56 protein-coding genes (2 of these 56 cut by a window edge) are annotated in these 57,215 nt (G+C 67.6%); 12 read left to right on the plus strand and 44 right to left on the minus strand.

From position 1 onward, the window contains the following. The 4 genes from ACZY0X_RS27440 to ACZY0X_RS27455 all read right to left on the minus strand — a co-directional run. A protein-coding gene (locus ACZY0X_RS27440) for a GNAT family N-acetyltransferase (RefSeq protein WP_463774917.1) crosses the window boundary here: on the minus strand, positions 1–651 show its 5' portion. Its footprint begins 357 nt before the window's first position; only the first 651 of its 1,008 coding nucleotides appear in the window; the start codon lies at positions 649–651; its stop codon lies beyond the left edge, outside the window. Next, entirely contained in the window at positions 648–2,225 is a 1,578-nt protein-coding gene (locus tag ACZY0X_RS27445; protein ID WP_463774918.1) for an APC family permease, read from the minus strand. Before ACZY0X_RS27445 ends, ACZY0X_RS27440 begins: the two co-directional genes overlap by 4 nt. Before the next feature lie 135 nt (positions 2,226–2,360). Continuing rightward, entirely contained in the window at positions 2,361–3,725 is a 1,365-nt protein-coding gene (locus ACZY0X_RS27450; RefSeq protein WP_463774920.1) for an LLM class flavin-dependent oxidoreductase, read from the minus strand. Then, the gene (locus tag ACZY0X_RS27455; protein ID WP_463774921.1) at positions 3,722–5,029 is read right to left on the minus strand and encodes an NtaA/DmoA family FMN-dependent monooxygenase; all 1,308 of its coding nucleotides are present in this window, start codon (positions 5,027–5,029) and stop codon (positions 3,722–3,724) included. Before ACZY0X_RS27455 ends, ACZY0X_RS27450 begins: the two co-directional genes overlap by 4 nt. Before the next feature lie 168 nt (positions 5,030–5,197). Here ACZY0X_RS27455 and ACZY0X_RS27460 point away from each other — a divergent pair, with 168 nt between their 5' ends. Further along, positions 5,198–5,695 (plus strand): GAF domain-containing protein, encoded by a 498-nt coding sequence (locus tag ACZY0X_RS27460; protein WP_463774923.1) that lies wholly within the window; start codon positions 5,198–5,200, stop codon positions 5,693–5,695. A 24-nt stretch (positions 5,696–5,719) separates the two neighbouring features. Here ACZY0X_RS27460 and ACZY0X_RS27465 read toward each other — a convergent pair whose 3' ends face one another. The 3 genes from ACZY0X_RS27465 to lepA all read right to left on the minus strand — a co-directional run bounded on the left by ACZY0X_RS27465 (position 5,720) and on the right by lepA (position 8,694). Next, the gene (locus tag ACZY0X_RS27465; protein ID WP_463774925.1) at positions 5,720–5,860 is read right to left on the minus strand and encodes a hypothetical protein; all 141 of its coding nucleotides are present in this window, start codon (positions 5,858–5,860) and stop codon (positions 5,720–5,722) included. A gap of 213 nt (positions 5,861–6,073) precedes the next feature. Further along, the gene (locus tag ACZY0X_RS27470) at positions 6,074–6,784 is read right to left on the minus strand and encodes a sensor domain-containing protein (protein WP_463774926.1); all 711 of its coding nucleotides are present in this window, start codon (positions 6,782–6,784) and stop codon (positions 6,074–6,076) included. A 62-nt stretch (positions 6,785–6,846) separates the two neighbouring features. After that, a complete protein-coding gene (lepA, locus tag ACZY0X_RS27475; protein ID WP_463775063.1) occupies positions 6,847–8,694 on the minus strand; it encodes a translation elongation factor 4 in 1,848 nt (615 codons plus the stop codon). 130 nt (positions 8,695–8,824) lie between these two features. Between lepA and ACZY0X_RS27480 the strand changes: the two genes are divergently transcribed. Next, on the plus strand, positions 8,825–9,436 hold the full coding sequence (locus ACZY0X_RS27480; protein WP_463774928.1) for a type II toxin-antitoxin system PemK/MazF family toxin: 612 nt from the start codon (positions 8,825–8,827) through the stop codon (positions 9,434–9,436). Positions 9,437–9,455: 19 nt separating this feature from the next. Here the strand turns inward: ACZY0X_RS27480 and ACZY0X_RS27485 are convergent, their stop codons facing one another. The 3 genes from ACZY0X_RS27485 to ACZY0X_RS27495 all read right to left on the minus strand — a co-directional run bounded on the left by ACZY0X_RS27485 (position 9,456) and on the right by ACZY0X_RS27495 (position 12,114). Further along, positions 9,456–10,355: a MetQ/NlpA family ABC transporter substrate-binding protein gene (locus ACZY0X_RS27485; protein ID WP_463774929.1), complete on the minus strand. Its 900-nt coding sequence runs from the start codon at positions 10,353–10,355 to the stop codon at positions 9,456–9,458. An 11-nt stretch (positions 10,356–10,366) separates the two neighbouring features. Next, entirely contained in the window at positions 10,367–11,020 is a 654-nt protein-coding gene (locus ACZY0X_RS27490; protein WP_463775064.1) for a methionine ABC transporter permease, read from the minus strand. 83 nt (positions 11,021–11,103) lie between these two features. Then, complete coding sequence (locus ACZY0X_RS27495) at positions 11,104–12,114, minus strand: methionine ABC transporter ATP-binding protein (RefSeq protein WP_463774930.1); 1,011 nt, start codon at positions 12,112–12,114, stop codon at positions 11,104–11,106. Between the two features lie 177 nt (positions 12,115–12,291). Here ACZY0X_RS27495 and ACZY0X_RS27500 point away from each other — a divergent pair, with 177 nt between their 5' ends. Both ACZY0X_RS27500 and ACZY0X_RS27505 read left to right on the plus strand, forming a co-directional pair. After that, positions 12,292–13,212: a MetQ/NlpA family ABC transporter substrate-binding protein gene (locus tag ACZY0X_RS27500; protein ID WP_463774932.1), complete on the plus strand. Its 921-nt coding sequence runs from the start codon at positions 12,292–12,294 to the stop codon at positions 13,210–13,212. Next, entirely contained in the window at positions 13,209–14,570 is a 1,362-nt protein-coding gene (locus ACZY0X_RS27505) for an LLM class flavin-dependent oxidoreductase (RefSeq protein ID WP_463774933.1), read from the plus strand. The genes ACZY0X_RS27500 and ACZY0X_RS27505 overlap by 4 nt, the downstream gene beginning before the upstream one ends. Before the next feature lie 10 nt (positions 14,571–14,580). On the opposite strand, the gene ACZY0X_RS27510 is transcribed toward ACZY0X_RS27505, so the two are convergent. Both ACZY0X_RS27510 and ACZY0X_RS27515 read right to left on the minus strand, forming a co-directional pair. Continuing rightward, positions 14,581–15,186: a GNAT family N-acetyltransferase gene (locus ACZY0X_RS27510; protein WP_241404416.1), complete on the minus strand. Its 606-nt coding sequence runs from the start codon at positions 15,184–15,186 to the stop codon at positions 14,581–14,583. Between the two features lie 46 nt (positions 15,187–15,232). After that, positions 15,233–15,661, minus strand: a complete 429-nt coding sequence (locus tag ACZY0X_RS27515; protein ID WP_463774935.1) for a CBS domain-containing protein — start codon at positions 15,659–15,661, stop codon at positions 15,233–15,235. Positions 15,662–15,778: 117 nt separating this feature from the next. Between ACZY0X_RS27515 and ACZY0X_RS27520 the strand changes: the two genes are divergently transcribed. Beyond that, positions 15,779–16,666: a ribonuclease Z gene (locus tag ACZY0X_RS27520; protein ID WP_463774936.1), complete on the plus strand. Its 888-nt coding sequence runs from the start codon at positions 15,779–15,781 to the stop codon at positions 16,664–16,666. Here the strand turns inward: ACZY0X_RS27520 and ACZY0X_RS27525 are convergent. Genes ACZY0X_RS27525 through ACZY0X_RS27535 form a run of 3 tightly spaced genes read right to left on the minus strand, consistent with a single transcriptional unit; the run spans position 16,650 to position 19,992 of the window. Continuing rightward, complete coding sequence (locus ACZY0X_RS27525; RefSeq protein WP_463774937.1) at positions 16,650–17,489, minus strand: transglutaminase family protein; 840 nt, start codon at positions 17,487–17,489, stop codon at positions 16,650–16,652. The two genes, ACZY0X_RS27520 and ACZY0X_RS27525, sit on opposite strands and share 17 nt — an antisense overlap. After that, entirely contained in the window at positions 17,489–18,466 is a 978-nt protein-coding gene (locus ACZY0X_RS27530; protein WP_463774939.1) for an alpha-E domain-containing protein, read from the minus strand. The genes ACZY0X_RS27525 and ACZY0X_RS27530 overlap by 1 nt, the downstream gene beginning before the upstream one ends. Further along, positions 18,466–19,992, minus strand: a complete 1,527-nt coding sequence (locus tag ACZY0X_RS27535; protein WP_463775065.1) for a circularly permuted type 2 ATP-grasp protein — start codon at positions 19,990–19,992, stop codon at positions 18,466–18,468. Before ACZY0X_RS27535 ends, ACZY0X_RS27530 begins: the two co-directional genes overlap by 1 nt. A 311-nt stretch (positions 19,993–20,303) precedes the next feature. Here ACZY0X_RS27535 and rpsT point away from each other — a divergent pair, with 311 nt between their 5' ends. Then, complete coding sequence (rpsT, locus tag ACZY0X_RS27540; RefSeq protein WP_463774940.1) at positions 20,304–20,564, plus strand: 30S ribosomal protein S20; 261 nt, start codon at positions 20,304–20,306, stop codon at positions 20,562–20,564. 1 nt (position 20,565) lies between these two features. On the opposite strand, the gene holA is transcribed toward rpsT, so the two are convergent. The 4 genes from holA to ACZY0X_RS27560 form a co-directional block, all read right to left on the minus strand. Further along, positions 20,566–21,510 carry a DNA polymerase III subunit delta gene (gene holA, locus ACZY0X_RS27545; protein ID WP_463775067.1) on the minus strand — a complete coding sequence of 315 codons (945 nt, stop codon included), beginning with the start codon at positions 21,508–21,510 and terminating at the stop codon, positions 20,566–20,568. A gap of 5 nt (positions 21,511–21,515) precedes the next feature. Continuing rightward, the gene (locus ACZY0X_RS27550; protein WP_463774942.1) at positions 21,516–23,030 is read right to left on the minus strand and encodes a ComEC/Rec2 family competence protein; all 1,515 of its coding nucleotides are present in this window, start codon (positions 23,028–23,030) and stop codon (positions 21,516–21,518) included. After that, complete coding sequence (locus tag ACZY0X_RS27555) at positions 23,027–23,839, minus strand: ComEA family DNA-binding protein (protein WP_463774943.1); 813 nt, start codon at positions 23,837–23,839, stop codon at positions 23,027–23,029. Before ACZY0X_RS27555 ends, ACZY0X_RS27550 begins: the two co-directional genes overlap by 4 nt. 115 nt (positions 23,840–23,954) lie before the next feature. After that, on the minus strand, positions 23,955–24,371 hold the full coding sequence (locus tag ACZY0X_RS27560) for a RidA family protein (RefSeq protein ID WP_463774945.1): 417 nt from the start codon (positions 24,369–24,371) through the stop codon (positions 23,955–23,957). An 87-nt stretch (positions 24,372–24,458) separates the two neighbouring features. Between ACZY0X_RS27560 and ACZY0X_RS27565 the strand changes: the two genes are divergently transcribed. Beyond that, entirely contained in the window at positions 24,459–25,532 is a 1,074-nt protein-coding gene (locus ACZY0X_RS27565; RefSeq protein WP_463774946.1) for an NAD(P)H-dependent amine dehydrogenase family protein, read from the plus strand. On the opposite strand, the gene ACZY0X_RS27570 is transcribed toward ACZY0X_RS27565, so the two are convergent. Beyond that, positions 25,510–25,953 carry a helix-turn-helix domain-containing protein gene (locus ACZY0X_RS27570; protein WP_463774947.1) on the minus strand — a complete coding sequence of 148 codons (444 nt, stop codon included), beginning with the start codon at positions 25,951–25,953 and terminating at the stop codon, positions 25,510–25,512. The genes ACZY0X_RS27565 and ACZY0X_RS27570 overlap by 23 nt on opposite strands. 82 nt (positions 25,954–26,035) lie before the next feature. Between ACZY0X_RS27570 and ACZY0X_RS27575 the strand changes: the two genes are divergently transcribed. Next, positions 26,036–26,893, plus strand: a complete 858-nt coding sequence (locus ACZY0X_RS27575) for a class I SAM-dependent methyltransferase (RefSeq protein ID WP_463774949.1) — start codon at positions 26,036–26,038, stop codon at positions 26,891–26,893. Positions 26,894–26,975: 82 nt separating this feature from the next. Here ACZY0X_RS27575 and ACZY0X_RS27580 read toward each other — a convergent pair whose 3' ends face one another. The 9 genes from ACZY0X_RS27580 to ACZY0X_RS27620 all read right to left on the minus strand — a co-directional run bounded on the left by ACZY0X_RS27580 (position 26,976) and on the right by ACZY0X_RS27620 (position 34,563). Then, positions 26,976–27,593, minus strand: coding sequence for a maleylpyruvate isomerase family mycothiol-dependent enzyme (locus ACZY0X_RS27580; protein ID WP_463774950.1), 618 nt, complete (start codon positions 27,591–27,593; stop codon positions 26,976–26,978). 9 nt (positions 27,594–27,602) lie between these two features. Next, on the minus strand, positions 27,603–28,439 hold the full coding sequence (locus tag ACZY0X_RS27585; protein WP_463774952.1) for a DegV family protein: 837 nt from the start codon (positions 28,437–28,439) through the stop codon (positions 27,603–27,605). Positions 28,440–28,441: 2 nt separating this feature from the next. Beyond that, positions 28,442–29,191, minus strand: a complete 750-nt coding sequence (octT, locus tag ACZY0X_RS27590) for a diglucosylglycerate octanoyltransferase (protein WP_463774954.1) — start codon at positions 29,189–29,191, stop codon at positions 28,442–28,444. Further along, the gene (gene gpgP, locus ACZY0X_RS27595; protein WP_241404401.1) at positions 29,181–29,849 is read right to left on the minus strand and encodes a glucosyl-3-phosphoglycerate phosphatase; all 669 of its coding nucleotides are present in this window, start codon (positions 29,847–29,849) and stop codon (positions 29,181–29,183) included. The genes octT and gpgP overlap by 11 nt, the downstream gene beginning before the upstream one ends. Beyond that, on the minus strand, positions 29,846–30,247 hold the full coding sequence (gene rsfS / locus ACZY0X_RS27600; protein WP_463774955.1) for a ribosome silencing factor: 402 nt from the start codon (positions 30,245–30,247) through the stop codon (positions 29,846–29,848). The genes gpgP and rsfS overlap by 4 nt, the downstream gene beginning before the upstream one ends. Continuing rightward, complete coding sequence (gene nadD, locus ACZY0X_RS27605) at positions 30,244–30,885, minus strand: nicotinate-nucleotide adenylyltransferase (protein ID WP_463775068.1); 642 nt, start codon at positions 30,883–30,885, stop codon at positions 30,244–30,246. The genes rsfS and nadD overlap by 4 nt, the downstream gene beginning before the upstream one ends. A gap of 72 nt (positions 30,886–30,957) precedes the next feature. Beyond that, a complete protein-coding gene (locus ACZY0X_RS27610) occupies positions 30,958–32,403 on the minus strand; it encodes a vWA domain-containing protein (RefSeq protein WP_463774956.1) in 1,446 nt (481 codons plus the stop codon). 10 nt (positions 32,404–32,413) lie between these two features. After that, positions 32,414–33,289: an AAA family ATPase gene (locus tag ACZY0X_RS27615; protein WP_463774958.1), complete on the minus strand. Its 876-nt coding sequence runs from the start codon at positions 33,287–33,289 to the stop codon at positions 32,414–32,416. Between the two features lie 26 nt (positions 33,290–33,315). Then, positions 33,316–34,563, minus strand: a complete 1,248-nt coding sequence (locus ACZY0X_RS27620) for a glutamate-5-semialdehyde dehydrogenase (RefSeq protein WP_463774959.1) — start codon at positions 34,561–34,563, stop codon at positions 33,316–33,318. A gap of 56 nt (positions 34,564–34,619) precedes the next feature. Here ACZY0X_RS27620 and ACZY0X_RS27625 point away from each other — a divergent pair, with 56 nt between their 5' ends. Both ACZY0X_RS27625 and ACZY0X_RS27630 read left to right on the plus strand, forming a co-directional pair. Then, positions 34,620–35,483: a ribokinase gene (locus ACZY0X_RS27625; protein WP_463774961.1), complete on the plus strand. Its 864-nt coding sequence runs from the start codon at positions 34,620–34,622 to the stop codon at positions 35,481–35,483. A 14-nt stretch (positions 35,484–35,497) separates the two neighbouring features. Then, a complete protein-coding gene (locus ACZY0X_RS27630) occupies positions 35,498–36,328 on the plus strand; it encodes an enoyl-CoA hydratase/isomerase family protein (protein ID WP_463774962.1) in 831 nt (276 codons plus the stop codon). 10 nt (positions 36,329–36,338) lie between these two features. Here ACZY0X_RS27630 and ACZY0X_RS27635 read toward each other — a convergent pair whose 3' ends face one another. Further along, entirely contained in the window at positions 36,339–37,145 is an 807-nt protein-coding gene (locus ACZY0X_RS27635; protein ID WP_463774964.1) for a GntR family transcriptional regulator, read from the minus strand. Between the two features lie 52 nt (positions 37,146–37,197). After that, positions 37,198–39,240, minus strand: coding sequence for an NAD(+) synthase (locus ACZY0X_RS27640; RefSeq protein WP_463774965.1), 2,043 nt, complete (start codon positions 39,238–39,240; stop codon positions 37,198–37,200). Between the two features lie 35 nt (positions 39,241–39,275). On the opposite strand from ACZY0X_RS27640, the gene ACZY0X_RS27645 reads away from it, so the two are divergent. After that, the gene (locus ACZY0X_RS27645) at positions 39,276–40,106 is read left to right on the plus strand and encodes a Sir2 family NAD-dependent protein deacetylase (protein WP_463774966.1); all 831 of its coding nucleotides are present in this window, start codon (positions 39,276–39,278) and stop codon (positions 40,104–40,106) included. Positions 40,107–40,140: 34 nt separating this feature from the next. Here the strand turns inward: ACZY0X_RS27645 and ACZY0X_RS27650 are convergent, their stop codons facing one another. Next, the gene (locus tag ACZY0X_RS27650) at positions 40,141–41,409 is read right to left on the minus strand and encodes a cytochrome P450 (protein WP_463774968.1); all 1,269 of its coding nucleotides are present in this window, start codon (positions 41,407–41,409) and stop codon (positions 40,141–40,143) included. A gap of 66 nt (positions 41,410–41,475) precedes the next feature. Between ACZY0X_RS27650 and ACZY0X_RS27655 the strand changes: the two genes are divergently transcribed. After that, complete coding sequence (locus tag ACZY0X_RS27655; RefSeq protein ID WP_463774969.1) at positions 41,476–42,105, plus strand: TetR/AcrR family transcriptional regulator; 630 nt, start codon at positions 41,476–41,478, stop codon at positions 42,103–42,105. Here the strand turns inward: ACZY0X_RS27655 and proB are convergent. From proB to ACZY0X_RS27715, 12 genes are all read right to left on the minus strand, one after another. After that, the gene (gene proB, locus ACZY0X_RS27660; protein WP_463774971.1) at positions 42,102–43,217 is read right to left on the minus strand and encodes a glutamate 5-kinase; all 1,116 of its coding nucleotides are present in this window, start codon (positions 43,215–43,217) and stop codon (positions 42,102–42,104) included. The genes ACZY0X_RS27655 and proB overlap by 4 nt on opposite strands. After that, complete coding sequence (gene obgE, locus ACZY0X_RS27665) at positions 43,214–44,662, minus strand: GTPase ObgE (protein ID WP_463774973.1); 1,449 nt, start codon at positions 44,660–44,662, stop codon at positions 43,214–43,216. Before obgE ends, proB begins: the two co-directional genes overlap by 4 nt. Before the next feature lie 87 nt (positions 44,663–44,749). After that, positions 44,750–45,016 carry a 50S ribosomal protein L27 gene (gene rpmA, locus ACZY0X_RS27670; protein ID WP_241404386.1) on the minus strand — a complete coding sequence of 89 codons (267 nt, stop codon included), beginning with the start codon at positions 45,014–45,016 and terminating at the stop codon, positions 44,750–44,752. Between the two features lie 16 nt (positions 45,017–45,032). Continuing rightward, the gene (gene rplU / locus ACZY0X_RS27675; protein ID WP_463774974.1) at positions 45,033–45,344 is read right to left on the minus strand and encodes a 50S ribosomal protein L21; all 312 of its coding nucleotides are present in this window, start codon (positions 45,342–45,344) and stop codon (positions 45,033–45,035) included. 190 nt (positions 45,345–45,534) lie between these two features. Beyond that, positions 45,535–48,387 carry a ribonuclease E gene (gene rne, locus ACZY0X_RS27680; RefSeq protein ID WP_463774976.1) on the minus strand — a complete coding sequence of 951 codons (2,853 nt, stop codon included), beginning with the start codon at positions 48,385–48,387 and terminating at the stop codon, positions 45,535–45,537. A 299-nt stretch (positions 48,388–48,686) separates the two neighbouring features. Beyond that, a complete protein-coding gene (gene ndk, locus ACZY0X_RS27685) occupies positions 48,687–49,097 on the minus strand; it encodes a nucleoside-diphosphate kinase (RefSeq protein WP_463774977.1) in 411 nt (136 codons plus the stop codon). A gap of 16 nt (positions 49,098–49,113) precedes the next feature. Further along, a complete protein-coding gene (locus ACZY0X_RS27690; RefSeq protein WP_463775069.1) occupies positions 49,114–49,452 on the minus strand; it encodes a DUF4233 domain-containing protein in 339 nt (112 codons plus the stop codon). Between the two features lie 76 nt (positions 49,453–49,528). Further along, a complete protein-coding gene (folC, locus tag ACZY0X_RS27695; protein WP_463774979.1) occupies positions 49,529–50,929 on the minus strand; it encodes a bifunctional tetrahydrofolate synthase/dihydrofolate synthase in 1,401 nt (466 codons plus the stop codon). Beyond that, a complete protein-coding gene (locus ACZY0X_RS27700; RefSeq protein WP_463774980.1) occupies positions 50,926–53,580 on the minus strand; it encodes a valine--tRNA ligase in 2,655 nt (884 codons plus the stop codon). The genes folC and ACZY0X_RS27700 overlap by 4 nt, the downstream gene beginning before the upstream one ends. A 98-nt stretch (positions 53,581–53,678) precedes the next feature. Beyond that, on the minus strand, positions 53,679–54,296 hold the full coding sequence (locus ACZY0X_RS27705) for a DUF937 domain-containing protein (protein ID WP_463774981.1): 618 nt from the start codon (positions 54,294–54,296) through the stop codon (positions 53,679–53,681). A 95-nt stretch (positions 54,297–54,391) separates the two neighbouring features. After that, positions 54,392–55,648, minus strand: a complete 1,257-nt coding sequence (locus tag ACZY0X_RS27710) for a saccharopine dehydrogenase family protein (protein WP_463774982.1) — start codon at positions 55,646–55,648, stop codon at positions 54,392–54,394. 36 nt (positions 55,649–55,684) lie between these two features. After that, on the minus strand, positions 55,685–57,215 hold the 3' portion of the coding sequence (locus tag ACZY0X_RS27715) for a S9 family peptidase (protein WP_463774984.1). 455 nt of this gene lie beyond the right edge of the window; only the last 1,531 of its 1,986 coding nucleotides appear in the window; its start codon lies beyond the right edge, outside the window; its stop codon occupies positions 55,685–55,687.

Below are 57,215 nucleotides of genomic sequence, written 5' to 3' on the forward strand. Positions count from 1 at the left end.
GTGCAGGTGATGCGCGAACGCCGCCGGGGTCTTCGACATGTTGCCGAAGTGTTCGAGGAACGTGTCGTACTGCAGGCGGCGCACCTGCTCACCCAGGCCGCGGTCGACGACCTCCGGCCAGCTCAGCACCGTCAGTCCCGGCACCTCGAACCCTGCCAGTCCGTCGACGTCCTCCCCCGCCAGCGGCTTGCGGGTCCTGATGAACTCCCCCTCCCGCCAGGCGCCGCGCGCGACGAGCGCATCCAGCGCCGCAGCCTGGTCTGTGCCGATGAAGACGCGCAGATACGCCCCCGCGACACCCCTCGCCTCGCGGTGAAACCGAGCCACAGTCGCGCCGACGATCTCGTCGATGAGGACATGTCGCGCATCGGGGCCGAACACGAACTCGCCCGAGATCTCCGCGAGGTCTACACCGTGTGGCGGTCGCAGCAGCGCGTAACCCCGCACCCGGCCCGCCTCGTCACGCAACACCGTCGCGCCGTCGGGATAGACGCCGTCAAGCTGCTCGGCGACATCGCGGGAGTCAGCGGAGAACTTGCGTCCGCCCAACCCGCTGGTGGTGGCCAGAAAGTCGGCGATCAGGGGATAGTCGACGGCGGATGCCGTTGACCGCGACCAGCTTCCGACGCCGCGAAGGTCGGTCAGTGTCATGGCGCGACCGGCTCCCGCTCGCGCGACGATTCGGGATCGCCGTCCTCGGCCCGGTCCTCATCCGCGAGGACCTCTTCGGCCGGGTCCTCCTCGGCGAGGACCTTCAGGATCCCTGCGTCGACGAGCCTCTGCTGCTCCTCCTCCGACAGCGTCTGGATCGTTCCGATCCGCTCGGCCACTTCGGGTTTCGCCCAGCGCAGATAGGCGTACCAGAGCAGTCCGGCGAGCAGGATGCCGCCGTAGATGAACGGCAGGATGTTGAACGGGAACTCGGGCACCGGATAGAAGTTGCTGAAGATGACGTAGCCCAGCCCGATGGCCGCCGCCACCGAGACCGCGAGCCGCACCGGCGTGAGCGCCTTGATCTTGGCCAGCCAGACCGGCGTCGCGATGACGACCAGTAGATAGCTGATCAGAAAGCCCCACGTGGCGACATAACCGCCGTACACGTCGAACACCAGCCGTCCCACCGAGCTGAACGTCGCGACCACCGAGAAGATGAGCGACACGGCACCGACGAAGACGATACCCACCCAGGGCGTGCGGTGCCGCTCGTGCACCTTGGTGAAGGCGGCGGGCAGGGCACCCTCGTGGGCGAGCGTGAACAACGACCGGGCCGCTGCGGTGGTGACGGCGGTGACGAACACGATGAACGCGATCGCGACAGCCGCGCTGACGACATAGTTGATCCAGCTCACCCCGACGGCCTCGGCCAGTTGCGGCAGAACCGCCTTATCGCCGTCGATGTCATCGAAGAACAGGATCTGCGGGTAGGTGGCGACGATGTAGAGCACACCGAGCAGGAGCACCACCCGCAGCAGCGAACGCGAGATGTTTCGGTGTGCGTCCTTGGCCTCGGCGCCCAGCGAGGCGACGCTCTCGAAGCCGGCGTAGGAACCCACCGCGGTGACGGCGGCGATGAACGTGGCACTGGATCCCAGATGGGCGGGATTCCACTGCTCCCAGTCGATTCGGACGCCGTAGGCCACGTAGGAGCCGACGATGATCACCAGGATGGACGCGATCGCGATGAGTTCGAAGGCCAGTTCGTACTTCGCCGCGAGCGACACCCCGCGGTAGGGCAGGTACACCGCGGCGGCCACCACGACGGCCACCAACAGCAACTTGAACCAGGTCGCTTCCGAACCGATGCCGATGGCCTCCAGGAACGAGTCCAGGTAGAGCACACCGCCGAGCGTGCCGGTGGTGGCGAAGCCGACGTAGCCGATAAGCAGGCTGAAGCCTGCGGCGTAGGCGAATCCGGGTCCGAGACCGTTGCCGGTATAGGTGCCCAGCGAGCCCGAGGACACCGTGCGCTTGGCCTGGAAGCTGATGGTGGTGGCGATGAGAACGACGATCGCCAGGCCCACCAGCACAGCCCACGCCGCACCCTTGCCCGCCGCCACGAACAACGAGAAGGGCACTACCGCGACCGCCACGCTGGGGGCGGCCGCTGCCAGACCCTGGGCGAACACACCCCAGGGCCCGAGTGCCTCCCGTTCCAGTCCCGTGTCATGGGCCGAGGTCAACCTCTTGCCCGACAGGCTCACCCCTGGATTCGCCGAGTTCGACACGATTACCGCCTTCCGCACGTGCGTTATCGCCAGGCGCGCAATGCATTGCCATAGCTGTGATTAACGCTGAAATGATCTTGTGGACACACTGCCGCAACAGCCGCGGTGGCGGCAGTCATCGGATCGCGCAGATTCTTACCTGCGGTACGCGACGGCCGGGTGATCGCGCGGGAGCCGCGCCGAGCCGGAGCCGAACAGCCGCTGCCGCAACGTCGTCGGGTCGCCCTGCTCCGCAGCGCGGCCACGGCGCCTCAGCTCGGGGATGACGTGCTCGGCGACATCCCGGAAGCTGCCCGGCGTGACGTGGTAGGCGATGTTGAAACCGTCCACGCCGGAGCGCTCGGCATAGGCCTCCAGATCGTCCGCGACGGTGGATCCCGACCCGACGAACAACTCGCCGCCGAATCCCCCGAGACCTCCGACGTAGTCGCGCAACGTCAACCGCTCCGAGGTGGCCACCGCCGCGAGAATGGAACGGCTGGCGTCGGTGTCGAACTGCTCGATCGGCCGATCCACCCCGTAGGTCGACCAGTCGACACCACTGAGCGCCGACAGCAGCACCAGGCCACCCTCGAGGTCGTGGTAAGTGGCCAGCTCGTCGGCCTTGGCACGAGCTGCCGAATCAGTGCTGTCCGTGACGATCTCGACCGAGGTGATGAACCTGATCGAGTCGGGGTCACGCCCATGGCCCACCGCGCGGCGCCGGACGTCATCGATGTTGGCCCGCAGCACGCCTGGGCGCGGATCGCTGGCGAAGACGAGTTCGGCGTTGCGGGCGGCGAACTCGCGGCCCGCGGCCGACGTGCCGGCCTGGAACAGCACCGGGGTCCGCTGCGGCGAGGGTTCCACCAAATGGGCTCCCGGCACGGTGAAGTAACGTCCGCTGTGCTCGATCGGGTGAACCTTCTGCGGATCGGTGTACACCCCGCGGTCGCGGTCCCGGACCACCGCATCGTCCTCCCAGGAGCCCTCCCACAGCTTGTAGGCGACGTCGAGGAACTCACCTGCCATCGCATAGCGCTCGTCGTGCGGAATCTGGCGGTCCGTGCCGATGATGTTGCGCGCCGCACTGTCCAACAACGACGTGACGACGTTCCAACCGATCCGGCCGCCCGTCAGGTGATCCAGGGTGCTGAACTTACGGGCCAGCAGATACGGGCTCTCATAGGTCGTCGACACGGTGATCCCGAACCCGATCCGCTCGGTGACGGCGGCCATCGCGGACACCGCCAGTAGCGGATCGGTCACGGGTGTCTGCACACCGCGTGCGAGTGCCGCCGACGCGTCGCCACCGAAGACGTCGAGCTGGCCGACCGCATCGGCGACGAACAGGACGTCGAACCCGCCGTCCTCGAGCAGCTTTGCGAGTTCGGTCCAGTACCGCAGGTCGGTGTACCGCGAGGTGTGATCCTCGGGGTGTCGCCACATTCCGAAGTTGCCGTGCGAGGCCGTCGACATCGTGAACGCCGACAACGCGAACGGCCTGCCCACCCGCGTCATGCCGGCACGCCGAACCGCGCAGGCACCTCGAGGCCCAGATGGCTGCGCAACGTGGCACCGGCGTACTCGTGCCGGAACAGACCACGCTTGCGCAGCACCGGCACCACCTGGTCGACGAAGAGATCCAGCTGTCCGGGCAGACCCGAATCGCTGAGCACGAAGCCGTCGGAGGCCCCGGTGTGGAACCACTCCTCGATCTCGTCGGCGATCCGTTCGGGGGTACCGATCACCTGCGCACCCCAGCCGTTGACGGTGCGGTACAGGAACTCCCGCACCGTGGTGGCTTCGGCTGCCAACGCCCGATAGCCGGCCAGGGCGGTCTGGTGCGTCTGGGTGGTGGCGGGGAACGCCGAGGAGGGCACCGGACCGTCGAGGTCCGCACCGGTGACGTCGACGTCGACCTCGAGCAGCCAGCCCGCCTGGTACTCGGGGCTGAAGTGCTCGTAGGCGCTGCGTTCAGCACGCGCGGCCTCGTCCTCTGTCGAACCGACGATGAACCGCAGCGACGGTGTGATCAGCGGTGGTGTCCTCCGACCGACGGCCAGCGCCTCGGCGTGGATCTGCCGGTAGAAGTCGGCTGCCCGCGCCCGGTTGCCCTGCCCGGTGAAGATCACCTCGGCGTGCCGTGCGGCGAACGCACTTCCCGCGCTCGAGCTGCCCGCCTGAAAGATCACCGGCCTGCCCTGCGGGGAACGCGCGGCACCGATCGGCCCCTTGACGTCGAAGTAGCGCCCATGGTGTTCGGTGACGTGAATCTTGCTGACGTCGTTGAAGACTCCCGCCTGACGGTCGGCGACGATGGTGTCCTCGCCCCAGCCGTCCCACAGGTTGGTGACGACGTCGATGGCCTCCTCGGCGACGCGGTATCGCTCGTCATGGTCGACCACTCCGCGGGCGCTGAAGTTGTCGGCGGCCGCGGCGGCGAAGCTGGTCACCAGATTCCAGCCGGTTCGCCCCCCGCTGAGATGATCGAGTGAGAGGAACTGGCGGGCCAGGTGGAATGGGTGCGCGAGGGTCGCCGAACCGGTCAGCACGAGGCCGATGTGTTCGGTGACCGACGACAGCGCGGCCGCCGTGGTGAGCGGTTCGAAGTCCTCGGTGGTCTTGTACGCCCAGGTGGCAGGTGGGCCGAAGTTCAGCCCGTCGGCGAAGAACAGCGCGTCCAGTCCCCCGCGCTCAGCGGTGCGGGCCCGTTCGATCAACGCGCGTCGTACGCCCGCGGTGGTGTGGTCGATATCGGGATGCCGCCAGGGCCCTGCCGAGCGGATGTTGCCGAACAGCAGCAGATGCAGTTGACGGGTCACGGGTGAACGACTCCTTGCGACATACCTTGTGGCGTTGGGATTCTCGACGGTAACGATGGCGCGAGCCTCCGTCGCCGGTAAAGCGCGGCGCGAGCCGAACACGATCCCCGCAGGATCGACGTGATCTAAACCGTTGCGATGCCCCGCCCACTCCGTCACTATCCGCGCATGACCGCCCCCGAACCCAACGTCACCGATACCACCGCAGGACTGGCACAGATCGCAGGAAGGCTCGATGCCCTCGCAGAGCGGCTGGGGGTGAAGTCAGTGCTGGTGATGCGCTCCGATCCAGACGCGATGGTCGTGGCGGCCACGGCCGGCGAGGCGACCAAGCACTACACCGTGGGCGCCGCGGGCCTCAAGGCCCGCGGGGACGCCGACCGGGTGCCGCTGTACTGCGAACGCATCGTGGACACCGATGCTCCTTTGTTCGTGCGGGATTCGAGGGAGGATGTCACCTTCGCCGGCAACGAGGACGAGGTCGAATTCGGCCTGAGCAACTACCTCGGTGTCGCGGTCCACGATGAATCGGGCGCGGTGCTCGGCACGGTGTGCGTACTCGACGACGGCCCGCGCGACTACACCGATGAGCAAAGGGCCGAACTCGAGAGCCTGCGCGACGACGTGGAACAGATCGTGCGACGCGACAGCGGTGCACTGGGCTAAGCCGAACGCCGCACCGCCGGACGCCTACGGCGAGGCGGAGACCCCACCGGCCCGCGGCCCCGAATCTGGGTCGCCGACGGGCTGCGGAGAGAACAGGATTCCCCCGATGACGATGGCCGAGGCACCCAGTGCCAACGGAATCCACGGCCGGACTAGACGCAGCATGGGGGCTCCTTCGACGGCAAGCACCCACGACGCTAGGCCGCGGCGTGCCCAACCTGCTGAACGCCGGTCCGACGCCCCCGCTCACCGGCGGGCGAGGACGCCGTGCAGGCGCCGCCGAATCAGTTGCCGAACAGCTCATTCCGTGGCCGACGTACCAATCGTCGGGCGGGCATGGGTGTTCGAATCAGGCTGGTCACAACTAGCAGATCGGACCTAGCGCTTGGCCGCCTTCGCCAGCATCTTCTCGGCGATGTCGACGGCCTGATCCTCGATACCGAAGGCACACGCCCACGTCTCGACGCTCAGGTTCGACACCACCGACAGGGCGTGCTGGCACTGCCAGTCGTCGAAGTCCTCCTGCACGGTGACCTGAGCGATCACGTCATCGCGGGTATCGAGGTCCTCGACGTGCCAGATGTAGGTGGACTCGTAGTCGTCCACCGAGACCGAGAAGCCAGCGCAGTGACCCCACGCCGCAGCGGAGTCGTCGAAGAACTCGCGGGCCTGGCGTTCGGACGGAAACAACACTGCGGTCTGCTCGACCCAGTGCTGTCTGTCGTTCTCCTCGTCGCCGACGACCTGATCGCGGACCGCCGTCCAGCCGGTGCCCTCGTACACGGCTTCCTCGGCGCCGAAGAGCGCGCCAAGGCAATCCGGATCCGACACCGAGTCGGAGTTGTCGGACATCTCCCCGGTCTCGAGGATGACCTCCAGATTGCGCGCGCCGACGATGTCCTCGATCTCGTCGACGGTCAACATGATTCGGTCGATATCGGACTCCTTGAGGGACCCGATGTTCGCCGGCGCGGACGCCGGGTCGCGTACCGCGGACCCCGTCACCGTGTTCGTACACGCCGTGAGAAGACAGGCGGCGGCCAGCACGACGAGTAGTCGAGCGGTCGGCCCAGTGCCAGCAGTACTCACCGCGTCATTGTGACGGACGCAGCGGCCCTCCGCCGCGTTCTGACAACGTCCACTTCTTGGGTCTACTTCTTCGGCTTGTCGCTCGCCGCATCAGAGGAGAGCGCGGCGACGAAGGCCTCCTGCGGGACTTCGACCCGTCCGATTGTCTTCATTCGCTTCTTACCCTCCTTCTGCTTCTCCAGCAGCTTGCGCTTACGGGTGATGTCACCGCCGTAGCACTTGGACAGCACGTCCTTGCGGATGGCCCGGATGTTTTCGCGCGCAATGATTCTCGACCCGATCGCGGCCTGAATCGGGACCTCGAACTGCTGGCGCGGGATGAGTTCCTTGAGCTTGGTGGTCATCTTGTTGCCGTAGGCGGCGGCGGAGTCCTTGTGCACGATTGCGCTGAACGCATCCACCGCCTCACCCTGCAGGAGGATGTCGACCTTGACCAGGTCGGCCTCCTGCTCGCCGGCCTCCTCGTAATCGAGGCTGGCGTAGCCGCGCGTGCGCGACTTGAGCGAGTCGAAGAAGTCGAAGATGATCTCGCCCAACGGCATCGTGTACCGCAGTTCGACGCGCTCGGGTGAGAGGTAGTCCATACCGCCCAGCTCGCCGCGACGCTGCTGGCACAGCTCCATGATCGTGCCGATGAACTCGCTGGGCGCGATGACGGTTGTCTTCACCACTGGTTCGTAGACGGCGCCCACCTTGCCCTCGGGCCACAGCGACGGATTCGTCACGACGAGTTCGCTGCCGTCGTCCTTGACCACCCGGTACACCACGTTCGGTGACGTGGAGATGAGGTCGAGGTCGAACTCGCGCTCGAGGCGCTCACGGGTGATCTCCATGTGCAGCAGACCGAGGAAGCCGCAGCGGAATCCGAAGCCGAGCGCCACCGAGGTCTCCGGCTCCCACACCAGCGCCGCGTCGTTGAGCTGCAGCCGCTCCAGCGCGTCCCGCAGGTTCGGGTAGTCGGAGCCGTCGACCGGGTAGAGGCCCGAGTAGACCATCGGCTTGGGTTCGCGGTATCCGGTCAGCGCCTCGGTGGCACCGTTGCGGGCCGACGTCACGGTGTCACCGACCTTGGACTGCCGAACGTCCTTCACACCGGTGATGAGGTAGCCCACCTCGCCGACGCCCAGTCCCCCGGTGGCCTTCGGCTCGGGCGAGACGATGCCGACTTCCAGCAGCTCGTGCGTCGTCCCGGTGGACATCATCTTGATCTTCTCGCGCGGGCTGAGCTTGCCGTCCACCACGCGGACGTAGGTCACCACGCCGCGGTAGATGTCATAGACCGAGTCGAAGATCATGGCTCTGGCGGGCGCATCCGCGTCACCCACCGGAGCGGGGACCAGGCGGACCACCTCGTCGAGCAGCTCGGTGACACCCTCGCCGGTCTTGCCCGAGACCCGCAGCACGTCGCTGGGTTCGCAGCCGATGATGTGGGCAATCTCGCCCGCGTAGCGGTCGGGGTCGGCGGCGGGCAGGTCGATCTTGTTGAGCACCGGGATGATCGTCAGCCCGCGGTCCAGTGCCAGGTACAGGTTGGCCAGTGTCTGCGCCTCGATGCCCTGCGCCGCGTCGACCAGGAGCACCGCCCCCTCGCAGGCCTCGAGCGCGCGGGACACCTCGTAGGTGAAGTCGACGTGCCCGGGGGTGTCGATCAGGTGCAGGACGAACTGCTCACCGTTCACTTCCCAGGGCAGGCGCACGTTCTGCGCCTTGATGGTGATGCCGCGCTCGCGCTCGATGTCCATTCGGTCCAGGTACTGGGCCCGCATGTCACGGTCGGCGACGACGCCGGTGATGCCCAGCATCCGGTCGGCCAACGTCGACTTGCCGTGGTCGATGTGGGCGATGATGCAGAAGTTCCGTATCTGCGCCGGTGCAGTGAACGTCTTGTCGGCGAAACTGCTGATGGGAATCTCCTGATAGAACGGGGCTAAGCCCTGGGTGAGGCTCTACCAGGGTATCGAGCCACACCCGCGACGGCACAATCGCGCACACCAATCGTCACCAGAACAACTCCCCGGATCCTCACCTATGCTCGTTTCCATGGCGTCGCAGTGGAAGACGTTTCAGCGGATTCTGAAGAGCACCGAGAACCTGGTGTTCCGCGAGACCCCCAAGCTCATCCGCCAACTACCCGTGCCCGAATCGGTGCAGCGCAGCCTCCAGCAGGGCATCAAGATCGGCATCGATGCAGGTCTGGCGGCGCTGAACGCGACCACCAGCCCGCCGCCGGAGGCGATCACCGCCGGCCGCCCGGTCACGCAGAACGGCGTCCCGACCGCCCACCGGGCGCGGCGCGTGGTCTACGCCCCCGACCTCGACGGCCGCGCCGACCCTGGCGAGATCGTGTGGACCTGGGTGGTCTACGAGGATGACCCGACGCGCGGCAAGGACCGGCCGGTTCTCGTGGTCGGCCGCGACCAGCGCACGCTGCTCGGGCTGATGCTGTCGAGCCAGGACCGGCACGTCGTCGACCACCAGTGGGTTGCGATCGGCAGCGGCGGCTGGGACTACGAGGGTCGCCCCAGCTTCGTTCGGCTGGACCGCGTGCTCGACGTGCCCGAGGAGGGAATCCGCCGCGAGGGCGCCGTCCTGGAACGCGAGCGTTTCGAAGTGGTCGCTGCCCGCCTGCGCGCCGAGTACTCCTGGAGCTGACGTCGGCGGATCTGCGTCGCTACAACGGCAGCAGGATGTTCTTCACGTCCGGATCATTGGCCAGGTACTCCTGCACGGCCGGGTCCTTGAATGTCTCGACCAGCTTCTTGACGTTCTCGGTGTCAGCCCACTCGCTGCCGATGGTCAACTGTCCGGCGAACTCATCGGGGGCCGGCGGTGCGAAGATCTGCTGGCTGATCGGCACCTTGGCCGCCAGGTAGTACTCCGTGTAGCCGACCGCCGCGTCCAGATCGGGCAGCGATCGCGACTGCGCGGCGAAGTCCAGCAGAGTGAACTTCAGGTTCTTCGGGTTGCCAACGATGTCCTTCTGCGTCGCCGTCCACTTGTCGACCGACGGGTTCAGCGTGATCAGACCCGCCCGCTCCAGCAGCCACAGTCCCTGCGCCTCGTTCGCCGGATCCGAGTACAGCGAGACGTTGGCCCCGTCCGGCAGCTGCGCGGGGTCGGTGTACTTGTCCGACCAGATCCCGAAGCCCCACCGGAACACCGGCGTCGCCGCCTCCTCCTTGAAGTCCGGGTTGGCCTCCAGCACCTGACCCAGCCACAACTTGTGCTGATAGATGGTCCCGGCGACCTCGCCGTCGCTGACAGCACGGTTGATCGTGTTGCTGTCCGACAGGCCCCGGAAAGCCACCTTGATCCCATGCCGCGGTGCGACCTCCGCGGCGATGTACTCGATCAACGCCTGCTCGGCCGCGTTGCCCTCATTGGTGGCGACGACCAGGGTCGCACCGGGAATCTCGTTCGCTGACTCCGTCTTGCCGAAGAACAGCAGCCGCGCCCCAACGACCACGACCACCACAACTGCGAGGCTCAGTGCGATCCAGAGCCATTTCGGCCGACGCTTCAGCTCGAACCCGTGATCGTCGGTGCCCTCCACCGTGGTGTTGGTCGCCATGGGATTTCCTCTCAAGCGGGGACTGCGCGTTTGCGCAGCGGACGGACCGCGCCGGTGCCAATGCGGCTGCGCGGCGTGGTGAAACGAACGAGGGCATCACCGATCAACTGAACCGCGGCGACGGTGATGACCAGGATGACGATGGTGGCCAGCATGACGCCCTGGTCGAAGCGTTGGTAGCCGTAAGTAACTGCGACATAGCCGATTCCGCCGGCGCCGATGGTGCCGGCGATCGCGGAGTACTCGATCATCGCGATGACGTTGATGGTCAGGCCACCGATGATCGACGGCACCACCTCGGCGAGCTGTGCGCTGCGAATGATCTGAACATTCGACCCACCTGACGCGCGGGCCACCTGCACCACCGACGGCGCGACCGAGCGCAGCGAGTTCTCCACGATCCTGGTGAAGAATGCGGTGCCCGCCAACGTCATCGGCACTACCGCTGCGGCGATGCCGATGTTGGTACCGGTGATGAGTCTGGTGAACGGCATGATCGCGGCCATCAGGATCAGGAACGGCAGCGACCGGCCGATGCTGATGATCCAACTCAAGACCGTGTGCAGGCTGGGGTTCTCGAACAAGCCGCCTGGGGCCAGGTTGTGCACGAGGGCGCCCAGCGGCACGCCGACAAGCACCACGATGGTCATGACGATCCCGACCATGATCAGCGTGTCCAGCAGCGCCGGGAACAGCAGACCGGGCAGCTCGTTCACCGGCACCTTGGTGGTCGCCAGCAGCGTCTCGGTCACGCCACGCCCTCCAGCGCGGGGTCGACGCGGCCCTCCGTGTTGGTGGCTAATCCATAGCGCGCCAAAACCTCGGCAGCCCGCGAGTCGAACCGCTCCGGAATCCCCAGCGTCGCAGCGCCTATCGTGACACCGCCGATCTGCTGCACAGATGCGCCCAGCACCGAGAGGGGCGCACCGAGGTCCGCCGAGGCGCGCGCGATCCAGTCCGCCGGCACGTCCGGCGCGTCGTACACCACGTGCCACACGTGCTGACCCGTCGCCGCACTCGCTGCCACCCCCTGCGGGCGCAGTTCGGCGCCCAGCGACGAATCGGGGTTGGTGAGTAGCTCCACCAGACGGCCGGACTCCACGATGCTGCCGCGGTCGAGCCTGGCGACCGAGTCGGCGATTTTGAGCACCGTGTCCATCTCGTGGGTGATGAACACGATCGACAGACTCAGGTCGTCGCGCAGTTCACGCAGGAGCGCTACGACGGACTCCGTGGTCGTCGGATCCAGCCCCGCTGTCGCCTCGTCGGATAGCAGCACCGACGGCCGCAGTGCCAGTGCGCGGGCGACTCCCACCCGCTGCCGCTGACCGCCGGACAGCTGGAACGGGTAGTGGTTGGCCCGCTCGGTCAGACCCACCCGGTCGAGCAGCTCGGCGACGCGGGCGCGCGTCTCCACTGGGGTGACGCCGAGGTATTCCAGTGGCAGCGCGACGTTCTCGGCTGCAGTTCGGCGCTCGAACAAGCCCGACGACTGAAAGACGGTCCCAATTCTGCGGCGGGCAACGCGAAGCTCCCTCGACGAGAGTGTCGTCAGGTCGTCGCCGTTGACCACGACAGACCCGGACGTCGGCGCTGTAAGCAGGTTGACGCACTGTGCCAGCGTGCTTTTCCCGGCCCCACTGGGGCCGACGACAGCGAGGATCTCGCCGGCCTCCACGCGGAAGTTGATCCGGTCCAGCACGACCGTCCGTTCGTCGCCGTGGCCGTAGATCTTCGTCAGGTCAGTCAGCTCGATCATCGAAGGGGGACGTCCTCAGGAAGTGGGGTGTGCAGGCGTCATCGCCGTTGGAGTCGAACCATCTCAGAACTCGGCACCGAACGAAAACCATTGCAATCACCATGAATCAATGCACTTGACGCCAACGTGATCCAAACCATGGGCGCAGCGGTTCGCGGCCGCCACACTCCTGAAGACATGAGCATCGACGACTCGGTCTCCGTCCGCGACGGGGCCGAACCACACGGTTTCACCATCGACAAGCGACGCAAGTGGCCCTACCTCATCGTCACGGCGATCGTCGCCATCGCCATCGCCACATTCGTCGTCATTGCGCGCAGCGCCGGCGCGGCGTCACCGAATGAAACCGCCGGTGCCACTCTCGATGTGGTCTACCTGGACTCGAACCCGGCCGAGAAGCGAATCATCGAGTTCATTGCGGACAAGATTGCCCCCGACTACGGCGTACAGGTCGGTGCGGTCGGACTCGGTGACAGCACGCAGATCAACCAGGCGATCAGCGACGGTCGCTACGCCGGCACGATCTTCCAGCACCGGCATTGGCTACAGCAGGTGCTCGACGCCAACCCGGGCTTCCGGGAGGAGGCGGCCACCGGTCCGTTCTTCCACTGGGTGTTCGGCATCTGGTCGGACAAGTACAAGACACCGCAGGAGATCCCTGACGGCGCAACGGTATCGCTGCTCGCCGACCCCGCGAACAACGCTCAGGGCATCTGGTACCTGGCCCAAGCCGGATTGATCACCCTGCGACCTGACGCCGATATCACCGCCTTGACCCAGAAGGACATCGTCGGCAACCCGAAGAATCTGAGGTTCACGCTGCTCGACTTCGGCGCGCAGCCGCGCGCTCTGCCCGACCTCGACGCGGTCGTCGGTTACGCGGAGTCCTTCCTCGCGGCGGGTGTGCCGGAGGACAAGCTGATCTACGCCCCGAAGTCACCTGACGAGTTCGCCTCGGTGCTGACAATCGGCAGCAACTACGCCGACACCGAGAACGTCCAGAACCTCGTCAAAGCGTTCAAGGACCCCCGGGTGCAGACGTTCATCGCCGAGGATCCCGCGGTGAAGAAGCTTGCGCTGCCGGGCGATCCACAGTGAGCGCGGCGAAGCGGGAACTGCACCTGGGCGTCAACGTGCTGTCCGACGGTATGCACCCGGCGGCGTGGCAGCATCCCAGCGCTGACCCCGACTGGTTCACCGACCCCGCGTACTGGATCGAGGTGGCCCAGATCGCGGAGCGCGGAACGCTCGACGCGCCGTTCCTCGCCGACAGCCCGTCGCTGTTCCAGAAGCCCGACGATCCGCTAGTCGCGCCTCCGCTCGCACTCGACCCGCTGGTGCTGCTGTCGACACTGGCGTCGGCCACCACGCATCTGGGGCTCATTGGCACCGTGTCGACGTCCTTTGAGGAGCCCTACAACCTCGCTCGTCGGTTCTCGTCACTGGATCACCTCAGCCGCGGACGGGTGGCCTGGAACGTGGTGACCAGCAGTGATCCGTACGCGTGGAACAACTTCGGCCATGGCGATGACCCCGGCGGACGGCCCGACCGGCGCGATCGGTACCGGCGCGCCGCGGAGTTCATCGACGTGGTTCGTGCGCTGTGGGATTCCTGGGACGACGACGCCGTACTCGCCGACAAACGCACCGGGGCGTTCAGCAGACCGGGCGCCATCCACACTATCGACCACCGCGGCGAGTTCTTCAGCGTCGACGGACCTCTGACGCTGCCCCGTTCCCCGCAAGGGCATCCGGTGCTGTTCCAGGCCGGCGGGTCGCCGGGCGGCCTCGATCTGGCCGCCCGTTATGCCGACGGAGTTTTCGCCGCGCAGGCCTCGCTGCCGGATGCGCTACGCAACGCCGACGAATTGCGTTCGCGCACAGTTTCATACGGTCGGCCCCGGGACTCGATCCGCATCATGCCCGGACTGTCGTTCGTGCTGGGCAGCACCGAGGATGAGGCGCGGCGCCGCAACGACGAACTGAACGAGCTGGCCGGGGAGCGCCGGCTGGCACACCTGGCCGGACAGATCTCCGTCGACCCCGGCGAACTCGACTGGGACAAGCCACTGCCACAGTGGTTGCTCGACGGTGCGGTGACCGATACGGGATCCCAGGGCGCGCGGGACATCGTCGTGAACCTGGCACGCCGCGAGGAACTGACGGTCCGTCAGCTTCTCGATCGGGTGATCACCTGGCACCGACTGGTGATCGGCTCGCCCGAGCGCATCGCCGACGCGATCGAGGAGTGGTTCGTCGCCGGGGCGGTCGACGGTTTCAACCTGATGCCCGACGTCTTCCCGTCCGGGCTCGAACTGTTCGTCGACCACGTGGTGCCGATCCTCCGCGACCGCGGCCTGTTCCGTCGGGAGTACCGGCACGCCACGCTGCGTGGTCATCTGGGGCTGCACCGCCCGCTGGACCGTCGGGCCGAGCAGGCTGCGCAGACCGGCTAGACCGCGCGCGTCAGCGCGGCTGGCGCCACATTGGAACCAGGCTCGGGCCGTCGGGCAACCTGATCTCGCCCGTGACCTCGAACCCGAACCTCTCGTAGTAGGGCACATTGTCAGGGTTGCTCGACTCGAGGTAAGCCGGGGCGTACTCGGCATCGCAGCGGTCCAGGCGCGACCTCATCAGCGCATTGCCGTAGCCCTTACCGCGCACGTCGGGGTCGCTGCCGATGACCGCCAGATACCAGTGCGGTTCCTCGGGGTGCGCCCTCTTCATCAGCTCCGACACCGCCAGGCCGCGCGTCATCGACTTCCGGAATGCCATGACCAGGCCGGGCATCGCCCGCATCTCCTCCCAGCGGGTCTGTTGCCACTGCCCGGGCGGGTCCCAGAGCGCGGCTCCGCCGATTCCCGGGCCGTCGGGGGCGACCTCGACACCACCGCGGGACAGATGGTGATGGCGGGTCAGCGCGCCGAACAGCCGGTGCAGCTTGCGCCGGCGCTCGTCGTCATCCGGCAGCATCCAACGCATCACGGGGTCATCGAAGAAGGCGCGGCCCAACGTCTTGGACAGGGCGGGCACGTCGGCACGGGTGGCGGGTCGAACCTCGACGCTGGTCACCCCGCCATCTTGGCCGATCGCACTGCCCAGGTGAAGGGGTCGAACCTCACCCCTGGGTGATGTAGGCCTCCAACTGCTCCTGCTGCGTCTGGAGTTCCTCCATCCGGGTCTTCACCACGTCGCCGATGCTGACGATGCCCACCAGCTGCCCGTCGGCGATGACGGGCACGTGGCGGACCCGATTCGTGGTCATGAGCCCGCTGAGGAGGTCCACCGGATCATCCGGCGTGCAGGTGATCAGCTCGGGGGTCATGATGTCCGCGACGCACCTGTGGAGCAGTGCGGGGCCGAACTCGTGCAGTTTGCGCAGTACATCGCGTTCCGAGACGATGCCCACCGGCCCCTCGGGGCCGATCACCACCATCGCGCCGACGTTGCGCGTGACCAGGCCGGTCAGCAGGTCGCTGACCATGGTGTCCGGGGTGATGGTCAGCACACCCGCACCCTTGTTCTTCAACACATCCGAGATCCGCACCGCAGCCTCCTAGGTGACCTGGCTCACACCAGGCTAGGTCGGATCTCAGCGCGAGGAAAGCCCCAGCGAACTCGCATAACCGTCCGGCGCCCGACCATGGGCGGTATACCTGTGCCCATGATCGACGTGACGCTGCTCGGCACCGGCAGCCCTGTACCCGACGCGAACCGAGCAGGACCGGCCACGCTGATTCGCGCCGGCGAGCAGACCTTCCTGGTCGACTGCGGACGTGGCGTTCAGCTGCGCCTCGCGGCGGCGGGCAGCAGCGCCCCCGCCCTGACCGCACTCCTGCTGACTCACCTGCACAGCGATCACATCGCCGACCTCGGCGACCTGCTCATCACCCGATGGGTGATGACGTTCACCCCAGATGCCCCGCCACTGCCCATCATCGGGCCACCCGGCACCGCGGAGGTCGTCGAGGCCACGCTGAAGGCGTTCGGGCACGATATCGGCTATCGCCTGGCCCACCATCCCGATCTCACGGGTCCACCGCAGGTGGAGGTCCTCGAATACACCGAGGGTGTGGTGTGGGAGCAGGGCGACGTGCTGATCCGCGCCGCCCCGACCGACCATCGGCCTGTGGCCCCGACCGTGGCCTTCCGGGTGGAGCGTGCCGGCGCGTCGGTGGTTCTTGCCGGGGACACGGTGCCGTGCGAGAGCCTGGACGAGCTGGCCGCAGGCGCGGGTGCGTTGGTGCACACTGCGATTCGCAAGGACCTCATCGCACTGATGCCCGCGCAGCGGATCCGCGACATCTGCGACTACCACTCCTCAGTCGAGGAGGCAGGCGCAACCGCCACCCGGGCGGGCGTCGGCATCCTGATCCTCACCCACTACGTGCCCGGTATCGCACCGGGCCAGGAGGAGGAGTGGCGCGCACTGGCCGCCACCACGTTCGGTCGCCAGATCGAACTCGGCGACGACCTGCTGCGAGTGGACGTGCACCCCGGCGTCTGCGGACACAAAACCGACGGCGCCGGCACGGTCACGCCAGGCGGGTGATCTCGACGACGACGTCCAGATCGGTCGAACCCTCACCGGAGTAGATGCCCTTCAACGGGCTGACATCGGCGTAGTCACGGCCGACACCGACGCTGACGTACTGCTCGTTGATCGCGGCGTCATTGGTGGGGTCGAAGTTCCACCATCCGCCCGTCCACGCCTGCACCCAGGCATGGCTCTGACCGTCGATGGTGTCACCCACGACCGCCTCCTTGTGCGGATGCAGATAACCAGACACGTATCGAGCGGGAATCCCCATGCTGCGCAACAGGATCAATGTGAGGTGCGCGAAGTCCTGGCAGACGCCCTTACCCTCCCGCAACGCGTCAAGACCCGATGAGTGCACGCCGGTGGTCCCTGGCACGTAATCGAGTTCGCCGTGCACCCAGTTGGCGGCCTCGATGACAGCCTCGGCGGGGTCGTGCTCCCTGGCGATCCTCTGCCCGACCCGAGCGATGCGACCGCTCGCTGGCGTGTAGTGCCTGGCCGTGAGCACCTCGTCGAACCGGTCGATGACCGCTGCGGACTTCAATTCCTCCCAGGTGACGGCCTTCTCGGGCATCTCCTCCGTGTCGGTCTCGACCACCGACGACGCCGTCACCTCGAGTTCGGTGTGCGGGGCGTGCAGATCGAAGGCCGTGACAGCGGTCCCCCAGTAGTCCACGTACCGGTAGGACCTGGTGGCGGGCACCGTCTCGATGCGGTTGAGGATGACGTTCTGCCGCGAATCCGACCGAGGCGTGAGCCGAACCTCGTTGAAGGATGCCGTCACGGGTGACTTGTAGGCGTAGCCCGTGGCGTGGATGACACGCATGCGCCACATCAGACCTCACCCTCCTCGATCACGACCGAGGCATTGCGCCCCGCATCGGTCCACGCCACCCACGGCGCGGAGTGGAAGTACTCCACCGCCAACGCCTCTCCGACCTCGTGGCAGGTCTCCTGCAGGCCCGCCAACCGCTCCTCGAGGGACTCCAACAGGACTCCCGGCCGCAGAAACTCCAACTCGCTGCGCGCCCGACCCAACAGGCGTTGCGTCTCCGCGGTGGCGCCGACCCGATTGAGCGCCCGGTGGCGCAGTTCCTCGAGGCTGTGCTCGGCCAGTCGCAACGAGTACATGACCGACCGTGGGAAAAGCCGGTCCAGCAACATGAACTCGACGACTCTGCCTGCGTCGAGTACACCGCGGTAGGTGCGCAGATAGGTGTCGTGTGCGCCTGCCGAGCGCAGCACCGTCGCCCACGCCGGCGAGGAGGCGCTGTCGCCGACCCTGGACAGCAGCAGACGCACCGTCATGTCGACGCGTTCGATCGCGCGGCCCAGCACCATGAAGCGGTATCCGTCGTCGCGGGACAGCGTGGAGTCGGCCAACCCGGCGAACATCGCCGCCCTGCCCTCGACGTAGGACAGGAACTCGTGCGGTCCGAGACGTTTCGCGGCGCGTTCGCGTTCGGCCAGCGCGTTGTAGGTGGTGTTGAGGCACTCCCAGATCTCGGTCGATGTGACTTCCCGTGCGCCGCGGGCATTCTCACGGGCCGCGGAGATCGCCTCGACGATCGAGCAGCCGCCGTCGGTGTCCCGGCTGAAGGCCACCAGGTCGGTCAGCGACCACACGTCCAACGCGATCTTGGGGGCCTCGATGCCCAGCACCCGCAGCAGTGTCCGCGATGCCTGGTCGGGGTCGACGCTGGAGTCCTCCAGCAGTTGATGGACGGTGACATCGAGGATGCGGGCGGTGTCATCGGCCCGCTCGACGTAGCGTCCGATCCAGTACAGCGATTCCGCGTTGCGCGCCAGCATCAGTGGCTCCCGCTGCTCTGTTGTTGCTGCTGTTGCTGCTGGCTCATGCTGTCAGCGTCCTTCTCCACCGTCGGCCCCTTGGCGTTCTTCGGCAGTGACCGGACGATCTCGGCGGCCGCCAGCTCGCGGTCGGCGGCCGACGTGCGCGAGGCCAGCACCCAGGTGTCCTTGGACCCGCCGCCCTGGCTGGAGTTCACCACCAGCGAGCCCTCCGGCAGTGCGACCCGAGTCAACCCGCCGGGCAGCACCCACACGTCATCACCGTCATTGACCGCGAACGGACGCAGATCCACGTGCCGCGGCGCCAGCTTGTCGTCGATCTGGGTGGGGACGGTGGACAGCTGTACCACCGGCTGGGCGATCCAGCCGCGCGGATCGGCCCGGATCTTCTTGCAGATCGTGGCCAGTTCCTTCTCCGACGCATCGGGGCCGAACACGATGCCGTACCCGCCGGAGCCCTCGACGGGCTTGATGACCAGCTCGTCGACGCGGTCGAGCACCTCCTCGCGCTCATCGTCCAGCCAGCACCGGAAGGTGTCGACGTTGGCCAGCAGCGGCTTCTCCCCGAGGTAGTACTCGATGATCGTTGGCACGTAGGTGTAGACCAGTTTGTCGTCGCCGACACCGTTGCCCACCGCGCTCGAGATGACCACGTTTCCCGCGCGGGCCGCGTTGAGGATCCCGGCCACGCCGAGCACGGAGTCGGGTTTGAAGTGCATCGGGTCTAGGAACTCGTCGTCGATTCGGCGGTAGATGACGTCGACCTGACGCTCACCCTCGGTGGTCCGCATGTAGACGGTGTTGTCCCGGCAGAACAGGTCACGGCCCTCGACCAGTTCGACACCCATCTGGCGGGCCAGCAGCGAGTGCTCGAAGTACGCCGAGTTGTAGACGCCAGGCGTGAGCACCACCACGGTCGGGTCGGCCTCATTGGACGCCGCGGCGTTGCGCAGGGCGCGCAGCAGGTGCGAGGCGTAGTCCCCGACCGCACGGACGCGGTGCGTGGCGAACAGATTCGGGAAGACCCGCGCCATGGTGCGGCGGTTCTCCATCACATAGGAGACACCCGACGGCGAGCGCAGGTTGTCCTCCAGCACCCGGAAGCTGCCCTGGGCGTCGCGCACCAGGTCGATACCCGCCACGTGAATGCGCACGCCGTTGGGCGGGACGATGCCGACGGCCTCGCGGTGAAAGTGTTCGCACGATGTGATCAACCGGCGCGGGATGACGCCGTCACGGACGATCTCCTGCTCGCCGTAGATATCGTCCAGATACAGCTCAAGTGCCTTGACGCGCTGTTTGATGCCCTTCTCCAACCGCGACCACTCGGCGGCCGAGATGACCCTCGGCACCAGGTCCAGCGGGAACGGCCGCTCCTGACCCGACAGCGAGAACGTGATGCCCTGATCGACGAAGGCGCGACCAAGCGCCTCTGAGCGGGCGGCGAGTTCGGAGGCGTCCGACGGCGCGAGTTCGGCCAGAATGCCCTTGTAAGGTCCCCGCACGTTGCCCGCGGCGTCGAACATCTCGTCGAACGCCTTGGCGTAGCCCCCTACGCTGTTGTAACCCCCGAAGATCCCGTCATGGCGTTTCGAGGACTTGCCACGCGATGACTTGCCACTCGATGACTTGCTGGGCGCCGTTCGCGACGGTTCGACGGGCAGTGTTCGCGGGCTCACCCTGACATGCTGCACCAATAACGACGTTTCGGCAGGCCAGAGGCGTCACTTTGGGTATTCAGCCCCTCCGCTGGTAATCTGAACACTCGCTGCCCACGTTCGGGCGCCCCAGAAACACTTTGGTAAACCCAAGCCGACCTTAAGAAGGAACGACACGCGTGGCCAATATCAAGTCGCAGCAGAAGCGCATCCTCACCAACGAGCGCGCGCGCCTGCGCAACCAGTCGGTGAAGTCGGCTCTTCGCACGGCTGTCCGCGGCTTCCGTGAGGCCGTCGACGCCGGCGAGAAGGACAAGGCAGCCGAGTTGCTCGCCGCCACCAACCGTAAGCTCGACAAGGCCGCCAGCAAGGGCGTCATTCACAAGAACCAGGCCGCCAACAAGAAGTCGGCTCTGACGCTCGCGCTGAACAAGCTCTGAATTATCCCCTGGCCGCGAGTTCGGCCACTCTGCGAACCGCAGTCTCGAGGGCGTAGTCGGCACTAGCCGCTGCGCCCTTGACGTCTGCATTGAGCGTGGCCACCAGCCGCATCGCCTCCGCAACGGAATCACGCGACCAGCGACGAGCCTGCTTCTGCACCTTCTGCACCCGCCACGGCGGCATGCCCAGCTCTCCTGCGAGCCGGTAGGGGTCACCGGACAGTGGTGCGACGCGGGCGATGGCGTGGACCGCCTCGGCCAGCGCGTCCGCGAGAACCACCTGTGGCTCGCCGCCCATCATTGCCCAGCGCAGTGCCTCGGCCGCACCCTCGACGTCACCCGTGACCGCCTTGTCGGCGATGTCGAAGCCCTTCACCTCGGCCTTGCCACTGTGGTAGCGCCGCACAGCCGCGGGAGTCACGTCGGCGCCGGTATCCGCGACGAGCTGTGAGCACGCCGCCGCGAGTTCGCGGATGTCCGATCCGACGGCGTCGAGCATCGCGTTCACCGCGTCATCGCCAACCTTGACCTTGAGGGCACGAAACTCGTTGCGGACGAAATCGGCCCGATCACCGGGCTTGGTGATCTTCGCGCACGGATGCACGTCGGCCCCGAGTTTCTTCAACTGGTCGGCCAGCGCCTTCGCGCGCCCGCCACCGGAGTGGATGACGACGAGCACGGTGCCCGGCGGCAGGTCCGCCGCCGCGGAACTGATGAGCGCGACCGCGTCCTTGCCTGCCTCGCCCGCCGCCTCGAGGACCACGACCCGCTCGTCGGCGAAGAGCGACGGGCTGAGCAGCTCGGCGAGTTCGTTGGTGCTCACCTCGCCCGCGCGCATGCGGTCCACCGGGATGTCAGACGTGCCGGCTTCCTCACGCGTTGAACGCAGAACGGCGGCCACCGCACGTTCGACGAGCAGATCTTCATCACCGAGAACGAGGTGCAGTTGGCTCACCCGAAGATCGTGTCACGTCCCGCCGACGTCCACGCAACCACGCAGACCAAGCACGCGCCGAGCACGATTCGGCCCCACCGCCACCGCCACAGCACCACCGCCGCGACACCCGCCAGTGCCACGCACAGCACCCCGGCCGCACCCGACGGGACGGGCACCGCAGCGCCGGGCGCCGAGGCCGCCACGTCCGCGACACTCAGCAGCCACCACAGGGCGGGCCCGGTGAACCTGATCACCAGGCCGGCGAGGTCGGGCGCCGCGGACGCCAACGCCGCCGCACCGGTGCCCAGCACCGTGATCGGCGGGATGACCACGGCCACTGCGAGGTTGGCCGCGACCGACACCACGCTGAAAGACCCCGATATCCCCGCGACGAGCGGCGCCGTGACGAGGTGTGCCGCCACCGCGACACAGACCGCGTCGGCCAGCGGTTTGGGCCACCGCCGTTGGACGAGGCGCTCCGACCACGCCGGTGCGATGACGACCAGTGCCGCCGTCGCCGAGACCGACAGCGCGAAGCCGACATCGACGGCCATCTCGGGCCATCCGATCAGCACGGCGATGACAGTGGCCGCGAGCGCGGGTATCGCCTGGCGCCGGCGGCGGGACACCATGGCCAACAACGTGATCGCGGCCATGCTCGATGCTCGCAGCACGCTGGCAGAGGGTTGCACCACGATCACGAACGCGATGAGTGCCAACGCCGCCAGACTCACGGCGACGCGCGGACCCACCAGCGCCGCGGACAACAGGACCGCACCACCCACGATGGTGACGTTGGCACCCGAGACCGCGGTCAGATGCGTCAGGCCGGCAATCCTGAAGTTCTCGACGGTGTCGCGCGGCAATGCGGCCGTGTCGCCCAGCACCAGTGCAGGCAGCATCGCCGCCTGGTTGGCGGGCAGCGCGACGCGGGCGGCCGCCCCGAAGTCAGCTCGGACGTCCGCGGCCACGCGATACAGCGGACCCGCCTCCCCCACCCGCGGTTCACCGGTAGCCGACAGCACCGCCACCGTCAGATCACGGCGAATCGGCCGGCCGACGCGCGCGCGGAATGCCGCCGGGCGTCCCACCGTCAGATCGCCGTAGCCGCCCACCGACGCGAACACCAGGACCCGACCGGACTGCCGATGGTCACCGATCGCGAGCAGCCTGGCTCGAAACATCAGCCGGCCGCCCGCCACGACGCGCGGTGTCTCGGTCGGGGCGATCGTCACCGCAACGGTGTCGCCCAGCCGGGCGACGACGGGATGGTGCTCCGCGTCGGCAACGCGCAGGGCCACCGACAGCGCGAACATCGCACCGGCGGCGGTGACCGCCAGTACGGCAGGCCAGATCGGCGTCGCCGAGTCGGGATCGCGGCTCATCCGCATGGCCAGCGCAGTCAGAGCGGTCGCGACGATCAGAACACCGATCGCGACGGCCGGTCCCCACACGATTCCCGATGCCGTGACCGCCCAACTGCTCAGCGCTACCGGGACCAAACGCAGGTCGGACCCGGCGGTGCTCACACATGGACCAGGTCGCGCAGCTTCTCCAGCCGCGCCGGGCCGATACCGTCGACGTCGCCGAGTTGTTCGACGTCGGTGAAGCTGCCATTGGCGTCGCGGAAGGCGATGATCGCCGCGGCGGTGACGGGTCCGACTCCCGGCAGGACGTCGAGTTCCTCGACCGTTGCAGTGTTCAGGTTCACCGGACCCGCCGTGGGCGTGTCCGTGGCGCCGGTCGAGGGCGCGGCCTGCTGGGCCGGGCTGCTGACGGAGCTGCCCATGGCCGTCCGAACACCGGGTGGCGAGGCGATGCCGACGACGATCTGTTCCCCGTCGGAGAGTCGGCGCGCCACGTTCAGCCCGCTCAGGTCGGCGCCGTCGAGCACCCCGCCAGCCGCGGTGAGTGCGTCATCGATGCGGGCGCCCGGCTCGAGGGTGACCAAACCGGGACGGTGGACCAGTCCGACAACGCTGACCACGACCGGCTGGTGCTCCGACGGTGTGGACGGAACCGTCGAGGAGACCATCTGTACCGGAGGGAGATTGGCCGATACGACGGGAGGCGGATCGTCGCCGGTGACGGTGAAGACCGTCACCAGCACCGCGATCGCCCCGACGGCGGCCAGGGCGATGACACCGGCTCGGCCGGGATCGGCGCGGATCGTCGCCAGCCACTGCGGGCGGCCGCGTGAGCCCCCCTCGGGCAGCCACCTGGCCAGCGAGGTGTCGGGCTGCTCGTCCTCGGAGGACTCGCCCGCCGGCGACGCCTCGGCGCCGTCGGATCCGTTGAGGCGGCGCGCAACCCTGTCTGCGGGCAGTTCGGTTCGCATGGCGCGACGGTAAGCGTGCGACGCGACGCGAGAGGCCGGGCGACGGCACCTCAGCCCCGCCCTGTGGATGAAAACCGGTCTGTGGATACCGGCTTGGTGGCCGATGCCGCCGCGGCTACGCCCACCCGCCCGAGCGCCAACACACCCAGTCGATCTCGACTAGTGCGCCGACCGCGAGGCCGGTGACCCCAACGCAGGTCCGCGACGGTAGCCGGTCCGGGAACCACGCCGCGTACGCGTCGTTGAACGCCCCGTAGTCCGCCCAGTCGAGCAGGTAGGCGCGCACCGAGACGACGTCACTCAAGCGACCACCGCACAGCTCGGTGACCCGCACCAGGTTGCGCATCACCTGATCCGTTTGGGTCGCCACGTCGGCGCCGACGACGGTGCCCGTCACGTCTGTCGGCATCTGCCCGGTGACGTAGAGGGTCTCGCCCGCGACGGTGGCGTGAGCGAACGGAGCGACACTCGGAGGCACGCCGTCGTCGGGGGTGAAGGTGAACGCGCGGATTGCGGGTGGGAGATCTTGCACCGCAGAGATGATGCCAGCGCAGCGGATCCTCGCGTATACATATTGACCGAAGGTGTCTACTGAACCACCACAACGAGGAGTCGCCGCATGAGCGCCGAAGCGGGATCGCGCATGACCACCAATCGTCCGCTTCGAGTGATCCAGTGGACCACCGGCAACATCGGCAAGCGCTCGCTGCACTCCATCATCGGCCGTGACGACATGGAACTCGTCGGCGTGTACGCGCATGGGGCCGACAAGGTGGGTGTCGACGCCGCTGTCCTCGCCGGCCGATCCGAACCCACCGGCGTGGTCGCCACCAATGACATCGATGCGCTCATCGCGCTCAAACCCGATGCCTGCTGCTACAACCCTTTGTGGCCCGACGTCGATGAGCTCGTCCGACTGCTGGCCGCCGGCGTCAACGTGTGTTCGAGCGCTGCCTGGATCACCGGCGGCAAGCAGTCACCGGAGGACACGGCCAGGATCGAGAAGGCTTGCCAGGAGGGCAATTCCACGATCTTCGGCAGCGGCGCGCATCCCGGTATGACGAACATGGTCGGCATGGTGCTCTCGGGCGCGTGCGAGGGCGTCGACGAGATCCGCATCACCGAGTCGGTCGACTGCTCGACGTATGAGTCGGCCGGAACCCAGGCCGCCATGGGCTTCGGTCAGGACCCCGAGACACCGGGTCTGGCCGAGAGTGTGCGACGCGAGAGCGAGGTGTTCGCCGAGTCCGCGGCGATGATGGCCGATGCCATCGGCGCGCACCTCGACCGCCTGACGTTCGATGTCGAGTTCACCACGGCCACCGGTGACACCGACCTGGGTTTCATGCAGATCCCGAAGGGCACCGTCGGTGGCGTCTACGGCTACCACCGCGGTTGGGTCGGCGACCGCAACGTCGTCAGCGTCGGATTCAACTGGACGATGGGCGATCACGTCACCCCGCCCAAGCCGTTGGAGCACGGACACGTGATTCAGGTCTTCGGCACACCCAACATGCGCACGGTCCTGCACTGCCTGCCGCCGCGGGATTGGACGGAGCCGGGCTTCATGGGGCTGGGCATGATCTACACCGCGATGCCGGTGACCAACGCAGTGCCCGCCGTGGTGGCGGCCCCGCCGGGCATCGTCACGCTCAAGGACCTGCCCCCGGTCACCGGACGCTTCCGCGGCTGAGCCCCGCTCTCCGCTTTCCTCCGCTCCGCTCACCCAGGGCGCCTGCTGCCGCGGCCTTGAGATAGCGCTGGAATGTTGGACATTCGGAGTGACTGGAGGCGGGACACTCAGCCGCGTGACGTAGTCCGTCTCGCATGGCGCTGAGATGCCCTATCGTCGCGTCAAGTTCGTCTGCCTTGGCCGCAAGCGTCTTCCTGTCGATCCTCGGCTGACCGTCTGGCATCAGCATCACGGCGATCTCGTCGAGTGAGAATCCGGCGGCCCGCCCGAGTGCGATGAGCGCCATCTGATCGATGACGCTCGAGTCGAACAGCCGGCGCTGACCTCGTCGGCCGATCGACGAGATCAGTCCCCTCTGCTCGTAGAACCGCAACGTCGACGCGGGCACACCGCAACGTCGCGCCACTTCGGCGATATCCATGTCCCGCTCCTCCCCTTGACTTGAAGTTGACTTTAACTGAAACCGTGAAGTCAACCAGTTCCTACCAGCAGAGGGAGAGATCGTGAAGACGACGCACACGGCGACGACGGATCAGGCGCGCGCATGGAACGGCGGTACGGCGCAGGCATGGATTGTGATGCAGCAGATTCTGGACCGCACGTTCGAGCCCTTCGCGGATCTACTTGTCGAGGCGGTGACAGCCGGTGGCGGCAGCCGCGTTCTCGACGTCGGGTGCGGCACCGGCGCAACCACTCTCGCGGTCGCGAGAAACCTGACCGAGGGCGGCCACTGCATGGGGATCGACATCTCCGACCCGATGATCGGCGTCGCGCGCGGCCGAGCTAGAAGTCCCGAGCTGCCGGTACGCTTCATCGTCGACGACGCCGAAACACACCAATTCGACGCCGGGTCGTTCGACACTGTCGTTTCGCGCTTCGGCGTGATGTTCTTCGGCGACCCCATCGCCGCGTTCGCGAACCTACGACGCGCGGCGCGCACGGACGCCCAACTCCAGTTCTTCGCATGGCGGTCCCCCGACGAGAACCCGTTCATGACAACGGCCGAGCGCGCGGGGGCACCGCTGCTGCTCACCCTGGCCCTTCGCCGACCCGGCCTGCAGGGACCGTTCGCGTTCGCCGACGCCGATCGTCTCGCCAGCGTCCTCGAGTCGGCCGGATGGACCGACATCGACATCACGCCGATCGACGTCGGATGCGCTCTAGCCGAGGAGGAGTTGGTGCCCTACCTGACGCACATGGGCCCCGTCGGTCAGATCCTGCACGGCAGCGACGAGCAGACGCGCTCACGGGTGGTCGCGGCGATCCGGCCCGCTTACGAGCAGTTCGTCCATGACGGCGAGGTTCGCTACACCGCTGCGTGCTGGTCGGTCAGCGCCAGGAACAGGGCTCGCCCAACGTGACGCCACTGCGAAGAATCCGCCGCCATTTTCTCGCAGTGGCGGCACGTTCGGCGTGGTGTGCCCGCGCTGGAACGGGCCCGCGTTAGAACCGGGCCGTGAGCCTGGTCAGCCCTGGGCCGTCGAGGTCGCCCAGGGCGGCGGGCCGACCGGCCATCACCATCAGCAGCGCCTCACCCGGTCCCCGCACATCCGGCCCCCGGCCGTGCGACCAATCCAGGTCGGTGGCGACCAGCCTGGTGCCGCGCGCCCGCCACGCGCCGCGGATCAGCGGTGCGAATCGCGCGAAGTCGAGCGCGACGGTCAACCGCTCCGCGGCGATGGCGCGCGGCAGGCCCAGCGCCCTGCGCACGTCCTGCTGGTGAATCATGTTGTCGGTCAGCGCGATCCGACCGCCGAATCCAGCGCCCAGCCCCCGCGGGTAGGCGTGCTCGCGCACCATCGCGACGAGCCGCTCCGACGAGTGGCCGGCCAGATCGGCCACCCCGAGGGCGTTGATACGGTCGGTCATCAGGCCACCGCGCAGGAACCGGCCCACCAGCTGCGCCGCAGTCATTCCCTCGTAGCTCATGATGTGGGCCACCACGTCGCGCACCGTCCAATCGGTGCACAGGGTGGGGCGGTCCCATTGCTCGGCGCTCAGCCCGGCGAGGAAGTCGGCGAAGTCCAGTCGCTCATCGCGTCCCAGATCCAGCACATTCATGGGTCGTGGTTACCCGTCGACGGCCACGCACACACCGACGGCCCCCGCGCCGACGTGGACCGCCAGCACGGGACCCATATCCGACACCGTCAGCGACTCGATCTGAGGCAGACGATCGGTCAGCGCGGCACCGATGACGTCGGCGGCGTCGTGGTTGTCCACGTGGTGCACGACGATCGTGGCCCGACGCTCGCCGACCACCTCGGCGACCGCGTCGACCATGGCCGCGTGTGCCTTCGACACCGTGCGAATCCGTTGGGACAGCACCAGCCTGCCGTCAACGTCCAGGCACAGCAGCGGCTTGACCGACAGCGCGGTGCCCAGCCACGATGCCGCAGTGCCGATCCGCCCGCTGCGGCGCAGGTTGTCCAGCCGGTGCACGACGATGAAGGCGTGTCCGCGGGGCACCGCCGCACGGGCCGCGGCCTCGACGGCGTCGAGGTCGGCACCCTCGATGGCCGATTGCGCCGCCGCGGCGGCGACGAAGCCGACGCAGGCCGCCGCCGACCGCGAGTTCACCACGCGCACAGCCGATCCGAACTCTCGTGCCGCAGCACTGGCATTGCTGAAAGTACTCGACAGCGCCGCGGACAGGTGCACTGCCACCACGCCGTCACCACCACTGTCGGCGAGGGCGGCACGGTAGACCTCGGCGAGGTCCGTCGGCGACACCCCCGATGTGGTGGCGTGGCTGCGTGCGTACACGTCGTTCGGCACCGCGTCGACACCGTCGAGAAGGTCTGCGCCGTCCACCAGCACGTGCAACGGCACCTGGCGGATCCCCCACCGCTGCAACTCATCCGGGCGTAGCCGCGAGGATGAGTCGGTCACCACCACGACGGCCATGATCAGTCGCCGGGGCCCGGTGTCACTCCGGCCTCGGCGAGACCCTTCATCATCAGCTCGGCGACACCCTGGTGCGCCTCGAAGTTCCAGTGAATCCCGTCGGGGTTGCCCCGCCCGCTCATCACCTCTTCATCGACGGCGGCCTTGAGGTCGACCACCGGAACACGGTGTTCGCCAGCCCATTCCGTGATCGCGTCAACCGTGGCGTCGCGCCAGCGGTGCGACCGCCCGTAGGTGTCGGCGATGTGCACCGAGGGCACACACGCCACGAACGGGATGCCGGGCCTGTTGAAGTCGATGGCCGCGCGGGTCTGTTCGAGGTAGTCGACGGTCAGCTGCGGCGGCAGGGCCGGCCGGGCGATCGGTGACAGGCGGGGCTGCGCCCAGCCGTAACCGTCGCGTACCCAGCGGCGCAGGAACGATGGCCTGATGTAACGGATGAACTCGCGGGCGGCGGTCGGCAGCGGGGAGGGCAGTGAGTCCATTCCGCTGGTCGCGAAGATCACCGCGCCGGCCTTAGGCAGGGCGGCCCACGCCCGGGGATCGCCGATGGCCGCCCACCACACATCGCGGGAGGTCCAGCCGATCCGACCGATCAACTCGAGGTCCCAACCGAGTTGGCTGGCAACGATGTTGGGCCAGATCCGGGGGTCATCCGACGGCAGCCCGCCGGTGGGTCCGTAGTAGGACAGCGAATCGCAGAAGACGAGCAGTGTCCTGCGCGGTGTGCCCGACGTTTCCTCAGAGGACATCGTTGGCCACCTGCGCCGAGGCGTTCCACACGTCGAGGCGCCAGCGGATGTCACCGAACGCGGCGTCGGGTTCGCCGTGCCCCGACAGCTGCACCCAGCTCGCGTTGCCCATCCCGCCGAACACCGGCCAGTTGTCCACCGGGATGCCGAGGACCGCGCCGGTGAGCGCCGCGATCAACCCGCCGTGCGCCACCAGTACGACGGGCCTGTCGGGCTCATCGACACCCCACTCCCGATGTCCGGCAACGAGTTCCTCGACGAGCGGTAGGCTGCGGCGCGCGACGTCGACCCGGCTCTCGCCGCCGTGCGGTGCCCACCGGGCATCGTCGCGCCATGCCAGCCTGGCACCGGGGGCGATCGCGTCCACCTCGTGGTGCGTCATGCCCTGCCAGTCCCCGAGGTGCGTCTCACGCAGCCGGGTGTCGGCCGTGACCGGTACGCCGGCCCGCTCCCCGAGCGTGGTCGCCGTGTCCAGTGCGCGGCGCAGGTCCGATGACACGATCAGCAGCGGCTGGCGCTTGGCAAGCACCTCGGCAGCCGATACCGCCTGGGCGCGCCCCAGGTCGGACAGTTCGGTGTCGAGCTGACCCTGCATGCGGCTGCCCGCGTTGTACTCGGTCTGCCCGTGCCGCAGCATCACCAGGTGGCAGACCCTCACTGCGAATCCTCCGTGGATTCGTCGGCTCGGTCGGCTCCGTCCTCGAGTTCCACCGGCACCACCGGGCAGTCCCGCCACAGCCGGTCCAGGGCGTAGAAGTTGCGCTCATCCTGATGCTGGACGTGCACGACGATGTCGACGTAGTCGAGCAGCACCCACTTGCCCTCGCGGGTGCCCTCCCGGCGGGCGGGCTTGTAGCCGGCCACGCGCATCTTCTCCTCGACCTCGTCGACGATCGCGTTGACCTGCCGCTCGTTATTGGCCGAGGCGATGACGAAGAGGTCGGTGATGAAGAGCTGCTCGGAGACGTCAATGACGACGATGTCGTCGGCCAGCTTCGACGCGGCGGCCTGCGCGGCCACCGTCGCCATGTGTACGGATTCGTCGCCTGCGCTCATGATTGGGGCTCCTGGACTGCGTGGGTTTGGGATTGGGCCTGGGACTGGGATCGATAGAGACCGCGCTTGGACACGTACTGAACGACACCGTCGGGAACCAGATACCAGATGGGCCTGCCGGACTCGGCCCGCGCGCGGCAGTCGCTCGACGAGATCGCCAGCGCGGGCACCTCAACCAACTGCAATGCGTCCTCCGGTAGTTGCTCCATTGCCGCTGCGATGTGCTCGCCGTCGAGTTCGTAGCCCGGCCGGCTGACGCCGACGAACCGGGCCAGGGAGAACAGTTCCTCCCAGTTCTGCCACGACAGGATCGATGCCAGCGCGTCCGCCCCGGTGATGAAGAACAGGTCGGTGTCACCACGCTGTGCCGCGAGGTCCCGCAGGGTGTCCTTCGTGTAGGTGGGGCCTGCGCGGTCGATGTCGACGCGGCTGACCGAGAAGCGCGGGTTGGCGGCCGTCGCGATCACGGTCATCAGGTAGCGGTCCTCGGCTTCGGTGACGAAGCGCTCCCTCTTCTGCCATGGCTGACCCGTCGGCACGAACACCACCTCGTCGAGGCCGAACTGGTCGGCGACCTCGCTGGCCGCGACGAGGTGACCGTGATGGATGGGATCGAACGTCCCACCCATCACACCCAGCCTGCGTCGAGTCACGAATAGGCAGCTTACGGCAGTGATCCGGGCCCGCTTGCGCTCGCCGAAAGGCAGAGGTTAGACGGGCAGCAACTTGTCGATCACCGTGGCGAGCTGCTTGGCCGAGCGACACTCGTGCATGGGGATGACGCCCTCGTAGCGCGCGACGGCGGAGTCACCGCTGCCCCACAGGTGCTTGGGCTCCGGGTTGAGCCAGTGCGCGTGGCGGCTCGCACTGACCATGCGGGCCAGCAGGTCGAGTTCGGGGTTGCGGTAGTTGTTGCGGCCGTCGCCGAGGACCAGCAGTGCGCTGCGCGGGGACAACACGTTGGGGTACTTGTCCAGGAACGACACGAAGGCATGCCCGTAGTCGGAGTGGCCGTCGCGGGTGTACACGCCCGACTCGCGGGTGATGCGCTGAATGGCGACAGCGAGGTCGGAGTCGGGGCCGAACATCTCGGTCACCTCGTCGGTGGTGTCGATGAAGGCGAACACCCGGACCCTGGAGAACTGCTGACGCAGGGCGTTGACCAGCATCAGCGTGAAGCTGCTGAACCCGGCGACGGAACCGGAGACATCGCACAGCACCACCAGTTCGGGGCGCGCCGGATGCGGCTTCTTCAGCACGACGTCGATGGGCACACCGCCGGTCGACATCGACTTGCGCAGGGTCTTGCGCAGGTCGATCTCACCACGGCGAGAGCGCCGCCGTCGGGCCGCCAACCGGGTGGCAAGCGTGCGCGCCAACGGTGCGACGACGCGGCGCATCTGCGCCAGCTGCTCCCCCGATGCGCGGAGGAACTCGACGTTCTCCGCCAGCTGCGGAATGCCGTACATCTGGACGTGGTCGCGGCCCAGCTGCTCGGCGGTGCGGCGTTTGGTCTCGGCCTCCACCATCCGGCGCAGCTGCGTGATGCGCTTCGCGGCGATCGCCTTGGCGATCTCCTCCTGCGTGGGCGTGGGTGCGTCGCCGTACGGCGCGAGCAGCCCGGCCAGTAGCCGGCCCTCGAGTTCGTCGAGCGCCATGGCCTTCAACGCCTGATACGAGGAGTAGGACGGCCCCCGGCTGGAGTTGTAGCGGCCCTGGGACTCGACGATCTGGGCGATCATCGCCGCCAGCCGTGCGTCGAGGTTCTCAAGGTCGGCGTTATTGGCCAGCATCTCGACCAACGCCGCCCGCAGACCCTCGATGTCCTGCGCAGGCGGGGCGGTCGGATCGTCGTCGGCGGTGCCGTCGTCGTCCACCACCGTCCGTGCGCCCCATGCGGGCGGGAACCACAGGTCGAACATGGCGTCGTAGGTTTCGCGGTGGTCCGCACGGCGCAGCACGGCGCACGCGAGTCCCTCCCGAAGCTGATTGCGGTCGCTCAGGCCCAGAACCGCCATCACTCGTCCGGCGTCCACGGTCTCGGAGGGTCCGACGGAGATGCCCACCCCGCGCAGCGCCTCGACAAACTCGACCAGGTGGCCCGGAATGCCGTGGGGGGCAATCGGTTGCGGGGGTCGGGTGCGTCGGGCGGCCATCAGCGGATCCTCAGTTCAGGCGAAGTTCGCCGGATGCGCGTTGCTGATCGGACTGGTGCTTGAGCACCACGCCCAGCGTCGCGGCGATCAACTCGTCGTCGATGGTGTCCATGCCCAGTGCGAGGACGGTGCGGCCCCAGTCGATGGTCTCGGCCACCGACGGCGCCTTCTTGAGTTGCATGCCGCGCAGCACGCCAATGATGCGGACCAGTTCCTCGGCCAGGCGTTCCGGCAGTTCGGGCACCCGCGACAGCAGGATCCGACGCTCCAGCTCGGGTTCGGGGAAGTCGATGTGCAGGAACAGGCAGCGACGCTTGAGCGCCTCGGACAGCTCGCGGGTGGCGTTCGAGGTCAGCAGCACGAACGGTGGTCGCTCGGCCTTGATGGTGCCCAGCTCGGGAACCGTGACGGCGAAGTCTGACAGGACCTCAAGCAGCAGGCCCTCGATCTCGATATCGGCCTTATCGGTCTCATCGATCAGGAGCACGGTGGGGTCGGTCCGCTTGATGGCGGTCAGCAGCGGACGGGTCAGCAGGAACTCCTCGCTGAACACGTCCATCTTGGTCTGGTCCCAGTCGCCCGAGCCGGCCTGAATGCGCAGGATCTGCTTGGCGTGGTTCCACTCGTAGAGCGCGCGTGCCTCATCGACACCCTCGTAGCACTGCAGCCGGACCAGCTCAGATCCGGTGCACTGCGCGACGGCGCGGGCCAGTTCGGTCTTGCCGACGCCAGCCGGTCCCTCGACGAGCAGCGGCTTGCCCAGCCTGTCAGCGAGGAAGACCGCGGTCGCGGTCGCAGTGTCGGGCAGGTAGCCGGTCTCGGCCAGGCGCGCGGCGACATCATCGATGTCCGCGAAAAGCGGTACTGGGCGTGCGGGGACGCTCACGGGGTGTTCTCCTCGTTCTTGCTTGATTAGACCGGGCGGGTGTGGCCGTTGCCCCACACAATCCACTTGGTCGAGGTCAATTCTGGCAGACCCATCGGGCCCCTGGCGTGCAGCTTCTGCGTTGAGATACCGATCTCGGCTCCGAACCCGAACTGCTCACCGTCGGTGAAGGAGGTGGCGGCGTTCACCATCACCGCCGCCGCGTCGACCTGGGCCGTGAAGCGTTCGGCGGCAGCGAGATTGGTGGTCACGATGGCCTCGGTGTGACCGCTGCCGTACTCGTTGACGTGGGCGATGGCGGCGTCGACGCCGTCCACCACCGCGACCGCGATGTCCATCGACAAGAACTCGGCCCGCAACTCGTCCTCGCTGGGGTCAAGATGCACGGTGACACCGGCGTCCTGCAGCGCCCCGATCAGCCGCGGCAGTGCAGTCTCGGCGATCGCGGCGTCGACGAGCAGCGACTCCGCGGCGTTGCACACACTCGGGCGCCGGGTCTTGGAGTTCAGCAGAATGCGTTCGGCGACATCGAGATCCGCCGCCTCGTGCACGTAGACGTGACAGTTACCGACGCCCGTCTCGATGGTCGGCACGGTCGCGTCCCGAACCACGGCGGCGATCAGCCCGGCTCCCCCGCGCGGAATGACGACGTCCACCAGGCCGCGAGCCTGGATCAGGTGGGTGACGCTGGCGCGGTCCTCGCTGGGCAGCAACTGCACGGCGTCGGCGGGCAGTCCCTCGGCGACCAGGGCGGCGCGCAACGCGGTGACCAGCGCCTCATTCGAGCGCCGCGCCGACGAGCTGCCCCGCAGCAGCGCCGCGTTACCCGACTTCAGGGTCAACCCGAAGGCGTCGACGGTGACGTTGGGCCTGCCCTCGTAGACCATGCCGACGACACCGAGCGGCACGCGCTGCTGACGGATTCGAAGACCGTTGGGCAGCGTGCTACCGCGCAGCACCTCCCCGACGGGGTCCGGCAGCCCCGCCACCTGACGCAGTCCGGCCGCAATACCGTCCACACGCTGCGGGTTCAGGGCGAGCCGGTCGAGCATCGCCTCGGGGGTGCCCGCCGCACGCGCGGCGTCAACGTCGGCGGCGTTGGCCGCGAGAACCGCGTCCACCTGGGCCAACACCGAATCGGCCGCGGCGTGCAACGCGCGGTCCTTGGTCGCGGTGTCCAAGGTGCCCAGCACGCGCGCGGCCACCCGGGCCCGGCGGGCGGCGTCATGCACCTGCAGGCGCAGGTCAGCGTCCACGGCAGCGTCCACACTCATCCGCCCAGCGTATCGAGACAAGCCGGGATCGGCCCGGTTGGGGTTACCGTAAGCCCGTGGCAGGTGCGAGCAGCCGGGTGTGCGTCGTGGGTAGCGTGAATCTCGACCAGTCCTTCGAGGTCTCGACACTGCCCAACCCCGGCGAAACGGTGCTGGCGTCCACGGTGACGTCGTCCCCGGGCGGCAAGGGCGGCAACCAGGCCGTCGCGGCGGCCCGCGCGGGCGCCACGGTGGACCTCGTCGCAGCGGTCGGCGACGACGATGCCGGTTCCCGACTGCGGGCCCACCTGCTCGACAACGGAGTGGGCCTCGGCGGCGTCATGACCGTGCCCGGACCGAGCGGTGCCGCGGTGATTCTGGTGGACGAGCACGCCGAGAACTGCATCGTGGTCGCACCGGGAGCCAATGCCCATCTGCATCTGGCATCGGCACACACACGGATCGAGATCGCCGACGCCGACGTCGTGCTGATCCAGCTCGAGATACCGATCGACACCGCGCTCGCGGCCGCGCGCACCGGGCGGGCAGGGGGCGCTGTGGTGATGCTCAACGCATCACCCGGCGGTACGCCGCCTGCCCAACTCGAGGAGCTGGCCCAGGCCGTGGACGTCGTGATCGTCAACGACCACGAGGCCCGCGAATTTCGTTGGCAGGTACCTCATCTGGTGATCACTCGCGGTGCGCGAGGGGCCTCCTACCAGGGCAGCACCGAACGCTTCGACGTCGAGGCGCCCGCCGTGGAGGCCGTCGACACCACCGGCGCGGGCGACGTGTTCGCAGGCGTGCTCGCCGCCGACTGGCACCGCGGTCCCAGAAACGCCCTGATTCGAGCGTGCGCCGCAGGCGCACTCGCTACCCTGACGCCCGGCGCGGGCAACTGCGCGCCGACCCGCGAAGCCATCGACGACGTACTGCAATGAGCCCAAGGAGCCCGATGACGACCGCCGCCAAGAGCACACCCCGCCCACCCGAGGGCGACTGGCTCGGCACCCCGTTCCTGCGCTTCGAGCGCGAGGGCCCGTTCGGGATCGTCACGCTGGACCGCCCGCAGGCACGCAACGCGATGACGCCGGCGATGTACTTCGGCATCCGGTACGCGGTCACCCACGTCGAGGCGGACGACGACCTGGCGGGCCTGCTGATCACCGGCACCGGTGACGTGTTCGCGCCTGGCGGTGACCTCGGCGGCGGTGACGGCGTGGACGACTGGATGACCTTCGGGCCCGCGCTGTCGATGGATGTCACGCCGTTCGAGACGCTGCGTCAGTCGGTCAAGCCGGTGGTGTCGGCGGTCAACGGCCTGTGCCAGGGCGGCGGCCTGCAGATCGCGATGTGCAGTGACATGGCGGTGGTCAGCGACCGCGCAACCTTCCGCGTCCCCGAGTTGTACCGCGGCATCGCCGACACCTACTACAGCCAGATGCTCGCCCGCGTCATCGGACCGATACGAACCAGGGACCTGATGTTCACCGGCCGCACCCTGACCGCACAGGAGGCCGCGGACTGGGGAATGGTGGCGCGAGTGGTCCCGCACGACGATCTCGCGGGCGCCGCGCGCGAGGTGCTGACCCAGGTGTGCCGCACCGCACCCAAGGCGCGCTCGGTGGTGAAGTCGAGCCTCGACAACTACATGGGGCTGTTCGACCGGATCGGCATGAAGGCGTCCTACAGCGGACCCGAGGCCGTCGAGGGTTTCGTGGCGTTCAAGCAGCGCCGCTCGCCCGAGTGGGTGCACCCCGACCTGCGTACCGAAGGCCGGCTCTAGCCGCTACCGCTCAGGCGAGCGGCCGACGCACGTCGTGCGCGATCGCCATGCCGACACCGGATTCGAAATCCGCGGCCGTCTGGGTCAGCAGCACCCGACTTCGGTTCGGCGACAACGTCACCGACAGACAGTGATGCGGCCCGGCCGCGGTGTGGGCCAGCGAGTTGATCCGGATCAACGGCGCGCCGATCGATGCACCGAGCATTGCCGCGGTCCTGGGCCCGGCGATCTCGGCGGTCAGTTCGTGGTCGAGGCTCGTCAGCCCGACACCCGCGTCGTGCAGGACGTGAAAGATCGGGGCACCTGCCAGCCCGGGCGCAGTGAGTTCGTCGGCGAGATCCTCGGGAAGCCATGCCTCGGAGATCATCAGCCGCTCACCCGTGCGACGCTCCCGCCGCAGCCTCAGCACGTGAAGCGCCTGGTCTGGTCCGCCCAGGCGCTCGGCGATGGGGCCCGGCACGGTGCGCACGCCGAATTCGATCACCTCGACCTCGGTCTCGAACTCGACCTGCCGCAGTTCGTCCATGTACGAACCGGTCTCGTCGTACCCCCGAGGCGGTGATCGGTCGGTGACGAAGGAACCGACGCCGTGTCTGCGCTCGATCAACCCGGCGTCGGCGAGGTCGGCCAGAGCGCGACGCACGGTAATCCGCGAAACGCCGAACTGCTCGCACATCGACAGTTCGGTCGGCAGACCATCGCCCGCGGCCAATACGCCGCGGGCGATCTCGTCGTGCAGCACCAGGAACAGCTGCCGATGCAGCGGCACCCCGGCAGCGACGTTGACCAGCGACTCTTGGTCGCTCGTTTCTGCCATCGTCGTGATCTTCGCACGATCTGGCGCGTAGCGGTCGGATACCGCTACGCACCTACGCCTCGGGTACTTCGCGCTCGATCTCGTCGAGCCAGGTGCGTGCGGACATGTCCGACGGCGCCCGCCAGTCCCCGCGCGGTGACAGCGCCCCGCCTGCGGACACCTTCGGGCCGTTGGGCAGGGCTGACCGCTTGAACTGACTGAAGGAGTAGAAGCGCTGCACGAAGATCGTCAGCCAGTGCCGAATCTCCTTGAGCGAGTATGACGGTCGTTTGTCATCCGGATACCCTGCGGGCCAGTCGCCATGATCGGCGTCATGCCAGGCATGCCAGGCCAGGAAGGCGACCTTCGACGGCCGGAATCCCCAGCGGAGCACCTGGTACAGCGAGAAGTCCTGCAGAACGTAGGGGCCGACCTTCGCCTCACTGCTCTGGATCTCCTCGTCCTCACCCGTGGGGACGAGTTCGGGTGTGATCTCGGTGTCCAGCACCGACGCCAGGATGCCGTTGACGGTGTCGTCGAACTGCTCGGAGGCGATAACCCATCGAATCAGGTGCTGAATCAACGTCTTCGGTACACCACCGTTGACGTTGTAGTGCGACATCTGGTCGCCCACACCGTAGGTCGACCAGCCCAGTGCCAACTCGGACAGGTCGCCCGTGCCGAGCACTATGCCGCCGCGCTGATTGGCCAACCGGAACAGGTAGTCGGTGCGCAGACCCGCCTGCACGTTCTCGAAGGTGACGTCGTAGACCTTCTCGCCACGGGCGAACGGATGACCCATCTCGGTCAGCATCAACGTCGCGGTGTCACGGATGTCGAGTTCGGAGAACGTGACGCCCAGCGCCTTACTCAACGCGATGGCGTTGCCCTTGGTGCGCTCACCGGTGGCGAAACCGGGCAGGGTGAAGGCCAGGATGTCACTACGGGGGCGACCCTCCCGGTCCATCGCATGCGCGGCGACGATCAACGCGTGGGTGGAGTCCAGGCCCCCCGACACGCCGATCACGACGTTCGGATAGTTCAGCGCCCGCAGCCGCTGCTCCAGTCCAGACACCTGGATGTTGTAGGCCTCATAGCAATCCTGTTGCAGCCGTTCTGGATCCGCGGGAACAAACGGGAAGCGCTCGACCTCACGACGCAGCCCGATATCGCCTGCCGGCGGGTCGACGGTGAACTCGATCCGCCGGAACGCGTCGGTCCGCGCACCGTGGTGGCGCCGGTTGTCGTCGAAGGTGCCCATGCGAATCCGCTCGGCGCGCAGCAGCTCGGTGTCGACATCGGCGACAGAGCGCCGCTCCCCCTTGGGAAAGCGCTCGGATTCGGCCAGCAGGGTGCCGTTCTCGTAGATCATCGTCTGGCCGTCCCAGGACAGGTCGGTCGTCGACTCGCCCTCCCCCGCGGCGGCGTACACGTAGGCCGCGAGGCAGCGAGACGACGCCGAGCGGGCCATGAGCTTGCGATCCTCGGCCCTACCGATCGTGATCGGGCTTCCGGACAGGTTCGCCAGCACCGTCGCCCCGGCCAGCGCGGCCTCCGCACTCGGCGGAACCGGCACCCACATGTCCTCGCAGATCTCCACGTGCAGCACGAAACTCGGCAGATCGGTCGCGGTGAACAACAGGTCAGGTCCAAACGGCACATCGGTGGACGCGACACGAATGGTCCCGCGCACGTCATCGCCGGCCGCGATCTGCCTGCGCTCGTAGAACTCCCGGTAGGTGGGCAGATAGGACTTCGGCACCACCCCGAGCACGCTGCCGCGGTGGATGACCACAGCGGTGTTGTAGATCCTGTTCCGGTAGCGCAGCGGCGCACCCACGACCAGCACGGGCAGCAGGTCGGCCGTGGCCGCCACCAGATCTGCCAGCGCCCGTTCGACCGCGTCGAGCAGGCCGTCCTGCATCAACACGTCCTCGATGGAGTACCCCGAGAGCGTCAGCTCCGGGAACACCGCCAACGCGACGCCCTCATCGTGGCAGTCGCGTGCCAGCGCAAGCACCGATTCGGCGTTGGCCACGGGGTCGGCCAGCGTCGTGTGATGGGTGCATGCGGCCACTCGGACGAAGCCGTGCCGGTACGCCGAATGGAAGTCCACGGCTCAATTGTCGCAAAGTGGCTAGCCTCGACGGTGTGGAAGGCCCCGAACTGCTCCGCGTGCTCGCTGGTCAACGCGTGGCCGTCCTGACCGGCGCCGGCATGTCCACCGACTCCGGCATCCCCGACTACCGGGGACCGGACTCACCGCCGAGCAACCCGATGACCATTCAGCAGTTCACCTCCGACCCCGAGTTTCGGCAGCGGTACTGGGCGCGGAACCATGTCGGTTGGCGGCACATGGCGGCGACGATGCCCAACGCCGGACACCGCGCGCTGGCCACGCTCGAACGCGCCGGAGTGGTCACCGCCGTCATCACCCAGAACGTCGATCTGCTGCACACGAAGGCGGGCAGTCGCACGGTCGTCGACCTGCACGGGACGTACGCGCGGGTGGCCTGTCTGGCCTGTGACTTCTCGATGAGTCGGGCGGCGCTGGCCGACGAGTTGGAGGCGCTCAACCCCGGCTTCCTCGAAAGCGCCGAGAGGGTGGGCGGTATCGCGGTGGCGCCCGATGCCGACGCGGTGGTCCGCGAGACGGGGTCGTTCCGGTTCCTCGACTGTCCGCGCTGCGCGGGCATGCTCAAACCCGATATCGTCTACTTCGGCGAGAGCGTTCCGAAATCGCGTGTGGCGAGGGCGTATTCGCTCGTCGACGACGCCGATGCCCTGCTGGTGGCCGGGTCATCGCTCACCGTGTTCTCCGGGCTGCGCTTCGTCCGACACGCCGCCGCCGCAGGCAAGCCCGTCGCGATCATCAACCGAGGTCCCACCCGCGGTGACGCGCTGGCGGCGGTGAAGGTCGACGGCGGCTGCTCCGAACTACTCGCCCTGCTGGCCGACGAACTCGCGATTTCGGCGCGCTAACCGTCGGCCAGCGAACGAAAACGCGCCGAAATCGCTAGAAGGTGACCGGCATCGACCGGATGGCGTGGATGAAGTTGCCCGCGACGTAGGTCGGCTCGCCGGCGGCGATATCGGGGATCTGGGTGAGCAGTTCGGAGAATATCGATCGCAACTGCGCGCGGGCGACGTGCGCGCCCAGACAGAAGTGCCGCCCGCCGCCACCGAAGCCGACGTGCGCATTGGGCTTGCGCCCCAGGTCCAGTCGGTGCGGCGCGTCGAACACCTCGGTGTCGAAGTTCGCCGATGAGTAGAACATCACGACCTTCTCGCCCGCCGCGATGCGCTGGTCGCCGAGTTCACAGTCCGTCGAGGCGGTCCGGCGGAATGTCATCACCGGGGTGGCCCACCGGACGAACTCCTCGACCGCGCCACCGATGCGGTCGTCGAAGTCGGCGGCCAGCCAGGCGCGTTGATCACCGAAGTCGGTCAACGCCCTCATGGCGTGGCTGGTGGTCTGGCGGGTGGTGTCGTTACCCGCCACCGCCAACAGCACGAAGAACGCCGAGACCTCCGCATCGGTGAGCCGGTCGCCGTCCACCTCGGCGTGCACCAGCGCGCTGATGAGATCGTCACCGGGATTGGCCCGCCGATCCGCGGCCAGCGCACCGGCCACCTGATGCAGGTACATCTGATTGCCCACCAGCACCTCAAGCGGGTTGCGGCCAGCCAGGTAGACCTCGTCGCCCCACGACACCAGCGCATCGGCGGCGCTGGCCACCTGTGCGCGTTCGGATTCGGGGATGCCGACCATATCCGACAGCGTTCGGATCGGAAGTTCCTTGGCACAGTGCTCGACGAAGTCGGCACCACTGCCCGCCTCGCGCAGCTCACCCACGATGATCCGCGCGTTCTCCTTGATCGAGTCCTCGATGCGCCGCACCTGGCGCGGGGTGAACGCCGAGTGCACGACCTTGCGGATCAGCGTGTGCCGCGGCGGGTCCATCGCCAGGAACGACTGCGAGGCCTCCAGCAGCTCCTCGGGGATGTTCTCGAACAGCACGCCCTTGCCGGACAGGTACGTCTCGCTGTCGCGGCTGACGGTGACGACGTCGGCGTGGCGGGTGACCGCCCAGTAGCCGTGGTCGTCCGGGTCGTGCATCAGCGAGTCCTCGACCGGCGGATGCCAGCTGACCGGGCGCGCGGCCCGTAGCTCGGCGAACGACGTCTCGCGGTCCGCGGCGGTGCCCGACCAGAACGCCTTCGACGACAGGTCGATGGGATCGTACGGGCGCGACGAGCTGGGTGTGAGCGGCGACACAGTCATGGCGCTGACCATAGGTCTAGACACTATGTCTAGTCAAGGTGTGGCGCGCTCGGATACCCTGAGTCGGTGCCGTCCGTCACCCGAAGGCCGCAGGCCAAGCGACAGGAGCGTCGCGAGCAGATCGAACGCCAGCTCCTCGACGCCACCGATCGCCTCATGGGCGCGGGTGCCAGCTTCACCGAGCTGAGCGTGGACCGGCTGGCGACCGAGGCGGGGATATCGCGGGCCAGCTTCTACATCTACTTCGAGGACAAGGGCCACCTCCTGCGCCAGCTGACGGGCCAGGTGTTCAGCGATCTGGCCAACGGCGCGGAGCGCTGGTGGAACGTCGCGCATCGCCGCGACCCCGCCGATGTCCGTGTCGCCATGACCGCGATCATCGCGAGCTACCGCCGTCATCAACCCCTACTGGTGGCGCTTAACGAGATGTCTGCCTACGACCCACTGGTCGGCTCCACCTACACCGAGATACTCGCCGGAATCTCGGCGCGCGTGACCGCCATCATCGAGCAGGGCCAGGCGCAGGGAACCATCCGCCAGGAGCTGCCACCCGAGTCGACCGCGACGACGTTGACGTGGATGGTCGAGCGGTCGTGTCAGCAGAACCTGCCCGGCAGACCGGACTCCTATGACGCCGAACTCGCCAACGCGCTGACCCAGATCATCTGGGGCGCACTGTATCTCGAAGCGCCCTAGACGGCGACCAGATCGTCCGCGTGGACGGCGGGGCGACGCATCTCGGCGGGCAGGTCAGATGTCGAGCGCCCGATCATGGTCGCCAGCTCCCCCGCCTCATAGGCCACCACACCGCGCGCCACCGTCACCGCGTCGGTGCCCCGAAGCTCCACCACGTCACCGCCATGGAAACGTCCGGACACCCCGGTGATACCCGCGGGCAGCAGTGAGCGACGTTGTTTGAGCACCGCCCGGATGGCACCGTCGTCCAGCGTCAGGACACCCGCCGCCTCCGCCGCGTAGCGCACCCAGAACCGACGGGCCGACATGCGCTCGGGCCGGGACGCGAACACCGTTCCGACCGACGCATCGACCAGTGCGGCGGTGGCGTCGGCCGCCGCGGCCAACAGCACCGGCACGCCCGCGTCGGCTGCCAGCAGCGCCGACGACAGTTTGGAGGCCATTCCCCCGGTGCCCAGCTTGCTGCCGCTACCTGCCACGACGCCGTCGAGGTCATCGGGTGCTGCGACCTCGGCGATGAACCGCGCGGGGCGATCCTCGGTGGCCTTGCGCGGGTCCCCGTCATACAGGCCGTCGATATCGCTCAGCAGGATCAGCGCGTCCGCTCCGACCAGGTGCGCGACGAGCGCTGACAGGCGATCGTTGTCACCGAACCGGATCTCATTCGTGGCGACGGTGTCGTTCTCGTTGACGATCGCCACCGCGTGCAGTGCGCGCAGCCGATCCAGCGTGCGCTGAGCGTTGTTGTGCTGCACACGCATTGAGATGTCATGGGCCGTCAGCAACACCTGTCCGACGGTTCGGTTGTAACGGCCGAATGCCGCACTCCAGGCGTTGACCAGCGCCACCTGACCAACGCTGGCGGCTGCCTGCTTGGTCGCCAGGTCACTGGGTCGCTTGGTCAGACGCAGTGGCTCGATACCCGCCGCGATAGCACCCGAGGACACGATCACTACGTCGGATCCCGCCTCCATGCGCGCCTCGATGGCGTCGGCGAGGGTGGCCAGGCGGTCGGCGTCGAACCTGCCCGAGGGCGTGGTGAGCGCGGTCGTGCCCACCTTGACCACCACGCTGCGGGCCGTGCGGACCGCCTCGCGATGGAGACTGGTCACTGCTCGTCTCCACCGGCCCGACGGCGCTCCTTGCGAGCGGCCTTTCGTTCGGGTGCACCGATGCGGTCGGTCTGTTCCAACCGAATGTCGGTGCCACGACCCGACATCGTGACGTCGACACCGGCCGGGGTCTGGGGCTCCCAGTCGAACGTCATATCGCCGATGGTGACGGCGCAACCGGGCCGTGCCCCCAGCTTGATCAGCTCATCCTCGACGCCGAGCCTGGCCAACCTGTCACCCAGGTAGCCGACGGCCTCGTCGTTGGTGAAGTCGGTCTGGTTGATCCAGCGTTCCGGCCGGGTTCCGTGCACCACGAAGCCGTCCTCACCGTCGGACGTGATGGTGAAGCCACTGTCGTTCGTCGGGACGGGCCGAATCACGGGACGTCGGGGCGCGACGACGGGCTGCGACTCGCGGAACGCGGTCACCATATCGGCCAGCGCGAAGGTCAAGGGCCGCAAGCCATCCCTGCTGACGGCCGACACCTCGAACACCGGCCAGCCGTAGCGCTGGGCCACCTCGTCGCGGACGAAGTCGGCCAGCTCGCGGGCATCGGGAACGTCGATCTTGTTGAGCACCACCGCACGCGGGCGCCCGGCCAGGTCACCCAGCGTCGAATCACCTTGCAGTGTCGGGACGTAGGCGGCGAGTTCGGCCTCCAGCGCTTCGATATCGGAGATCGGGTCGCGACCCGGTTCCATCGTCGCGCAGTCGACGACGTGAACCAGCACGGCGCATCGCTCGATATGGCGCAGGAAGTCCAGGCCGAGACCACGGCCGGCGGACGCGCCGGGAATCAGTCCGGGCACATCGGCCACGGTGAAGGTGCGCTCGCCCGCGGACACGACGCCCAGATTCGGCGTCAACGTCGTGAACGGGTAATCGGCGATCTTCGGCTTGGCTGCCGAGATCACCGACACGAGCGAGGACTTGCCCGCCGAGGGGAATCCGACCAGACCGATGTCGGCGACCGTCTTGAGTTCGAGGGTGAGATCACGGGCCTCGCCCTTCTCCCCCAGCAGGGCGAACCCAGGAGCCTTGCGGGCACGCGATGCCAGCGCGGCGTTGCCGAGTCCACCACGACCGCCTGCGGCGGCCTCGAAACGGGTGCCCTCGCCGACCAGATCCGCGAGTAGCCGCCCGTTCTCGTCGAGGACGACGGTGCCGTCGGGGACCCGGACTTCGAGGTCCGCACCGGCCGCGCCGTCACGGTTGTTGCCGGCCCCCTGCTTGCCGGAGGGGGCGTCGACGTGCGGATGGAAGTGGAAGTCGAGAAGCGTGTGAACCTGAGGGTCCACGACGAACACGATGCTGCCACCCCGGCCGCCGTTACCGCCGTCCGGTCCACCGAGAGGTTTGAACTTCTCACGGTGCACCGAGGCGCAGCCGTGACCGCCATTGCCAGCCCGTGCGTGAATCACGACTCGGTCAACGAACCGGGGCATGGGTGTCCTTCCCCTCGATTGTGAAGCTAGTGAGAGATTCGGGTGAGAACTCGCAGCAGCTTCACTCGCGTGGAAGTCCTCGGGGTATTAGGCCTCGGGTCGCGGGACGCGGACGATGTTGACCGTCTTGCGTCCACGCTTGACACCGAACGTGACAGCGCCCGGAGCGGTGGCGAACAGAGTGTCGTCGCCGCCACGGCCAACGTTCACGCCGGGGTGGAAGTGGGTACCGCGCTGCCGGACGATGATCTCGCCAGCCTTGACGACCTGACCACCGAACCGCTTAACGCCGAGGCGCTGTGAGTTGGAGTCGCGACCGTTGCGCGAGCTGGAAGCGCCCTTCTTGTGTGCCATTGTTCGCTCCCTTGCCTTACTTGATTCCGGTGACCTTGACGACCGTCAGCTTCTGACGGTGGCCCTGCCGCTTGTGATAGCCGGTCTTGTTCTTGAACTTGTGGATGCGGATCTTCGGGCCCTTGGTGTGCTCGAGGACCTCTGCCGTCACGGCGACCTTCTCGAGGGCCTTGGCATCGGTGGTGACCTTCGCACCGTCGACGACCAACGCCACCGGAAGCGAGACCGAGTCGCCGGCCTCGATCTCCAGCTTCTCGACCTTGACGATGTCTCCAACCGCGACCTTGTACTGCTTGCCGCCGGTCTTGACGATTGCGTACGTCGCCATAAGTGTGTCTTCCTCTACTTCGCTGAAGCGGGCGCGCGCTACCCGAGGGCTGCGTGCGCGGGTCTGGGGTGCGGGGAAAGGCCCCGCCGCCACCGGCTCAGATATTCACGGAGCCAGCAGACAACTGCTCAAGATTACGTGACCAGCGGGTAAGGGGTCAAACCGCCTCGCCCGTAGGTCGGTGCACAGGTCACGAGGCCGGAGGACCCGCCGGACGTGCGGCTGCGCGGCGACGGCGGGGTCGTGACGGGGCGACGAGGTCCTCATCGTCATCCTCGTCATCGTCGGAGTCCTCGTCCTCATCGTCGTCAGAGTCCTCGTCGTCCTCATCATCCGCGTCATCGTCATCGTCATCGGAGTCGTCGTCATCATCGTCATCGGAGTCGTCATCGGCGCCGATCACCTCGATATCGTCGTCGTCGATGTCGTTCTCGTCGTCATCGACGTCGAGGCTCTCCTCGTCCGAGTCGTCCTCGTCGTCATCAGACTCGTCGTCGCTCTCGGCGTCATCGGTCTCGTCGAAGTCACCGTCATCGGGTGCCCGATGCCTGGCGACCGGCTCCGCGACCTCACCGTCTGCGACCACCAGAGTCTCGTCGTCGCCGACCTCACCCTCGGCGTCATCGTCCTCGTGACGTCCGTTCGCGGCGGCCATGGCTTTGAACATCGGATGCTCGTTGGCGCCGTGCACGGGCACCTTGGCGACGGCGACCTCGGCCTCGGCGGGCTGAGCGCCCTTCTTGCCGCGCTTGCCACGCCGGCCACCGGCCGTGCCCGGCTCCGCCTTGCGACCGGAGTTCGACGAGCCCGAGTCCACCGGGTCCGCATGGATCACGATGCCGCGCCCGTTGCAGTGCGAGCAGTTGGTCGAGAACGCCTCGATCAGACCGGTGCCGAGCTTCTTACGGGTCAGCTGCACCAACCCCAGCGAGGTGACCTCGGAGACCTGATGCCGTGTCCTGTCCCGGGCGAGCGCCTCGGTCAGCCTGCGAAGCACCAGATCACGGTTGGACTCGAGCACCATGTCGATGAAGTCGACGACGATGATGCCGCCGATGTCACGCAACCGCAGTTGGCGCACGACCTCCTCGGCTGCTTCGAGGTTGTTGCGCGTCACGGTCTGCTCGAGGTTGCCACCCGAGCCGGTGAACTTGCCGGTGTTGACGTCGACCACGGTCATCGCCTCGGTGCGGTCGATCACCAGGGTGCCCCCCGATGGCAGGTACACCTTGCGGTCCAGCGCCTTGGTGAGCTGTTCGTCGATGCGGTGCACCGCGAAGACGTCCGGGCCGTTGCCACCACCCGCGGGCTCGTACTTCGTCATCCGCGGAAGAAGTTCCGGCGCAACAGATGTCACGTAATCGTCGATCGTCTTCCAGGCGTCGTCGCCGGAGACGATGAGGCCGGAGAAGTCCTCGTTGAACAGGTCTCGGATCACCTTGACCAGGACATCGGGCTCCTCGTAGAGCGCGACCGCCGCACCGGCGGCCTTCCCGGTGATCTCGGTGGCCCTGGCCTCGATCTGCGTCCAGCGCTCCTGAAGACGGTTGACGTCGGTGCGGATGTCGTCTTCCTTGACGCCCTCGGACGCGGTGCGGATGATCACGCCGGCGTCAGCCGGGACCACCTCGCGCAGAATCTCCTTGAGACGCTGCCGTTCGGTGTCTGGAAGCTTGCGGCTGATACCCGTCGAAGAGGCTCCCGGAACGTAGACCAGGTACCGCCCGGCGAGCGACACCTGCGTGGTCAGCCGTGCTCCCTTGTGCCCGACCGGGTCCTTGCTGACCTGGACGACAACGTAGTCACCGGGCTTGAGTGCCTGCTCGATCTTGCGCTGCGCACCGCCGAGGCCTGCGGCCTCCCAGTTCACCTCGCCGGCGTAGAGCACACCGTTGCGGCCACGGCCGATGTCGACGAACGCGGCCTCCATCGACGGCAGCACGTTCTGCACGATGCCCAGGTAGACGTTGCCGACGAGGGACGCCGACGCGGCGGACGTGACGAAGTGCTCGACGACGACGCCGTCCTCGAGCACGGCGATCTGGGTGTAGCGGGCACCCTCGTGGGGCGGTTCGGTGCGGACCTTGTCGCGCACCACCATGACGCGCTCGACGGCCTCGCGGCGGGCCAGGAACTCGGCCTCGCTCAGGATCGGTGGCCGACGCCGGCCCGCGTCGCGTCCATCGCGCCGCCGCTGCCGCTTGGCCTCCAGTCGGGTGGACCCGCTGATGCCCTGAATCTCGTTGCTCTTGTCGACCTTCGCCCGAGGGGCGCGTTCGTGGACGACCGTGTTGGGCGGATCGTCGGGCGACGCCGACTCGTCACCGTCGCTCGAACCCGACTTGCGCCTGCGGCGGCGGCGACGGCGGCGGTTGCCGCCCTCACCACCGGCGTTGTCGTCATCGTCCGCGTCGTCATCGTCGGACTCATCGTCGTCGGAGTCGCTGTCACCGGACTCGTCGTCCGAGTCGCCGTCGGTGGGGTCGTCGGGGTTCTGCTCGCCGCGCCCCCGTCCACGTCCGCGGCGTCCACGCCTGCGCCGCCGGTTGGCGGGCCGGTCCGAGGAGTCGTCGTCATCGTCGGTCTCGCCGGCGCTGTCCTCGGCGTCATCGGCCTCGTCGACGTCTTCCGCGTCGTCGCTGTCCTCGTCATCGCGGTGACGCGGTTCGAATGAGACGGGCTGCGGCGCGACAAAGAGCGGCAGGTAGTCCGCCGCGACGGCCGGCGCCGACGACGGGGCCGGTGGGGCGAGAGGGGCCGATACCTGGAATGGAAAGCCGAACGGATCCATCGGCTCCAGCAGCAGCCGAGACTCGGGCTCCTCGCCCTGTGCCGTCTCATCAACAAGAGGATCGTCCGCAACGACGGAATCGTCCTCAACCACGATCGCCTGCTCGATGACGTCGGCCTCATTGGCCTCGGTCACGTCGCCGAAGGCATCGGCGATCGCCTCGGCCGGGCTGGACTCACTCAGCTGAGCAGGTGGCTCCTGCTCGAACTGGAAGTCTTCTGGCTGGTCTTGGGTATGCGCATCCTGGGCCACGTATTCTCCTCAAGCCCCCGGGCGCGTCCTAATCGACGCGGCCACGCGAGGGCTCCCGCTATGGACTCGAGATTGACCCGAGTTTGTATGGTCTCGCTCCTAGTGACCCCGCAGGGCCTTCGGTGCCTGGCTGAATGACGGCTGGACGGCCGGCGCCGCACCTGCAAATCACAGGTTGTCGCGCTCGTCTAAGTCTTCATCCGGGTGTCGGCCTCTGGTATGAAGCCGGTCACCCGAGCCCAGTATCCCACATCGCGGCGTGGATTCCGACGAGGTGCCGTCGGAGGCTTACCGAACGGCTAGCGTCCTGGGAACCAGAGTTCGATCTCGCGGGCCGATGACTCCGGCGAATCCGACCCGTGCACCAGGTTGTCCTGGGTGACGAGTGCCAGGTCACCGCGGATGGTGCCCGGGGTGGCCTTCTCGACGGGATCGGTCCCACCGGCGATCTGGCGGAACGCCGCGACGGCGCGCGGGCCCTCGACAATGGCCGCCACGACCGGGCCCGAGGTGATGAACTCCAGCAGTGAGGGGAAGAACGGCTTGTCCGCGTGCTCGGCGTAGTGTGCGCGCGCCAGCTCGTCGCTGACGGTCTTGAGTTCGAGGGCCGCGATGCTCAGGCCCTTTCGCTCGATCCTGCCGAGAATCTCGCCCACGAGGTTGCGCTTAACACCATCGGGCTTCACCAAAACCAGCGTCCGCTCAGTCACCGCGATAGCGTACCGGTCAGACTCCGCCGTCCTGCTGCCCAGGCAGGAGACCCCGCTCCTGACGGCGCTTGACCTCGGCCTTCAGGTAGGCGATCAACAGCCACACCCCGCCGAACACCACCCCGATGAAGCCGATGGCGGCGTGGATGAACGCCCCGGCGATCACCACCACCTGGAATCCGATGTTCGCCCGCAATGCCCACGGCCGACCCTGCACGCCCGCCAACAGGATCAGCAGGATGGCCATGCCGATCACATAGCCACCAGAGAAGACGGTGAGCCCGCCGTGTGACATCGAGACGACGGGCAGCGCCAGGAGCACGACGATCGACTCGAGGATGAGGGTGCCCGCCATGACCCCGCGGAAGCTCTTCCACGGATCGGGTGGGGTGGGCGATTCCACCGGTTGCTCGGTCACTGTGGTTGCTCGTTCACTGTGGGTCCCGTCCGAACAGAGTGCGTGCCGCGCCTGCGGTCACGACGGATCCGGTGATCACCATGCCGCTGCCGGAGTATCCGTCATCATTACCCGACTCCTCGACCATCGCCGTCGCCGTCTCGATCGCGTCGGCGAGTGTCGCAGCCGTCACGACGCGTTCGGACCCGAAGCGTTCCTCGGCGCGTTCCGCGAGCGCCTCGACGTCCATGGCCCGTGGGGACCCGTTGTGGGTGATGACGACGACGTCGAATGCGGGCTCCAGCGCGGCGAGGATTCCGTCCACGTCCTTGTCGGCCATCACCGAGATCACGCCGACCAGGAACCTGAAGTCGAACTCCTGGTCGAGCGTTGCGGTGAGCGCCGCGGCGCCCGCAGGATTGTGCGCGGCGTCGATGAACACCGTTGGGGCACTGCGCATCCGCTCCATACGACCCGGACTGATGACCGATGCGAAGCCAGCCCGAACCGCGTCAACGTCGAGTTGGCTTTGGGCTCCCGCGCCGAAGAACGCCTCGACCGCCGCCAGCGCAAGCACCGCGTTGTGTGCCTGGTGCTCACCGTGCAGTGGCAGGAAGATGTCGGAGTAGGTGCCGCCCAGGCCCTGCAGCTCCAGAAGTTGCCCGCCGATGGCGATCTCGCGCCGCAGCACGGCGAACTCCGAGTCCTCGCGGGCCACGGCAGCTTCGCTGCGCACCGCCTGGGCCAGCAGCACCTCCATCGCCTCGGGCGCCTGCTGCCCGATCACCGCCACGGTGTCGGTGGGCACCAGGGCGTCGGGCTGCTTGACGATCACCCCCGCCTTCTCCCCGGCGATCTCCCCGATGGTGTCACCGAGGTAGTCGGTGTGGTCAATGCCGATCGGGGTGATGACCACGACCGGCGCGTCGATGACGTTCGTGGCGTCCCAGCGGCCGCCCAAGCCGACCTCGACAACCGCCACGTCGACGGGTGCGTCGGCGAACGCGGCGAACGCCATGGCGGTCACGACCTCGAACTTGCTCATCCTCGGTCCGCCGGCCGCCTCGGACTGCGCGTCGACGAGTTCGACGAACGGTTCGATCTCGCGGTAGGTCTCGACGTACTGCGCGGGGCTGATGGGATGTCCGTCGATCGAGATGCGCTCCACCGCGGACTGCAGGTGCGGGCTGGTGGTACGCCCGGTGCGTCGGTGCAGCGCCGACAGCAGTGCGTCGATGAGCCTGGCCACCGACGTCTTCCCGTTGGTGCCGGCGACGTGGATGCTCGGGTAGCCGCGCTGCGGTGCGCCGAGCAGCTCCATCAGCGCACTGATCCGTGCCGTGCTGGGCTCGATCTTGGTCTCCGGCCACCGCTGATCGAGCAGGTGCTCGACTTGCAGTAGCGACGCGACCTCGTCGGGTGTCGGCGCGGTCATGACAGGGCGGCGAGGCGGCCGGTGATGCGCTCCACCTCTTCCTGGGCCACCTGTTGGCGTGCACGGATCTTCTCGACCACGGCGTCGGGCGCCTTCGCCAGGAACTCGGCGTTGCCGAGCTTGCCGGTGGTCTGGGCGAGATCCTTCTGCGCGGCAGCGAGGTCCTTCTCGAGCCTGCGCCGCTCGGCGGCGACGTCGACGGTGCCCGAGGTGTCCAGTTCGACGACCACCGTGGCACGGGACAACCGCACCTCGACCGATGCCGACGGGCTGAACCCATCGGCGGGATCGGTGAGCCAGGCCAGTGCAGCGACGGCCGCCACCTGCGTGTCCAGATCGGCCTCGGTGACGCCGACGAGCCGGGCGGGCACCCGCTGGCGGTCGTTGAGGCCCTGGTCACTGCGGAACCGGCGCACCTCAGTGATGAGCCTCTGCATATCGGCGATCCGTTGTGCGGCAACGGGGTCCAACGCGATACCGGATGCGGCAGGCCACTGGGCTATGACGACCGACTCGCCACCGGTCAGTGTCTTCCACAGCGTCTCGGTGACGAACGGCATCACCGGGTGAAGCAGCTTGAGCAGCGCGTCGAGAACGGCCGCCAACACCGCGTTGGTGGGTCCGTCCGGCTCCCCCGCGAGCTGCACCTTGGCCAGTTCGAGGTACCAGTCACAGAACTCGTCCCACGCGAAGTGGTACAGCGACTCGCACGCGCGACTGAACTCGTAGCCGTCGAACGACGAATCAACCTCGGCGCGAACCTCTTCCAGCCGACCCAGGATCCAGCGGTCCGCGTCCGTGAGGTCCTCGACGGGTGGCAGCGGCGCCGGCGAGGCACCGTTCATCAACGCGAACCGCGTCGCGTTGAAGAGCTTAGTCGCGAAGTTGCGCGAAGCCCTGGCGTGATCCTCGCCGATCGACAGGTCGCCGCCGGGACTGGCACCGCGGGCCAGGGTGAACCGGAGCGCGTCCGTTCCAAACGTTGCCACCCAGTCCAGCGGATCGATGCCGTTGCCCTTGGACTTGCTCATCTTGCGACCGAACTCGTCGCGGATCAGCCCGTGCAGGAAGACGTTCTTGAACGGAACCTGCGGGCCGCGAGCGCCACCTGAGGTGATCGCGTCGTCGTCACCGACGAACGTGCCGAACATCATCATCCGGGCCACCCAGAAGAACAGAATGTCGTAGCCGGTGACCAGCACGCTGGTGGGATAGAACTTCTCCAGTTCGGGTGTGCGATCGGGCCAGCCCATGGTCGAGAAGGGCCACAGCGCCGACGAGAACCACGTGTCCAGGACGTCGGGGTCTTGCACCCAGCCCTGGGGCGGCGTCTCGTCGGGCCCGACGCACACCTGCTGGCCGTCAGGGCCGTGCCAGATGGGGATGCGGTGGCCCCACCACAGCTGACGGGAGATGGTCCAGTCGTGCATGTCGTCGACCCAGGCGAACCATCGCGGCTCGAGGCTGGCAGGGTGGATCACGGTGTCGCCGTTGCGAACTGCGTCGCCAGCGGCCTTGGCCAGGGTCTCGACCTTGACCCACCACTGCAGTGAAAGACGGGGCTCGATGGGCTCCCCACTACGTTCGGAGTGCCCGACACTGTGCAGGTAGGGGCGCTTCTCCGCGACGATGCGGCCCTGCGCTGCGAGAGCCTCACGCACCTTGACGCGGGCCTCGAACCGGTCCATGCCGTCGAATTCGGTTCCGGTGTCGGCAATCCGACCCTTGGCGTCCATCATCGTCGGCATGGCCAGCTTGTGCCGCACGCCGATCTCGAAGTCGTTCGGGTCATGCGCCGGAGTCACCTTGACTGCGCCCGTGCCGAACTCGGGATCCACGTGCGTGTCGGCAACGATCAGGATCTCGCGGTCCATGAAGGGATGCGGCAGCGTGCGACCGACGAGGGCACGGTATCGGTCGTCGTCGGGGTGCACGGCGATCGCGGTGTCACCGAGCATCGTCTCGACCCGGGTGGTCGCCACGACGAGGTGCGGTTCGTCGTCATTCATCGAGCCGTACCGGAACGACACCAACTCGCCCTCGACGTCGGAGTACTTGACCTCGAGATCCGATATCGCGGTCTGCAGAACCGGCGACCAGTTGACCAGACGCTCGGCCTGGTAGATCAGCCCCGCATCGTAGAGCCGCTTGAAGATGGTGCGGACCGCCCGCGACAGACCCTCGTCCATGGTGAAGCGGTCGCGGCTCCAGTCCACGCCGTCACCGATGGCGCGCATTTGCGAGCCGATGGTGCCACCGGACTCACGCTTCCAGTCCCAGACCCGCTCGACGAACTGTTCGCGGCCGAGGTCCTCCTTGGACGTGCCGTCGGCGGCGAGCTGCTTCTCGACCACGCTCTGGGTGGCGATGCCCGCGTGGTCCATGCCAGGAAGCCACAGCACCTCATAACCCTGCATGCGCTTTCTGCGGGTCAGCGCGTCCATCAGGGTGTGGTCCAGCGCGTGACCCATGTGCAGATTGCCGGTGACGTTCGGCGGGGGTAGCACGATCGAGTAGGGCGGCTTGTCGCTGGTCGGGTCGGCGGTGAAGTAGCCGGCATCCACCCAGCCCTGGTACAGGTCGGCTTCTACCGAACCCGGATCCCAGGATTTGGGGAGGGCATCGGCGCGATTGTCAGGGCTGGGGGTCACCGAGCCATTCTAGGAAGGACGGACCTGAGTACGCGAAAGCCCCCGACACCCGGTGCGTTCACTGGGTGGCGGAGGCTGTCGCGATAAGGACCGACCGGCTACTTCTTGCCGCCGAGCAGGCCGCCGAGAATCTCGCCGATGGCGTTGCCCTGGCCACCGCCACCACCGAGCACGCTGCCGAGAATGCTGCCCAGCGGGTTGTTGTTGCCGCCGCCTGCGCCACCGCCGGCGCCACCGAGGATGCCACCGAGAATGTCACCGAGGCCGCCACCGGAGCCCTGAGCCTGCGCCTCGGCCGGGGCTGCGTTCTTCTGCGCGAACTGCTTACCGATGTAGGCCAGCACGATGGGCGCCAGGATCGGCAGCAACTTCTTGACCAGATCGCCGCCGCCCGCGCCGGTACCTGCCAATGCCGACGCAACCTGATTGCTGTCGTTGCCGCCGAAGATCTTCGAGACGATCTGGTCGCCTTCCTTTGCGTCGACCTGGTCAACGCTTACGCCTCCGTCGAGCAGACCGCTCGCCGCATGCGCGGCGACAGCCGATTCGAGGTCACTCGAGTCGATGTTGTCAGCCTGCACATTCTCTGCCACACCACCGACCAGCGCGGGTACCAGGGTCTTGATGGCGGCGTTCACCTCGCCCTCATTCACGCCAAGTTGCTTCGCGATGTCCCCTACCGGGATCTGCGCGAAGAGATCGTCGAGACCGGCCATTGTTCTTCCCACCTTCGTTGCTGGCGTAGTTGAAGCCCTCGCAGACGACACTAGACGAATGTGACCTTGTCCCACAGGCGTTCGACCGTGCCGGATCAGGCAAGACGGTCGGTCTCCAACCTCACCCCCGCCGTGGGGAACCGGGCCATCAACGCGTCGCCCATCGAGGCCGCCGGGGTCAGCACGCCACGCAGATCGGACAGGGCGTCGCGGTCCAGGGCGAGCGCCAGCCCACACTCCCCCAGCAGCACCGAGGTGGCCTTGTAACCGGGATCGCCGCGCTGCGCCATCAGGGCGCGGTAGCGCGCGCCCGAGGTTGTGGTGGTGTAGGTCTCGACGGTGTAATGCCCGTTCTCCCTGGCACGTTCGCTCGGCCCGGTACCCGGTTTGGGGACCACTCGGTCGAGCATCCTGCGCGGCAGTTTGTTGAAGTAGCGACTGCCCAGGCCCAGCACTGCGGCGTTCGCGGCGGTTCCCAGTGCCGCGGCAACCGGCGCGGCGACCGACGAGCCCGTGCTCATCGTCTCGGCGTAACGGAAGGTGCGGCCGTAGGACCAGTCGAGCAGAGCGTTGCTGCGCCGCACGATTCTGGAGTTCGGCGCACCCATGGGGAATGCGCCTGTCCAGATGCCGTCCAGTTCCGGGGCGATATCGCGGCCACGCCGCCACGGCGTGTCCGACTGGTGGCCAAACTCGGCTTCGGCCTGCCGGTCGGTGCTCAGGGTGTAGGGGTCGGCCATCTCGCGGCGCGCCTCGGGATCGCCCGACGCCGTGGCCATCACCTCCATCATCGACGCGACGGTGCCACCCGAGACCCCGCCCGCCATGTCACGCAGGACGAAGGTCGTGTCACCCAGTTCACCGGTACCGTCCCGCTGCGCCTGCTTGTACAGCGCGTACACGGTGAGATCGGAAGGGATGGAGTCGAATCCGCACGAGTGCACGATGCGTGCGCCGGTGTCGACGGCCTGCTTGTGGTAGCCGTCGATGCTCTCCCGGATGAACATCGTCTCGCCGGTGAGGTCGGCGTAGTCGGTGCCGGCGGCCGCACACGCGGCGACGAGCGGCAGCCCGTACTTGGTGTAGGGCCCGACGGTGGTCACCACCACCCTGGTGCGCGCCGCGATGTCGGCGAGGGTCGACGGTGCCGACGCGTCGGCGGCAATCAGCGGCCACGCAGCCGCGGCCTCCCCCAGCGAGTCCCGCACGACACGCAGGCGTTCGGTGGAACGGCCCGCCAGCGCTATGCGCGCGTCCCCACCGGCTCGGGCGAGGTACTCGGCCGTCAGTTTTCCGACGAATCCCGTCGCGCCGTACAGAATGATGTCGAATTCACGCTGCGCTGCACTCATGGGCCCAACCTACCGGTCGGTGGAGGGCCTGCGGGGTCAGCCGAGGGTCTCCGGCAGATCCGCCTCGACCCCGAGCACATGCGTGCCCAGGAATGACGCCACCACCTGGTACCAGACCTTGGCGTGCTGTGGCATCGCCACCCAGTGGCCCTCGTTTGGGAAGTAGAGGAACTGGTGCGGGCTCGTGCCGTCGTCTTCGGCTGGCCGCGCGGAGTCGGTCAACAGCTCGTACCAGAGCCGGAGGCCCTCGCCGATCGGCACGCGGTAGTCCCGGTCACCGTGGATGACCAGCATCGGGGTGCTGATCTCCCCGACGTGACGATGCGGCGAGTTCCGCTCAGCCATGTCCGACGTCATCTCGCGGGCCCACCAGTAGGCGCCGTCGGTGGTGTGGCCGAACTGGTCGAGAGCCCACAGGCTGGCATGCGTGACGATCGCATCGAACCGGTCTGTGCGACCGGCGATCCAGTTCGCCATGTAACCACCGAAGGATCCGCCCATCGCGGCCGTCCGCGTGCCGTCGACACGCGGATGCTCGCAGGCCGCATCGGTGGCGGCCATCAGATCGGTATACGGCGCACCGCCCCAGTCGCCCCAACCGCGCTGGATGAAATCCTGTCCGTAGCCGGTGGACAACGCCGGGTCGGGCAGCAGCACCGCGTAGCCCAGCGCGGTCAGCAGCCAAGGGCACCATCGCCAGTGCCAGGCATTCCAGCTGGCGAGCGGGCCGCCGTGCACCCACAGCAGCAGTGGCGCCGGGTCGCCACCCACAGGCAGCGCCAGCCAGGACCGGACGGTCGTACCGTCCGACGCCGAGGCGCTCAGTTCGACGAGGTCACCGGGCAGCTCGGGTATCGCGACACACGGCAGTTCGGTCACGGAGCCGTCGGCGTCGACCCGCACCGGATGTGGCGGCCTGGCGTAGGAACTCCGCAGCGCGAAGCGGACGCCTCCCGGGGCGGCGCGCACATCGGTGTAGGTGAAGTCGTCACGGGTCAACCGGGTGACGGTCGAATCCTCGGGATCCACCGCGTACACCGGCCCCCTGCCGCCCTCGTCCGCTGTAACCAGCAGCGCCGAACCGTCGTCGGTCCACGTGATCGAGGTCGGCCACCGATCCCAGTCCGCTGCCAGGCGGACCGGATCGCCATCAAAGCCCTTGATCCAGAGCGTGATTCGGGGCGCCTCGGTGGGCGTGGTCAACGTCTCGTGCAGGTAGGCCACCCTGGTGCCGTCCGGGGAGATCGCCGGGCGGGACAGGTCGGCGCCGGGATCGTCAACGAGCACGGTGCGCTCACCGGTGGTGACGTCGACGCGCATCAATCGGCCGCGAACCGCGGCGCCGGGGGCAGGCGCGTTCCACGCCGTCACGGCGAACAGGCCGTTGCGGCTGATGTCGACATCGGCCTCGTGCAACGCCTGGCCCGGATCCGGGGTGATGTCGCGAATGCCGTCGAGGGTCAGCAGATGCGGCTGCGCGGGTCCGATGTCGTGATCCCAGTAGCGCACCGGGTACCCCTGATGCAGTACTGCGGACACCTTGTTGTCCTTGCGCAGCGCGCGCAGG

This window comes from Mycobacterium sp. IDUB_39, assembly GCF_055419205.1.

Excerpts from the sequence above, each read along its gene's own strand:
- ACZY0X_RS27630 (WP_463774962.1), top strand. The coding sequence starts at position 35,498 with ATGACGACCGCCGCCAAGAGCACACCCCGCCCACCCGAGGGCGACTGG.
- rsfS (WP_463774955.1), bottom strand. The coding sequence starts at position 30,247 with ATGAGCGCAGGCGACGAATCCGTACACATGGCGACGGTGGCCGCGCAG.
- folC (WP_463774979.1), bottom strand. The coding sequence starts at position 50,929 with ATGACCGCGCCGACACCCGACGAGGTCGCGTCGCTACTGCAAGTCGAG.
- rpmA (WP_241404386.1), bottom strand. The coding sequence starts at position 45,016 with ATGGCACACAAGAAGGGCGCTTCCAGCTCGCGCAACGGTCGCGACTCC.
- ACZY0X_RS27620 (WP_463774959.1), bottom strand. The coding sequence starts at position 34,563 with ATGAGTGTGGACGCTGCCGTGGACGCTGACCTGCGCCTGCAGGTGCAT.
- ACZY0X_RS27555 (WP_463774943.1), bottom strand. The coding sequence starts at position 23,839 with ATGCGAACCGAACTGCCCGCAGACAGGGTTGCGCGCCGCCTCAACGGA.
- ACZY0X_RS27690 (WP_463775069.1), bottom strand. The coding sequence starts at position 49,452 with ATGGCGGGCACCCTCATCCTCGAGTCGATCGTCGTGCTCCTGGCGCTG.
- ACZY0X_RS27465 (WP_463774925.1), bottom strand. The coding sequence starts at position 5,860 with ATGCTGCGTCTAGTCCGGCCGTGGATTCCGTTGGCACTGGGTGCCTCG.
- octT (WP_463774954.1), bottom strand. The coding sequence starts at position 29,191 with ATGTCCTCTGAGGAAACGTCGGGCACACCGCGCAGGACACTGCTCGTC.
- ACZY0X_RS27450 (WP_463774920.1), bottom strand. The coding sequence starts at position 3,725 with ATGACGCGGGTGGGCAGGCCGTTCGCGTTGTCGGCGTTCACGATGTCG.
- ACZY0X_RS27535 (WP_463775065.1), bottom strand. The coding sequence starts at position 19,992 with ATGTTCGACGCCGCGGGCAACGTGCGGGGACCTTACAAGGGCATTCTG.
- ACZY0X_RS27565 (WP_463774946.1), top strand. The coding sequence starts at position 24,459 with ATGAGCGCCGAAGCGGGATCGCGCATGACCACCAATCGTCCGCTTCGA.
- ACZY0X_RS27585 (WP_463774952.1), bottom strand. The coding sequence starts at position 28,439 with ATGGCCGTCGTGGTGGTGACCGACTCATCCTCGCGGCTACGCCCGGAT.
- obgE (WP_463774973.1), bottom strand. The coding sequence starts at position 44,662 with ATGCCCCGGTTCGTTGACCGAGTCGTGATTCACGCACGGGCTGGCAAT.
- ACZY0X_RS27490 (WP_463775064.1), bottom strand. The coding sequence starts at position 11,020 with ATGGTCGGGATCGTCATGACCATCGTGGTGCTTGTCGGCGTGCCGCTG.
- rplU (WP_463774974.1), bottom strand. The coding sequence starts at position 45,344 with ATGGCGACGTACGCAATCGTCAAGACCGGCGGCAAGCAGTACAAGGTC.
- ACZY0X_RS27635 (WP_463774964.1), bottom strand. The coding sequence starts at position 37,145 with ATGGCAGAAACGAGCGACCAAGAGTCGCTGGTCAACGTCGCTGCCGGG.
- ACZY0X_RS27500 (WP_463774932.1), top strand. The coding sequence starts at position 12,292 with ATGAGCATCGACGACTCGGTCTCCGTCCGCGACGGGGCCGAACCACAC.
- ACZY0X_RS27650 (WP_463774968.1), bottom strand. The coding sequence starts at position 41,409 with ATGACTGTGTCGCCGCTCACACCCAGCTCGTCGCGCCCGTACGATCCC.
- ACZY0X_RS27530 (WP_463774939.1), bottom strand. The coding sequence starts at position 18,466 with ATGCTGGCGCGCAACGCGGAATCGCTGTACTGGATCGGACGCTACGTC.
- ACZY0X_RS27520 (WP_463774936.1), top strand. The coding sequence starts at position 15,779 with ATGATCGACGTGACGCTGCTCGGCACCGGCAGCCCTGTACCCGACGCG.
- ACZY0X_RS27495 (WP_463774930.1), bottom strand. The coding sequence starts at position 12,114 with ATGATCGAGCTGACTGACCTGACGAAGATCTACGGCCACGGCGACGAA.
- ACZY0X_RS27485 (WP_463774929.1), bottom strand. The coding sequence starts at position 10,355 with ATGGCGACCAACACCACGGTGGAGGGCACCGACGATCACGGGTTCGAG.
- ACZY0X_RS27480 (WP_463774928.1), top strand. The coding sequence starts at position 8,825 with ATGGCGTCGCAGTGGAAGACGTTTCAGCGGATTCTGAAGAGCACCGAG.
- ACZY0X_RS27580 (WP_463774950.1), bottom strand. The coding sequence starts at position 27,593 with ATGAATGTGCTGGATCTGGGACGCGATGAGCGACTGGACTTCGCCGAC.
- ACZY0X_RS27610 (WP_463774956.1), bottom strand. The coding sequence starts at position 32,403 with ATGGCCGCCCGACGCACCCGACCCCCGCAACCGATTGCCCCCCACGGC.
- ACZY0X_RS27705 (WP_463774981.1), bottom strand. The coding sequence starts at position 54,296 with ATGGCCGGTCTCGACGATCTCTTCGCGCAGATCCCGGTAGGGGACATC.
- ACZY0X_RS27710 (WP_463774982.1), bottom strand. The coding sequence starts at position 55,648 with ATGAGTGCAGCGCAGCGTGAATTCGACATCATTCTGTACGGCGCGACG.
- ACZY0X_RS27525 (WP_463774937.1), bottom strand. The coding sequence starts at position 17,489 with ATGTGGCGCATGCGTGTCATCCACGCCACGGGCTACGCCTACAAGTCA.
- ACZY0X_RS27460 (WP_463774923.1), top strand. The coding sequence starts at position 5,198 with ATGACCGCCCCCGAACCCAACGTCACCGATACCACCGCAGGACTGGCA.
- ACZY0X_RS27570 (WP_463774947.1), bottom strand. The coding sequence starts at position 25,953 with ATGGATATCGCCGAAGTGGCGCGACGTTGCGGTGTGCCCGCGTCGACG.